Source organism: Phytobacter cepae, assembly GCF_054165735.1.
This window is the reverse complement of the sequence record NZ_CM135107.1, coordinates 4,696,782-4,754,452: the sequence shown is the minus strand read 5'-3', so window position 1 is coordinate 4,754,452 and position 57,671 is coordinate 4,696,782. Positions and strand designations below refer to the sequence as shown.

The 57,671-nt window shown below is 54.0% G+C and carries 49 protein-coding genes and 1 tRNA gene (2 of these 50 cut by a window edge); 17 read left to right on the top strand and 33 right to left on the bottom strand.

The features are described 5' to 3' along the window. Positions 1-650, top strand: the final stretch of a protein-coding gene (locus ACUY4Q_RS22270; protein WP_458044823.1) for a Na+/H+ antiporter. 997 nt of this gene lie to the left of the window's left edge; the window shows 650 of its 1,647 coding nt (coding positions 998-1,647); its start codon lies off the left edge, out of view; its stop codon occupies positions 648-650. Positions 651-654: 4 nt separating this feature from the next. Here the strand turns inward: ACUY4Q_RS22270 and ACUY4Q_RS22265 are convergent, their stop codons facing one another. The 5 genes from ACUY4Q_RS22265 to acs all read right to left on the bottom strand — a co-directional run bounded on the left by ACUY4Q_RS22265 (position 655) and on the right by acs (position 7,161). Beyond that, positions 655-1,575, bottom strand: a complete 921-nt coding sequence (locus ACUY4Q_RS22265) for a LysR family transcriptional regulator (protein ID WP_458044822.1) — start codon at positions 1,573-1,575, stop codon at positions 655-657. Between the two features lie 133 nt (positions 1,576-1,708). Then, positions 1,709-3,001 carry a Gfo/Idh/MocA family protein gene (locus ACUY4Q_RS22260; protein WP_458044821.1) on the bottom strand — a complete coding sequence of 431 codons (1,293 nt, stop codon included), beginning with the start codon at positions 2,999-3,001 and terminating at the stop codon, positions 1,709-1,711. Positions 3,002-3,149: 148 nt separating this feature from the next. Beyond that, positions 3,150-4,808: a cation/acetate symporter ActP gene (actP, locus tag ACUY4Q_RS22255; protein ID WP_458044820.1), complete on the bottom strand. Its 1,659-nt coding sequence runs from the start codon at positions 4,806-4,808 to the stop codon at positions 3,150-3,152. Then, on the bottom strand, positions 4,805-5,119 hold the full coding sequence (locus tag ACUY4Q_RS22250) for a DUF485 domain-containing protein (protein ID WP_458044819.1): 315 nt from the start codon (positions 5,117-5,119) through the stop codon (positions 4,805-4,807). Before ACUY4Q_RS22250 ends, actP begins: the two co-directional genes overlap by 4 nt. A gap of 83 nt (positions 5,120-5,202) precedes the next feature. Then, the gene (acs, locus tag ACUY4Q_RS22245) at positions 5,203-7,161 is read right to left on the bottom strand and encodes an acetate--CoA ligase (RefSeq protein ID WP_458044818.1); all 1,959 of its coding nucleotides are present in this window, start codon (positions 7,159-7,161) and stop codon (positions 5,203-5,205) included. 413 nt (positions 7,162-7,574) lie between these two features. Between acs and gltP the strand changes: the two genes are divergently transcribed. Further along, a complete protein-coding gene (gene gltP, locus ACUY4Q_RS22240; RefSeq protein WP_458044817.1) occupies positions 7,575-8,888 on the top strand; it encodes a glutamate/aspartate:proton symporter GltP in 1,314 nt (437 codons plus the stop codon). A 99-nt stretch (positions 8,889-8,987) separates the two neighbouring features. Here gltP and ACUY4Q_RS22235 read toward each other — a convergent pair whose 3' ends face one another. Both ACUY4Q_RS22235 and fdhF read right to left on the bottom strand, forming a co-directional pair. Further along, entirely contained in the window at positions 8,988-9,140 is a 153-nt protein-coding gene (locus ACUY4Q_RS22235) for a Hok/Gef family protein (RefSeq protein WP_458044816.1), read from the bottom strand. Positions 9,141-9,609: 469 nt separating this feature from the next. Further along, complete coding sequence (gene fdhF / locus ACUY4Q_RS22230) at positions 9,610-11,757, bottom strand: formate dehydrogenase subunit alpha (protein WP_458044815.1); 2,148 nt, start codon at positions 11,755-11,757, stop codon at positions 9,610-9,612. A gap of 270 nt (positions 11,758-12,027) precedes the next feature. On the opposite strand from fdhF, the gene ACUY4Q_RS22225 reads away from it, so the two are divergent. Continuing rightward, positions 12,028-12,759 (top strand): response regulator, encoded by a 732-nt coding sequence (locus tag ACUY4Q_RS22225; RefSeq protein WP_458044814.1) that lies wholly within the window; start codon positions 12,028-12,030, stop codon positions 12,757-12,759. 4 nt (positions 12,760-12,763) lie between these two features. Here ACUY4Q_RS22225 and ACUY4Q_RS22220 read toward each other — a convergent pair whose 3' ends face one another. From ACUY4Q_RS22220 to ACUY4Q_RS22195, 6 genes are all read right to left on the bottom strand, one after another. Next, entirely contained in the window at positions 12,764-13,771 is a 1,008-nt protein-coding gene (locus ACUY4Q_RS22220) for a carbohydrate kinase family protein (RefSeq protein WP_458047419.1), read from the bottom strand. Continuing rightward, entirely contained in the window at positions 13,768-14,628 is an 861-nt protein-coding gene (locus tag ACUY4Q_RS22215; protein WP_458044813.1) for a ketose 1,6-bisphosphate aldolase, read from the bottom strand. The genes ACUY4Q_RS22220 and ACUY4Q_RS22215 overlap by 4 nt, the downstream gene beginning before the upstream one ends. 11 nt (positions 14,629-14,639) lie before the next feature. Further along, positions 14,640-15,326 carry a D-lyxose/D-mannose isomerase gene (locus ACUY4Q_RS22210; RefSeq protein WP_458044812.1) on the bottom strand — a complete coding sequence of 229 codons (687 nt, stop codon included), beginning with the start codon at positions 15,324-15,326 and terminating at the stop codon, positions 14,640-14,642. A 122-nt stretch (positions 15,327-15,448) separates the two neighbouring features. Beyond that, positions 15,449-16,390 (bottom strand): ABC transporter substrate-binding protein, encoded by a 942-nt coding sequence (locus ACUY4Q_RS22205; RefSeq protein WP_458044811.1) that lies wholly within the window; start codon positions 16,388-16,390, stop codon positions 15,449-15,451. A 112-nt stretch (positions 16,391-16,502) separates the two neighbouring features. Further along, positions 16,503-17,513, bottom strand: coding sequence for an ABC transporter permease subunit (locus tag ACUY4Q_RS22200; RefSeq protein WP_458044810.1), 1,011 nt, complete (start codon positions 17,511-17,513; stop codon positions 16,503-16,505). After that, positions 17,506-19,029 carry a sugar ABC transporter ATP-binding protein gene (locus ACUY4Q_RS22195; RefSeq protein ID WP_458044809.1) on the bottom strand — a complete coding sequence of 508 codons (1,524 nt, stop codon included), beginning with the start codon at positions 19,027-19,029 and terminating at the stop codon, positions 17,506-17,508. Before ACUY4Q_RS22195 ends, ACUY4Q_RS22200 begins: the two co-directional genes overlap by 8 nt. Before the next feature lie 362 nt (positions 19,030-19,391). Between ACUY4Q_RS22195 and ACUY4Q_RS22190 the strand changes: the two genes are divergently transcribed. Further along, on the top strand, positions 19,392-21,956 hold the full coding sequence (locus ACUY4Q_RS22190; protein WP_458044808.1) for an ATP-binding protein: 2,565 nt from the start codon (positions 19,392-19,394) through the stop codon (positions 21,954-21,956). Here the strand turns inward: ACUY4Q_RS22190 and alsK are convergent. The 6 genes from alsK to ACUY4Q_RS22160 form a co-directional block, all read right to left on the bottom strand. Further along, positions 21,910-22,854 carry an allose kinase gene (gene alsK, locus ACUY4Q_RS22185; RefSeq protein ID WP_458044807.1) on the bottom strand — a complete coding sequence of 315 codons (945 nt, stop codon included), beginning with the start codon at positions 22,852-22,854 and terminating at the stop codon, positions 21,910-21,912. The two genes, ACUY4Q_RS22190 and alsK, sit on opposite strands and share 47 nt — an antisense overlap. Continuing rightward, a complete protein-coding gene (alsE, locus tag ACUY4Q_RS22180) occupies positions 22,838-23,533 on the bottom strand; it encodes a D-allulose 6-phosphate 3-epimerase (protein WP_458044806.1) in 696 nt (231 codons plus the stop codon). The genes alsK and alsE overlap by 17 nt, the downstream gene beginning before the upstream one ends. 111 nt (positions 23,534-23,644) lie before the next feature. Further along, the gene (gene alsC / locus ACUY4Q_RS22175; RefSeq protein WP_458044805.1) at positions 23,645-24,625 is read right to left on the bottom strand and encodes a D-allose ABC transporter permease; all 981 of its coding nucleotides are present in this window, start codon (positions 24,623-24,625) and stop codon (positions 23,645-23,647) included. Then, entirely contained in the window at positions 24,604-26,136 is a 1,533-nt protein-coding gene (gene alsA, locus ACUY4Q_RS22170) for a D-allose ABC transporter ATP-binding protein AlsA (RefSeq protein ID WP_458044804.1), read from the bottom strand. Before alsA ends, alsC begins: the two co-directional genes overlap by 22 nt. Positions 26,137-26,221: 85 nt before the next feature. Then, entirely contained in the window at positions 26,222-27,157 is a 936-nt protein-coding gene (alsB, locus tag ACUY4Q_RS22165) for a D-allose transporter substrate-binding protein (protein WP_458044803.1), read from the bottom strand. 97 nt (positions 27,158-27,254) lie between these two features. Further along, on the bottom strand, positions 27,255-28,145 hold the full coding sequence (locus ACUY4Q_RS22160) for a MurR/RpiR family transcriptional regulator (protein ID WP_458044802.1): 891 nt from the start codon (positions 28,143-28,145) through the stop codon (positions 27,255-27,257). 363 nt (positions 28,146-28,508) lie between these two features. Here ACUY4Q_RS22160 and rpiB point away from each other — a divergent pair, with 363 nt between their 5' ends. Both rpiB and yjdP read left to right on the top strand, forming a co-directional pair. Next, positions 28,509-28,964, top strand: a complete 456-nt coding sequence (rpiB, locus tag ACUY4Q_RS22155) for a bifunctional allose-6-phosphate isomerase/ribose-5-phosphate isomerase RpiB (protein ID WP_458044801.1) — start codon at positions 28,509-28,511, stop codon at positions 28,962-28,964. An 85-nt stretch (positions 28,965-29,049) separates the two neighbouring features. Beyond that, a complete protein-coding gene (gene yjdP, locus ACUY4Q_RS22150; RefSeq protein ID WP_458044800.1) occupies positions 29,050-29,376 on the top strand; it encodes a DDRRRQL repeat protein YjdP in 327 nt (108 codons plus the stop codon). 14 nt (positions 29,377-29,390) lie between these two features. Here yjdP and ACUY4Q_RS22145 read toward each other — a convergent pair whose 3' ends face one another. Continuing rightward, entirely contained in the window at positions 29,391-29,726 is a 336-nt protein-coding gene (locus ACUY4Q_RS22145; RefSeq protein ID WP_458044799.1) for a zinc ribbon domain-containing protein YjdM, read from the bottom strand. Positions 29,727-30,336: 610 nt separating this feature from the next. Between ACUY4Q_RS22145 and crfC the strand changes: the two genes are divergently transcribed. Continuing rightward, complete coding sequence (crfC, locus tag ACUY4Q_RS22140; protein ID WP_458044798.1) at positions 30,337-32,691, top strand: clamp-binding protein CrfC; 2,355 nt, start codon at positions 30,337-30,339, stop codon at positions 32,689-32,691. After that, a complete protein-coding gene (locus ACUY4Q_RS22135) occupies positions 32,688-33,566 on the top strand; it encodes a diguanylate cyclase regulator RdcB family protein (protein ID WP_458044797.1) in 879 nt (292 codons plus the stop codon). Before crfC ends, ACUY4Q_RS22135 begins: the two co-directional genes overlap by 4 nt. Positions 33,567-33,755: 189 nt before the next feature. Here ACUY4Q_RS22135 and kdgT read toward each other — a convergent pair whose 3' ends face one another. Then, a complete protein-coding gene (gene kdgT, locus ACUY4Q_RS22130; RefSeq protein ID WP_458044796.1) occupies positions 33,756-34,754 on the bottom strand; it encodes a 2-keto-3-deoxygluconate transporter in 999 nt (332 codons plus the stop codon). A 705-nt stretch (positions 34,755-35,459) separates the two neighbouring features. On the opposite strand from kdgT, the gene proP reads away from it, so the two are divergent. Further along, the gene (proP, locus tag ACUY4Q_RS22125; RefSeq protein WP_458044795.1) at positions 35,460-36,962 is read left to right on the top strand and encodes a glycine betaine/L-proline transporter ProP; all 1,503 of its coding nucleotides are present in this window, start codon (positions 35,460-35,462) and stop codon (positions 36,960-36,962) included. 40 nt (positions 36,963-37,002) lie between these two features. Here the strand turns inward: proP and ACUY4Q_RS22120 are convergent, their stop codons facing one another. Further along, positions 37,003-37,965: a nickel/cobalt transporter gene (locus ACUY4Q_RS22120; protein WP_458044794.1), complete on the bottom strand. Its 963-nt coding sequence runs from the start codon at positions 37,963-37,965 to the stop codon at positions 37,003-37,005. Between the two features lie 130 nt (positions 37,966-38,095). Beyond that, positions 38,096-40,978 carry an autotransporter family protein gene (locus tag ACUY4Q_RS22115; RefSeq protein WP_458044793.1) on the bottom strand — a complete coding sequence of 961 codons (2,883 nt, stop codon included), beginning with the start codon at positions 40,976-40,978 and terminating at the stop codon, positions 38,096-38,098. Between the two features lie 199 nt (positions 40,979-41,177). Here ACUY4Q_RS22115 and ACUY4Q_RS22110 point away from each other — a divergent pair, with 199 nt between their 5' ends. After that, the gene (locus ACUY4Q_RS22110) at positions 41,178-42,017 is read left to right on the top strand and encodes an alpha/beta hydrolase (RefSeq protein WP_458044792.1); all 840 of its coding nucleotides are present in this window, start codon (positions 41,178-41,180) and stop codon (positions 42,015-42,017) included. Here the strand turns inward: ACUY4Q_RS22110 and ACUY4Q_RS22105 are convergent, their stop codons facing one another. Continuing rightward, positions 42,018-42,383, bottom strand: coding sequence for a 5-carboxymethyl-2-hydroxymuconate Delta-isomerase (locus ACUY4Q_RS22105; RefSeq protein ID WP_458044791.1), 366 nt, complete (start codon positions 42,381-42,383; stop codon positions 42,018-42,020). Between the two features lie 674 nt (positions 42,384-43,057). Beyond that, positions 43,058-43,133: transfer RNA gene (locus tag ACUY4Q_RS22100), tRNA-Phe, on the bottom strand. 182 nt (positions 43,134-43,315) lie between these two features. Between ACUY4Q_RS22100 and ACUY4Q_RS22095 the strand changes: the two genes are divergently transcribed. Together ACUY4Q_RS22095 and ACUY4Q_RS22090 are read left to right on the top strand one after the other, a co-directional pair. Further along, the gene (locus ACUY4Q_RS22095) at positions 43,316-44,161 is read left to right on the top strand and encodes an AraC family ligand binding domain-containing protein (RefSeq protein WP_458044790.1); all 846 of its coding nucleotides are present in this window, start codon (positions 43,316-43,318) and stop codon (positions 44,159-44,161) included. A gap of 68 nt (positions 44,162-44,229) precedes the next feature. After that, on the top strand, positions 44,230-44,802 hold the full coding sequence (locus ACUY4Q_RS22090) for a LysE family translocator (protein WP_458047418.1): 573 nt from the start codon (positions 44,230-44,232) through the stop codon (positions 44,800-44,802). Here ACUY4Q_RS22090 and ACUY4Q_RS22085 read toward each other — a convergent pair whose 3' ends face one another. The 5 genes from ACUY4Q_RS22085 to aspA form a co-directional block, all read right to left on the bottom strand. Then, positions 44,803-45,378 (bottom strand): transcriptional regulator, encoded by a 576-nt coding sequence (locus tag ACUY4Q_RS22085; RefSeq protein WP_458044789.1) that lies wholly within the window; start codon positions 45,376-45,378, stop codon positions 44,803-44,805. 47 nt (positions 45,379-45,425) lie between these two features. Then, positions 45,426-47,195 carry a protein-disulfide reductase DsbD gene (locus ACUY4Q_RS22080; protein ID WP_458044788.1) on the bottom strand — a complete coding sequence of 590 codons (1,770 nt, stop codon included), beginning with the start codon at positions 47,193-47,195 and terminating at the stop codon, positions 45,426-45,428. Further along, entirely contained in the window at positions 47,171-47,494 is a 324-nt protein-coding gene (gene cutA, locus ACUY4Q_RS22075) for a divalent cation tolerance protein CutA (protein ID WP_458044787.1), read from the bottom strand. Before cutA ends, ACUY4Q_RS22080 begins: the two co-directional genes overlap by 25 nt. An 81-nt stretch (positions 47,495-47,575) precedes the next feature. Further along, entirely contained in the window at positions 47,576-48,877 is a 1,302-nt protein-coding gene (locus tag ACUY4Q_RS22070; protein WP_458044786.1) for an anaerobic C4-dicarboxylate transporter, read from the bottom strand. A gap of 99 nt (positions 48,878-48,976) precedes the next feature. Then, positions 48,977-50,413, bottom strand: a complete 1,437-nt coding sequence (aspA, locus tag ACUY4Q_RS22065) for an aspartate ammonia-lyase (protein WP_458044785.1) — start codon at positions 50,411-50,413, stop codon at positions 48,977-48,979. A gap of 337 nt (positions 50,414-50,750) precedes the next feature. Here aspA and ACUY4Q_RS22060 point away from each other — a divergent pair, with 337 nt between their 5' ends. Then, the gene (locus ACUY4Q_RS22060; RefSeq protein ID WP_458044784.1) at positions 50,751-51,221 is read left to right on the top strand and encodes an FxsA family protein; all 471 of its coding nucleotides are present in this window, start codon (positions 50,751-50,753) and stop codon (positions 51,219-51,221) included. A 40-nt stretch (positions 51,222-51,261) separates the two neighbouring features. On the opposite strand, the gene yjeH is transcribed toward ACUY4Q_RS22060, so the two are convergent. Next, positions 51,262-52,503 carry an L-methionine/branched-chain amino acid transporter gene (gene yjeH / locus ACUY4Q_RS22055; RefSeq protein WP_458044783.1) on the bottom strand — a complete coding sequence of 414 codons (1,242 nt, stop codon included), beginning with the start codon at positions 52,501-52,503 and terminating at the stop codon, positions 51,262-51,264. A gap of 266 nt (positions 52,504-52,769) precedes the next feature. Here yjeH and ACUY4Q_RS22050 point away from each other — a divergent pair, with 266 nt between their 5' ends. The 3 genes from ACUY4Q_RS22050 to ACUY4Q_RS22040 all read left to right on the top strand — a co-directional run bounded on the left by ACUY4Q_RS22050 (position 52,770) and on the right by ACUY4Q_RS22040 (position 55,360). Beyond that, positions 52,770-53,063: a co-chaperone GroES gene (locus ACUY4Q_RS22050; RefSeq protein WP_013367964.1), complete on the top strand. Its 294-nt coding sequence runs from the start codon at positions 52,770-52,772 to the stop codon at positions 53,061-53,063. 43 nt (positions 53,064-53,106) lie between these two features. Further along, the gene (groL, locus tag ACUY4Q_RS22045) at positions 53,107-54,753 is read left to right on the top strand and encodes a chaperonin GroEL (RefSeq protein WP_458044782.1); all 1,647 of its coding nucleotides are present in this window, start codon (positions 53,107-53,109) and stop codon (positions 54,751-54,753) included. A 253-nt stretch (positions 54,754-55,006) separates the two neighbouring features. Further along, positions 55,007-55,360, top strand: a complete 354-nt coding sequence (locus ACUY4Q_RS22040) for a DUF4156 domain-containing protein (RefSeq protein ID WP_458044781.1) — start codon at positions 55,007-55,009, stop codon at positions 55,358-55,360. Between the two features lie 50 nt (positions 55,361-55,410). Here the strand turns inward: ACUY4Q_RS22040 and yjeJ are convergent, their stop codons facing one another. Next, on the bottom strand, positions 55,411-56,274 hold the full coding sequence (gene yjeJ / locus ACUY4Q_RS22035) for a YjeJ family protein (protein WP_458044780.1): 864 nt from the start codon (positions 56,272-56,274) through the stop codon (positions 55,411-55,413). Between the two features lie 128 nt (positions 56,275-56,402). After that, positions 56,403-57,431: an EF-P beta-lysylation protein EpmB gene (gene epmB, locus ACUY4Q_RS22030; protein WP_458044779.1), complete on the bottom strand. Its 1,029-nt coding sequence runs from the start codon at positions 57,429-57,431 to the stop codon at positions 56,403-56,405. A gap of 41 nt (positions 57,432-57,472) precedes the next feature. On the opposite strand from epmB, the gene efp reads away from it, so the two are divergent. Further along, positions 57,473-57,671: the 5' end (the start) of an elongation factor P gene (gene efp, locus ACUY4Q_RS22025; RefSeq protein WP_458044778.1), read on the top strand. Its footprint extends 368 nt past the window's final position; only the first 199 of its 567 coding nucleotides appear in the window; its start codon is at positions 57,473-57,475; its stop codon lies off the right edge, out of view.

The following is a 57,671-nucleotide window of genomic DNA, read 5'->3' as shown; positions in this document are numbered from 1 at the left end:
GCTGGCTGTGGACCATGAAAAACTTCAGTAAACGTTTTTTGCACAAAAAGCCGATGGAGTTTGGTTCCTGGAGTACACGCGAGCTGCTAATTGCTACCTTTGCGGGTGTACGTGGGGCCATCACCCTGGCGGGCGTACTCTCTATTCCTCTGTTCCTGCCAAGTGGTATGGACTTCCCGGCGCGTTATGAGCTGGTGTTCCTCGCCGCTGGCGTGATTCTTTTCTCGCTGTTCGTGGGCGTGATTGCTCTGCCACAGTTGCTTCAACGTATTGAAGTTCGTGACCATTCTCAGCAGTTTAAAGAGGAGAGAATGGCCCGCGCAGCCACGGCGGAAGTAGCGATTGTCGCTATCCAGAAAATGGAAGAGCGCATGGCGGCAGATGCTGAAGAGAATATTGATAACCAACTGCTGACCGAGGTCAGTTCGCGGGTCATCGGTAACCTTCGACGTCGTGCCGATGGGCGCAATAACGTTGAAAGTTCACTACAGGAAGAAAACCTCGAACGCCGGTTCCGCCTGGCGGCGCTGCGCTCAGAGCGTGCTGAGCTTTATCACCTGCGCGCCACGCGGCAGATCAGTAACGAAACGCTGCAGAAAATGTTGCACGATCTGGATTTACTGGAATCGCTGTTAATCGAGCATAAGTAACGTTCTACAGGCCCGGTGGCGCTTCGTTTACCGGGCCTGGGCTCTGTTCAGACCAAAACCCTTCACAACATTTCAGCCAGGCCTGGGCGCTGTGGGAGAGATAAACGCCTTCGCGCCAAATCATTCCTAACAGCCAACGTAAATCGCTCTCCAGCGGGATCCAGTTGAGGGTCTGCTTATCCAGCCGCTGGCAAATGGGCTCGGGTAAAATCGCGATGCCCACCCCGGCCTGCACCATGGCGGCAAGAAAATCCCACTGTCCGCTGCGTACGGCAATGCGTGGCTTCACGCCATGCTGACTGAAAAGCAGATTAAGCTGACGACTCAACGCGAAGTCTTCGTTGTAAATCAAGAGGGGATGAGCGGCAAGCTGCGACGGGGTGATGGAGGTCATGTTATGCCACTCCCCTGAACGCGGGACCAGCACGCACAACGAATGGCTGAATAAGGGGAGGGTCGCGAGGCCGCTACCGGGCTCGACGGGCAGGGCGGTCATCGCCAGATCCAGCTCGCCGTTGGTCACGGCTTGCTGCACCGTTAGCCCGCCAAACTCAGCAATCTTCAGCTCCACACCCGGGTAGCGTTGCCTAAATAAACTGATAGGTCCCGCCATCAACATGCCCACCATCGGCGGGATCCCCAGGCGTAGTATTCCTTTGTTGAGGTGATGGATATCGCCCAGTTCAGCTTCAAGCTGGCGAAATTCCGCCAGAATCGCCAGACCGCGTTCAAACACTACGCGCCCGGTATCGGTAAGCAGTAATTTACGGCCATCACGAATCAGCAGCGTGCAATTAAGCTCATCCTCAAGATTTTTAAGCATCTTGCTGATGGTCGGCTGGGTGACAAATAAGCGTTCCGCTGCGCGCGTGAAACTTTGCTGTCGCACCACTTCCACAAAATAACGCAGCGTTCTGATGTCCATTATTATTCCTTTAACCAGGTATAGGATGAGTTTAATAGATTTCTGAACGTAGCGGTGGCTCAACACTCCATTCAGCAGAAAGGGAAGATGTGGCAATTAGCCGCACCGCTGGAGGCGCGGCTACTGTTTTAATTTATTTTTTTAATCGCTTAACCAATTCAAACTCATGAAAATTTACCGGTCGCTGCTGCTGCATTGAAATATTGCCCGCAATCCCGGTCAGGATCGACATTGCCCCCGCGCGGTGGTCGGCGGCACGCTTGAGCGGATCGTTGCCCGGTGTGCCAAACAGGTCGGCGAGCATGGCGTTATCACCACCGCCGTGCCCGCCTTCGCCGAGGGTGAAATCTGCCTGCCACGGCTCAGCAAACATCGGGAATACGGTGATGTTGCAGGACGTCAGGCTGCCTTCGTCCTCGCGCTCACCTCCGGCATTAACGTAAGATTTCTCAATGATTTTCATCTCCAGCCGCCCTTCACTGCCGTTAAAGACGACGTTCAGACCTTCCCAGGGCAGATAGGTGTTCAGCGAGTAGCTGAGCTGGCACTGATTCTGATATTTCACCAGCACCGAAAGGGTATCTTCGATGGTGATCCCATCGCTAAACACGCTCTGGTCGCGCCAGTAATTATCCTCATGTTCTGCATCAAGATAGAGTGCTTTCAACTGCGGGTTTTCTGCCATATGCAGCGCGAAAGGGTCATTTTGCGCTGCTGCATAGCCGTGAGTGCGCGGGTAGAACTGGCTGACGCCCCGCTTTTCGGCATTCTCTTTACCATAAAAACGCAGCGCGCCTTCGGCATAAACCCGCTCCGGGTAGCTGTCCAGCCAGAAATTCATCAGGTCGAAATGGTGGGTGGATTTGTGCACCAGCAGGCCGCCGCTGTTGCGTTTTTCCCGGTGCCAGCGACGAAAATAATCCGCACCATGCTCCGTGTTGAGCAACCATTCAAAATGGACCGAATAGACCTCGCCAATGGTACCGCTCATCAGTAATTCGCGCACTTTACTGTGGTGAGGCGCGTAGCGGTAATTAAACGCCACGCGCACGGTGTGACCGGTCTCTTCGATGGCATCGAGGATCCGCAGTGCGCGTTGCTCATCAATCGTCATCGGTTTTTCGGTAATGACATCGCACCCGGCTTCCAGCGCCCGCACAATATAGTCATCGTGGGTACGGTCCATGGTGGTGACGATAATAATGTCCGGCCGCGTCTCATGAATCATGGTTTCGAATTGCGCGGCAGGCCATGTCGACGCTGGCGGTGCACCTTCATTTTGTAATAAGGTGTTGGCGTAATGCATACGCGTCTGGTTGGTATCGCAAAAGGCAACCAGCTGCGCGTTGTCTTTCCACTGACCGCCAATAGCGGAAATATACAGCCCGGCACGACCACCTGTTCCCACAAGGGCATACTTTTTCATGGCATCCTCTTTGACATAAATGAATAAGCGTAATGAAGTAATAAAACAATGTTTCAGTTTGCTTATTTACTGTAACGCGACGGTCGAGGATGGGTACTGCGAGGGAAGAAAAATGTGATCCCCGGCCAGAATAGCCGGGGATAATCTATTAATGTGCGCGACCTTGATCGATACCGATACCCGTCTGTGAACGGATAAACTGGGCACGGAACTGCTCACGTTCCAGAACACCCTGAGCTGAATTATCGGTGGCAGAGAAAATCCAAATCCCAATAAAGGCCACGGCGATGGAGAACAATGCCGGGTATTCATACGGGAATACCGGTGCCGCATGACCCAGGATTTGCACCCAAATGGTCGGGCCGAGCACCATCAGAATCACCGCCGTCAGCAGGCCGAGCCAGCCGCCAATCATTGCGCCACGGGTGGTCAGTTTGGACCAGTACATGGAGAGCAGAATGATCGGGAAGTTACAGCTGGCAGCAATGGAGAACGCCAGGCCCACCATGAAGGCAATATTCTGATTTTCAAACAGAATCCCCAGCAGAATGGCGACGACACCCAGCACCAGCACGGTAATTTTCGAGACTCTCAGTTCATCTCGCTCGGTGGCCCCTTTACGGAATACGTTGGCGTACAGGTCATGAGAAACCGCCGATGCACCCGCCAGCGTTAACCCGGCGACCACTGCCAGAATGGTGGCGAAGGCGACAGCGGAGATAAAGCCGAGGAACAGGTTACCGCCCACAGCATTCGCCAGATGGACTGCGGCCATGTTGTTGCCGCCAATCAGTGCGCCTGCCGCGTCTTTAAAGGCCGGATTTGCCCCCACCAGCATGATCGCACCGAAGCCGATAATGAAGGTCAGGATGTAGAAGTAGCCCATAAAACCGGTGGCATAGAAGACGCTTTTACGTGCTTCCCGCGCATCGCTTACCGTGAAGAAGCGCATCAGAATGTGCGGCAGGCCCGCAGTACCAAACATCAGGCCAAGGCCCAGCGAGAGCGCCGATATCGGATCTTTCACCAATCCGCCTGGTCGCATAATAGCTTCGCCTTTCGGATGGACCGCCATGGCTTCGGTAAACAGATTATTGAAACTGAAACCGACGTGCTTCATCACCATAAACGCCATAAAGCTGGCACCGAAGAGCAGCAGCACGGCTTTGATGATCTGTACCCATGTGGTGGCGAGCATACCGCCAAAGAGAACGTACATCACCATCAGCACGCCCACCAGCACCACCGCGATGTGGTAGTTCAGACCAAACAGCAACTGGATGAGTTTACCGGCACCGACCATCTGGGCAATGAGGTAGAGCGCCACCACCACCAACGAACCGCAGGCAGAGAGGGTGCGGATTGGCCCCTGTTTCAAACGATAAGAGGCCACATCCGCGAAGGTGTAGCGACCCAGGTTACGCAGGCGTTCGGCAATCAGGAACAGAATGATCGGCCAGCCGACGAGGAAGCCCAGGGAGTAAATCAGGCCGTCGTAGCCGGAGGTAAACACCAGTGCGGAGATGCCGAGGAACGAGGCCGCCGACATATAATCCCCGGCAATCGCCAGGCCGTTCTGGAAGCCGGTGATATTGCCGCCCGCCGTGTAGTAATCGCTACGGGTGCGGGTACGCTTAGAGGCCCAGTAGGTGATAACGAGCGTTAAGGCGACGAAAATCACAAACATAATAATCGCCTGCCAGTTGGTTGGCTGGCGCTGGACGGCACCGGTCAACGCATCTGCGGCGTGCGAGGCGAAGGAGGTGGCGAGCAGAGGGGCGGCGAGCGCCATCAGAAGACGTTTCATGGTGCTTTTACCTCTTGCAGAACGGCCCTGTTCAGACGGTCAAATTCGCCGTTGGCGCGCCAGACGTAAACCCCGGTGAGGATAAACGAAATGACAATCACGCCGACACCAATCGGAATACCGCGCGTAATGCTACTGCCTGCGGCAATCGGGGTGCCAAGCCAGCCAGGCGCGAAGGCGATGAGCAGAATAAAGCTGACGTAAATCACCAGCACGACCAGCGACAATATCGTGGCAAACCGTTGCCTCTTTTCGACTAACTCCCTGAAATGCGCGTTGTTCTCTATCCGTTGATAAATGGTGTCATTCATCACAGAGTCTCCACAGAAGTAAGGTAGGGTTTTTTTATATTATTCCCTCTCCCGGATGGGAGAGGGGTAGGGTGAGAATAACGTTACGATGGCATGGTGATGGCCTGCTTCTCTTCGAGCAGTTTGTCCACCACGCCAGGATCGGCGAGAGTTGAGGTATCGCCAAGATTACTGGTATCGCCGGCGGCGATTTTGCGCAAAATACGGCGCATGATCTTGCCTGAGCGCGTTTTGGGTAACGAGTCGGTCCAGTGCAGCACGTCCGGCGTGGCCAGCGGGCCAATCTCTTTGCGTACCCAGTTGCGCACTTCGGTGTAGAGCGCAGGGGTCGGCTCTTCCCCGTGGTTCAGCGTGACGTAGGCATAAATCGCCTGGCCTTTAATGTTGTGCGGAATCCCCACCACCGCCGCTTCGGCGATTTTCGGATGGGACACCAGCGCGGATTCAATTTCGGCGGTTCCCAGGCGGTGGCCGGACACGTTCAGCACATCATCCACGCGGCCGGTTATCCAGTAATAGCCATCTTCGTCACGACGTGCGCCGTCGCCACTGAAGTACATGTTTTTGAAGGTGGAGAAGTAGGTTTGCTCGAAGCGGTCATGATCGCCAAACAGCGTGCGGGCTTGTCCTGGCCAGGAGTCGACGATGACCAGGTTACCTTCGGTTGCCCCTTCCTGCGGATTGCCTTCGTTATCCACCAGCGCAGGCTGGACCCCGAAGAACGGACGCGTCGCGGAACCGGCTTTCAGCTGCGTGGCGCCGGGCAGCGGGGTGATCATGAAACCACCGGTTTCGGTCTGCCACCAGGTGTCGATGACCGGGCATTTCTCATTGCCGATCTTCTTCCAGTACCACTCCCACGCTTCCGGGTTGATAGGCTCGCCCACGGAACCGAGAATGCGCAGCGATGAGCGATCGGTGCCTTGAACCGCTTTGTCACCTTCGGCCATTAGCGCGCGAATGGCGGTCGGCGCGGTGTAAAGAATGTTCACGTTGTGCTTGTCGACCACCTGACTCATACGCGCCGGGGTCGGCCAGTTTGGCACGCCTTCGAACATCAGGGTGGTGGCGCCGCAGGCCAGTGGCCCGTACAGCAGATAGCTGTGTCCGGTTACCCAGCCGACGTCGGCGGTGCACCAGTAAACATCGCCATCGTGGTAGTCAAAGACATATTTAAAGGTGGTGGCCGCATACACCAGATAACCCCCGGTGGTGTGCAGCACGCCTTTCGGCTTGCCGGTTGAACCAGAGGTATAAAGGATGAACAGCGGATCTTCCGCGTTGACCTCAACAGGCTGATGTTCATCGCTGGCATTGGCGGTGAGGGCGTCCCACCACAGGTCGCGGCCTTCGTGCCACTCAATCTTGCCACCGGTACGTTTGAGCACCACCACGTGTTCGACGGTTTTCACATTAGGGTTGTTCAGCGCGTCATCGACGTTCTTTTTCAAGGGGATACTGCGCCCGGCACGTACCCCTTCGTCGGCGGTGATCACCAGCCGGGAACTGGAATCCACGATGCGCCCGGCGACGGCTTCCGGCGAGAAACCGCCAAAGATAACCGAATGAACCGCACCAATGCGCGCACAGGCCAGCATGGCGACGGCGGCTTCCGGCACCATCGGCATATAAATCGCAACCACATCGCCTTTTTTAATCCCGAGATCGACCAGTACGTTGGCAAAGCGGCAGACGTCGCGATGCAGCTCGCGGTAGGTGATGTTTTTGCTCTGGCTGGCGTCGTCACCCTCCCAGATAATCGCCGTTCGATCGCCTTGAGTTGCAAGATGGCGATCGAGACAGTTTGCCGCCAGATTCAGCGTGCCGTCTTCATACCATTTAATGGAAATATTACCTGGCGCGAAGGAGGTATTTTTTACCTTCTGATAAGGCTGCATCCAATCGAGAATTTTGCCCTGTTCGCCCCAGAATGCATCCGGGTCAGTGACCGATTGCTGATATTTCGTTTCGTACTGCTCCGGATTGATCAGGCAACGCTCCGCAATATTTGCGGGAATATCGTGTTTATGGATTTGGCTCATGGCTTTTGCTCTCCTTGTAGGATGTTAATGATATGTCACATAAACGTTAATTGTAGGGGCTTTGCCTGGTTTGTTTATTATTTGCGCGACAGATCACGCATTGATGAACAGGTTGAAAAATGGGCAAATGACACTTTGCGGGAAAATAATTACGGGGATGTATTATCGAAAATGGGCTGAAAAAAAGCGTTTTCATAACATATAGTTATGCACGATAAATAACATAAAAAAGCGTTTTTATGTAAAAAATCAGTCAAACCCACTTCTGTTAAAGGGTTGCACGTTACACCTTGCAAATGGTACTGATAATGCGCGTTAAAAAACCCCGCAAGAGCGTGTGACGCTAACCATACCCTTTCCGTATGAGTCGTTCCCCAATCGGGAAGGTCGCTTCATTGAGGATCTCTGTAGATATGAAAACATTTAAAGTCAGCCTGGCCTGGCAGATTCTGCTGGCCCTCGTGCTGGGTATTCTTCTGGGCAGTTACTTGCACTACCAGAGTGACAGCCGCGAATGGCTTATCGCCAATCTTCTGTCTCCGGCAGGGGATATCTTTATCCACTTAATCAAAATGATTGTGGTGCCCATTGTTATTTCCACGCTGGTTGTCGGTATTGCCGGTGTCGGTGATGCGAAACAACTGGGGCGAATTGGCCTGAAAACCATTCTCTATTTCGAAGTGATCACCACGGTTGCTATCGTACTGGGTATTACGCTGGCGAACGTCTTCCAGCCGGGTACCGGTATCGATATGACGCAGCTTGCGTCGGTGGATATTTCGAAATATCAGAGCACGACGGCAGAAGTGCAAAGCCATGCTCATGGTCTGATGGGGACGATTCTGTCGCTGGTGCCGACCAATATCGTCGCGTCGATGGCAAAAGGTGAAATGCTGCCGATCATTTTCTTCTCGGTGCTGTTTGGTCTGGGGCTCTCCTCCCTGCCAGCCACCCACCGCGAGCCGCTGGTCACCGTGTTCCGCTCCATTTCTGAAACCATGTTTAAAGTCACCCATATGGTGATGCGTTATGCGCCAGTGGGCGTGTTTGCGCTGATCTCCGTGACGGTCGCCAACTTTGGTTTTGCTTCTTTGTGGCCGCTGGCGAAGCTGGTTATCCTGGTGTATTTCGCGATTCTGTTCTTCGCACTGGTGGTGCTGGGGATCGTGGCGCGTATCTGCAAGCTCAGCATCTGGACGCTTATCCGCATCCTGAAAGAAGAGCTGATTCTGGCCTACTCCACCGCAAGCTCTGAGAGCGTGCTGCCGCGTATCATTGAGAAGATGGAAGCCTACGGCGCCCCGGCATCGATCACCAGCTTCGTGGTGCCAACCGGTTACTCTTTCAATCTGGACGGTTCTACGCTGTACCAGAGTATTGCCGCTATCTTTATTGCCCAGCTGTATGGCATTGAGCTGTCGCTGAGCCAGGAGATAATCCTGGTGCTGACGCTGATGGTCACCTCAAAAGGTATCGCAGGCGTGCCGGGTGTCTCCTTTGTGGTGCTGCTGGCCACCCTGGGCAGCGTCGGTATCCCGCTGGAAGGTCTGGCGTTTATTGCTGGCGTTGACCGTATCCTTGATATGGCGCGTACCGCCCTGAACGTTGTCGGCAATGCGCTGGCCGTGCTGGTTATCGCGAAGTGGGAACACCGCTTCGACAGCAAAAAAGCACAGGCTTATGAGCGAGACGTGCTCGGTAAGTTTGATAAGACGGCCGATCTGTAATTTTTGCTCCGCCCTCGCCAGATGATGAGGGCGGAGAAAAATTGGGTGCATTAAGAACCACACTTCCAAAAAGCCGGGCGAGTTTCCCCGCCCGGAGAGTTAGCCTAACGAACAAGCTAATTTCGGCACCACCTCCTGATTTTCTCCACGAATATTTAATTCGCAAAGTTTTCCACGATGAATAAATGAAAACATCAGGATCGTCAGACACACGATAATAAGAATGCCTAACGTATATTTTAATGGCGTCATGCCTAATACTCCTTGCAAAAAAAAGGGTACGAGGCTACTCTCAACTTGGTTGGAGTTGAGGTAGAGTAGCCTCGGGTTATTGGAAAATAGCCCGGGGCTTTTCAACTCTCTGACCTTCAACAATCATGCTCAAGACCAGAAAGCCTTAAGCACCCGCCCTGTATATTATTCAAATCTCATTAAAACGAAAGAAAAAACAGAATGTAATTTCGTTGCACTTATTACAGGTTCATGGAATAACGTTCGCAAAAATAGTTTATACCCGTCATACTTCAAGTTGCCTGGGCGTTGGCTCTCCTCGCTCACCCCAGTCACTTACCAGAGTAAGCTCCTGGGGATTTGCTGCGTTGCCGCCTTCATGCAACTCGAATTATTTAGGGTATATATTTATTTAATGAATTAATTGTTGCTGTAAATAAAAAGGCGTAGGGAATAAATTCTCTGCGCCTTTATTTATTGCCGCGCTCTATTATCCCAGTGCACTTTCGCGCAAACGAGACTTCAGCTTGTTGTATTCATCAATCACATACTGTTCTGCGGCGTGCTGATCGGCAATAGGTTCAATATTGACGGCACAGTACTTATATTCCGGCGTTTTGGTTATCGGACTCAGGTTCTCCGTCACCAGTTCATTGCAGGCGCCAATCCACCACTGGTAGGTCATATAGACCGCCCCTCTATTGGGGCGCTCGCTGACCTGAGCCCGGGTAATAATCCGACCCTTGCGTGAGTTCACCCAGACCAGTGCTTCATCCTCAATACCGAGGCGTTCGGCATCGGCGGTGTTGATTTGCGCATAGCCGGGTTCATCCGCCAGGGCAGAGAGTGCAGCACAGTTACCGGTCATCGAGCGGCAGGAGTAGTGGCCGACTTCACGCACGGTAGAGAGCACCATCGGGAACGCGTCAGTGAGTTTATCGATTGGCGCGACCCAGTCGCAGGTGAAGAACTTCGCCAGGCCTGTATCGGTGTCGAACTTCTCTTTAAAGAGATACGAGGTTCCCTGGTCGGCGTCCGATGTGTCGCGACATGGCCACTGGATATAGCCCAGTTCACCCATTTTCTCATAGGTCGCCCCATAGAAGTCCGGGCAGAGATGCCGCAACTCGTCCCAGATTTCCTGGGTGTTGTTGTAATGCATCGGATAACCCATGCGGGTGGCGATCTCACTGATAATCTGCCAGTCCGTTTTCAGGTCCCACTTCGGCTCGACCGCTTTAAAGAAGCGCTGGAAGCCGCGATCTGCCGCCGTGTAAACACCTTCGTGCTCACCCCACGAGGTGGAGGGCAAGATGACATCCGCCGCTGACGCGGTTTTGGTCATGAAGATATCCTGCACAATGACCAGTTCCAGATCCTCAAACCCTTTACGCACGGCAGAGAGTTCAGCGTCCGTCTGCAACGGATCTTCCCCCATGATGTAAGCGGCACGCACTTCACCATGCGCCGCACGGTGCGGCAGTTCGCTGATGCGGTAGCCGGTATGAGCGGGCAGGCTGTCAACGCCCCAGGCTTTGGCGAATTTATCGCGGTTGGCCTGCTCTTTAACGAACTGGTAGCCTGGGAAGGTGTCCGGCAATGCACCCATATCGCAGGCACCCTGGACGTTGTTCTGCCCACGCACCGGGTTCACGCCAACGTGCGGTTTACCGAGATTCCCGGTCATCATGGCGAGGCTGGTTAGCGAACGCACGGTTTCCACACCCTGATAGAACTGAGTGACGCCCATGCCCCACAGGATGGTGGCGTTTTTTGCGCCGGCATACATCCGCGCCGCTTTGCGAATATCCGCCGCACTCACGCCGGTAATCGCTTCCACTGACTCCGGCGTATAGCCTTCGACGATTTTTTTGTACTCGTCAAAGCCCTGCGTCCGCGCGGCCACAAACGCATGGTCATACAGATTTTCTTCAATGATCACATGGCCGAGTGCGTTCAAAAGCGCAATGTTCGAGCCGTTTTTCAGCGCAACATGCAAATCCGCAATGCGTGCGGTTTCAATTTTACGCGGATCGCAGACGATGATTTTCGCCCCGTTCTGTTTCGCCCGAATCACATGATTAGCGACGATAGGGTGCGAATCTGCCGGGTTATAACCAAAGATAAACACCAAATCGGTGTTATCAATTTCATTTATCGCGTTACTCATCGCGCCATTTCCGACCGATTGGTGCAGACCTGCAACCGAAGGGCCGTGTCAGACACGTGCGCAGCAGTCGACGTTATTGGTCCCAATAACGGCGCGCGCGAATTTTTGCATAATGTAGTTGGTTTCGTTACCCGTTCCCCGTGAAGAGCCGGTGGTCTGAATCGCGTCCGGGCCATACTTCGCCTTAATGGCGCTAAGACGGGTTGCCACGTAGTCCAGGGCCTCTTCCCAGGAGACGGATTCCAGTTTGCCGCCACGCTGGCGACGGATCATAGGGGTTTTCAGACGAGGGGTGAGAATTTGGGTATCGTGAATAAAATCCCAGCCATAGTAGCCTTTCAGACACAGCGTACCCTGGTTGGTCTTTCCCTGCGCAGCCTCCGCCCGAACGATTTTGCCGTTATCCACCACCAGGTTTATTTTGCAACCCGAGGCGCAATAGGGGCAAACCGTGACGACTTTTTTCATCGCTATCGCTCCAGTTAATAAAGAGTGCGCTTGCGCGCCTTCGCACCCATTATGCATCTTTTATGCCATGCTTCTGTTGTGGGTATTCCCTGATATTAAGGCCGATCTTTGTTCAAAATACTGACGAAGGGCAGGCTGTCGTCAGATTTGACGTGACGAAGGTAAGGGGGATGTGACCGTGGTTATAAAAACGGCATTAATTCACCGCCTTTATGCATCGGACAAATAAAATAAAGCAGAATGCGAAAACTTTCCTGACGGATGTGGACGATGAAACCTGCAATTCTGATAGTGGATGATGACCTGGCGGTCTGTGAGTTGCTTAGCGACGTGCTCAGCGAGCATGTTTTTACTGTTCACGTTTGCCACAACGGGCTGGATGCCATCGCGGCAGGGGCGCGTCACCCGGAAATTGCGCTGGTGCTACTGGATATGGTGTTACCGGATATCAACGGCTTAATGGTGTTGCAGCAGCTGCAAAAACAGCGCCCGGAATTGCCGGTTATTATGCTCACGGGCCTTGGCAGTGAGTCCGATGTGGTGGTCGGTCTGGAAATGGGGGCCGATGACTATATCGGTAAGCCGTTTAATGCGCGCGTGCTGGTGGCGCGGGTCAAAGCGGTCATGCGGCGAACCGGCGCACTGGCGGCAGAAACGCAGGCCATAAAAATGCCCGGCTTCAGCTTTAATGGCTGGCATCTCGACCCGGCACGCTGCGCGCTGATGAATCCCCAACAGCAGACGGTCGCGCTGACGCAGGGGGAATACAGCCTGCTGTTGGCGCTGGTACAGAATGCGCGACGGGTATTAAACCGAGAGCAACTGCTGGAGCTGACCCACAGCGAAAGCGTCGAGGTATTCGATCGCACCATTGATGTGTTGATCATGCGCCTGCGGCGCAAGATCGAAATTAATCCGCATCAGCCAATGCTTATCAAAACGCTTCGCGGCCTCGGCTATGTGTTTGCCGCCGACGTGGCTCACAGTGAGAAAGCGGCGTAATTATTTACGCCGCATCCGGCAGCTCTGTTTTCAGCTCATCCAGCGACTTCGCCCCGTCGATTGCGTTGGCGCACAACAGGCTGGCGCGGGCGCAGGCGTGTGCCAGCTGAATGCTGCGTGATAACGACCAGCGTTCATGGCAGCCATACAACAGGCCTGCACAGAAGGCATCGCCAGCACCGACGCTGCCCACAATCTCTTCCTGTTTCAGCATCCGTGACGCGACCCACTGCCCCTCGCTGCCGGCCTGCAATCCCCACGCGCCTTCCGGGCAATGAATCACCACGCGCTGTTTCACGCCAGCCTGCAACAGTTGTGCGGCAGCGGTGGCGATATTGTCGATATGGGGGGAATCCTCGATTGTGCGCATGTCCAGCCCGCTAAACTCCCCGGCTTCCAGCTCGTTAATCACCAGATAATCCAGATGTGGCAGACAGGGAATGACCAGCGGCTGATAGCGAGGGTCGCCTTTGCGGGAGACCAGATCGAGCGAGGTCTCATACCCCTGCTCACGCATCCCGGCCAACAGGCGAGCGCTGCGGGTGCCATACTCCTCATCCGGCATGTCCAGGCTATCAAGCAGCAACAGATAGCCGAGATGGAAAATTTTCATCGACGTATCCAGCTGATCAAACGCGGGCAGATCCAACAGCCGGTTGGCACCGGGAGAGTGGAAGAAGGTGCGCTGCCCGGTAGGGTCGGTCATTACCTGCGACATGGAGGTCGGAGCCGCGTGGGTGCGCTGCACATGCTGGCGATTGACGTGATATTGCTCCAGCATCGCCATAATATAGTCGCCGTCGCTGTCTTCACCCACCAGACCCACCGCCTGCAGCGGCATACCGGTGCGCATTTTTGCCAGCGTCAGCAGCACGTTAAGCGGCGCACCGCCGGTGGAGCGCTCGCTCTGGGTGATCTCTGCCAGCCAGCCGCGCTCAGGCCACTGCACAATCTGATGAACATGATCCACCAGCATATTCCCGGCGGCGATAATCCCCTGGCGCGCCATCAGATTTGCCCCGCACTGCCAAAGATCCGCATTTGCCCGGCAACGGTATCGGTAATGGCCTCTTCAATGCTCAACAATAACTGGGCGAACTCGTCATACACCGGCTGGCGATCGGCCATCCGTGCTTCGATGGTATCGAGTGCTGCCTGAGACATGCCGGTGTAGAAGTTGATCTTATGAATGCCGAGCGAAATGGCACGGCGGAAATCATCATCGCTAATCCCGGAGCCGCCGTGCAGCACCAGCGGCAGGCCGGTTTGCTGGCGAATAGCCTCCAGCCGCGCAAAGTCGAGCTTCGGTTCCCCTTTGTATTTTCCGTGTGAATTACCGATGGCCACCGCCAGGGTGTCAATGCCGGTACGATCGACAAAGTCACGGGCGAGGGCAGGGTCGGTAAAGAAGGCTTCGTCAGCGTGGCCATACAGTGCGCCACCCTCATCACCACCGACCGCCCCCAGTTCGGCTTCAACCGACACGCCCACCGCGTGACACATCTTCACCACTTCCCGCGTCTGGCGAATGTTCTCTTCATACTCCAGTGTTGAGCCGTCGAACATCACCGAGCTAAAACCAAGCCGAAGCGCGCGCACCACCGATTCAAAATGCAGGCCGTGGTCAAGGTTGAGCACCACCGGGATGTCGCTGCGCATGGCCTCAAACTTTACCGCTTCAACCAGTGAATCAAGGGAGACATACTTAAAATGGACTTCGGCAATATTGATAATAAACGGCGAGCGTTCCTGTTTTGCCGCGGCAAACAGGGCGCGTAAGAAATGGGAGTCGAGCACGTTAAAAGCGCCCAGCGCATAGCGGTGCTCACGGGCATGGGTTAAACCTTCAGCAAGCGAAATCAACGGCATGGGAATCTCCTTTAATCCAGAAACAGACGGTATTCATTACACAGCACCAACTGTGCGGTTTCGTCTTCCAGAATGTCGTTATAACGATCCACGGGGGTCAGAAAGTGGTTATCGTGATCGTCGTCGTTGACCGACGAGACCTCACCGACCAGCACATCACCAAAGCCCGTTTCGCCCCAGAAGCTGTGGTACAAGCCCGGTGTCAGACAGATGCTTTCCCCCGGTGAAAGGCGCAACTGGCTGCCTGCCGCATGCGTTTGAATGCAGCCATCAATCACGACCGTCACGTCGCTGCTGACGGTCTCTTCTCTGGCCCCGGCATTCCATAACTCGATGATTAAATTGCCGCCGCCGCGATTGATAATGTCTTCACGCTTGCGCCAGTGAAAATGCATCGGCGTCACCTGCCCGTCGCGCACGTGCATGATTTTCTCGGCATAACATTTGGCATAAGGCGTGCCGTTTGGGGAGCCGTTGCGCAGAGTGAAAAGGGTCAGCCCCTGGGCATAAAAATCGCTGCTGCCAAAGGCGGTGACATCCCAGCCAAGCTTGAGGTCGAAGACTTCGCGCCAGGCTTCTTTGTCGAGCTGTCGCCATTGGGTAGGGGGAAAACTGGCAAACGGCGGTAAGTGCACGTCATGCATGGAAAAGAACTGACGGGTATGGCCAAGAATTTCATTGATATCGGAGCGTTTCATGGCATCTCCTTAAGTTTGCAGAAGACCCCTCACCCCGACCCTCTCCCTCAAGGGAGAGGGAGAAAACAGTTCCCTCTCCCGGTGGGAGAGGGGTAAGGTGAGGGCGTCAGGCCGCACAAATCTTACTTAACCGTCCAGCCCTTATAGGTGCCGACGTTTTGCTTGTCGATCATGGTCACCGGGATCAGCACCGGCTCTTTTGGCGCGGCTTTGCCTTGCAGAATGTCGTAACCGATCTCCACCGCTTTCGCCGCCATCACCTGCGGATCCTGCGCCGGGGTGGCGACGAACAGCGAGTTTTCACGCTTCAGCGCTTCTTCGCCGTCCGGCGAACCATCGACGCCAACGATAAAGAACTCGTTACGTTGTGCCTGTTTCGCCGCCAGATCCGCGCCGATCGCCGTCGGATCGTTAATCGCGAACACGCCGTCAATTTTCGGATTGGCGGCCAGCAACGAGGTCATGATTTCCAGGCCGCCTTCACGACTGCCTTTGGCGTTCTGGTTATGTGAAAGCACTTTGATATCCGGGTGGCGCTTGAATTCGGTCTGGCAGCCTTCTACACGGTTCTGCACCGCAGATACCGGCGGTCCGTTGATGATGACCACATTGCCTTTGCCTTTCAGGCGATCGGTAATGTACTTACAGGCCATTTCTCCGGCCTGGGTGTTATCGGAGGTGATGGTGGCATCCGCCCCTTCTGCCGCGACGTCAACCGCCACTACCACGATGCCCGCATCTTTCGCGCGTTTGACCGCCGGGCCAATACCTTTGGAATCGGCGGCATTCAGGATAATCATGTCCACTTTGGCGGCGATGAAGTTATCGATTTGCGCCACCTGCTGGCCAAGGTCGTAGCCGCTGGAGACCAGCGTCACTTTGACGTTATCGCCCGCCAGCTTGCGTGCCTCAAGCTCCGCCCCTTTGGTGATTTGCACAAAGAACGGGTTGGCAAGGTCGCCTACCGTTACCCCGATAGATTTCAGATCTTTTGCCTGCGCAAACGGCGTTGCGGCAAGCAGTGCGCCAGCACAGAGCGCGGTGACTAACGGCTTCAATCTCATGCTTAAATCCTCTGTAGGGTCTTTTTTTATTAACGCCTGATGGCGCTGCGCTTATCAGGCCTACCCGTTCGTAGGCTGGATAAGGCGCGTGCGCCGCCATCCGGCAGGTTTGTTATGCACTTTGATGATGTCGGGTACGGTATTTGTCTATCAGCACTGCAATGATGATCACCGCCCCTTTGATCACCAGTTGCCAGAAGTAGGACACGCCCATCAGCGTCATGCCGTTGTTCAGCGTGGCGATAATTAATGCGCCGACCAGGGTACCGGTGATGGTGCCGATACCACCGACAAAGCTGGTGCCGCCGAGGATGACCGCTGCGATGGCATCCAGCTCATACCCCATGCCCAGGTTACCGTTGGCACTGTAAAGACGGGAGGCGCTCATCACGCCGCCCAGGCCGGAAAGCAGGCCGCTCATGCCATACACAAACAGCAGCACCAGCCACACTTTGATCCCGGTGAGGCGGGCCGCCTGCATGTTGCCGCCCACCGCGTAGATATGAACGCCGAGCGTGGTGCGACGCAGAATGAACCAACAGATGGCAATGACCGCCAGCGCAATCACCACCAGCCACGGCACCGGCCCGAGGTAGTTATTGCCTATCCACTCAAACCCGATACTGGAGTTAATCACCGTGGTGCCATCCGCCAGCAGATAGGCAGCCCCGCGCAGGGCGGTGTAAGTGCCAAGGGTGACAATAAAGGGCGGTAACCCGGCAAAGGCCACCAACGCACCGTTAAACAGACCCAGCGCCATACCCAGCATCAGCGCGGCGGGCACGGAGAGCATCGACAGTTCGGGCATCAGAGAGACCACCATCGCCGCCACCGCCGTGGTGCCAAGAATGGACCCCACTGACAGGTCGATACCCCCGGTCAGAATGATGAAGGTCATCCCCGCCGCCAGAACGATGTTGATCGACGCCTGACGGGTAATGTTGAGCAGGTTGCTTTCGGTAAAGAAGTTCGGTGCGATAAAACCAAACACCGCCACAATCAGGATCAGGATCGGCAAAATACCGACCGTTTGCATCAGATCGCCCATCAGCATTTTTTTCGCCGAGGCCGATTTCGCCACCTGCTGTGGCGTGGTGGCAGAAGTCTCTTTGGGTTCAGTCATGGTGCACCGCCTGGTGATGGGATTCGTTCACGCCGGTCGCCAGCGTCATAATGTTTTCCTGGGTGATTCGAGGGCCCTCCAGCTCGCCGGCAATGCTGCCTTCGTGCATGACATACACGCGGTCGCTCATGCCAACCACTTCCGGTAATTCGCTGGAGATCATCAGGATGGCAACGCCCTGGCGCGCCATCTGACTCATGATGCGGTAAATCTCACTCTTGGCCCCGACGTCCACGCCGCGCGTCGGTTCATCGAGAATCAAAATACGTGGGCCGATAGCCACCCAACGGGAGATCAGTAGCTTTTGCTGGTTGCCGCCCGACAGTCCGCCCGCCCGCACCTGAGAGTGGGGGACGCGAATATTGAGCAACTTGATCGCCTCGTCAGAAATAGTCTGTGCTTTTTTGCGGTCGAGCATGCCGTAGTTCGCATCACGCTCGATGGTCGCCATGGTGATGTTTTCCTGCGCCGCCAGTTCCAGAAACAGCCCTTGTTCCTTGCGGTTCTCGGTGAGAAACCCGATGCCCAAATCAATGGCGGCACGCGGTGAATGAATCACTACCGGCTCGCCATCAATTTCGATCACTCCGCCGGTGGCTTTACGCACGCCAAAAATGAGCTGCGCCAGTTCGGAGCGGCCCGCGCCCACCAGTCCGGCTAGACCGACGATTTCACCTGAGCGCACCTGCAAACTGACCGGCTGGATTTTATTGCCGTCGGTAAGGTGATGGATGTTAAGCCGCAGGTCGCCTTTGGGGATATCCCGCTCTTTATTGAAGAGATCGCTTAGCGGACGGCCCACCATCATGCGCACCAGCTCCGAGGCGTTGAGTTTGTCGCGGGTCAGGCTGCCGACGTACTGCCCGTCGCGCAGCACGCTCACCCGGTCAGAGAGTTCATAGACTTCCGCCATGCGGTGGCTGATGTAGATGATTGCCATCCCTTCGTCACGCAGGCGCATAATCAGTTCAAACAGGCGGTGGGTTTCGCGGGAGGAGAGGGCGGCCGTGGGCTCATCCATCACCAGAATACGGCTGTTGCGATGCAGTGCACGGGCAATCTCGACCTGCTGTTGCTCCGCAATGGTCAGTTTCATGACCAAATCGCTGGCTTTAAACTGCGCCCCAAGCCGATCGATGACGCTTTGCGCCTGAGTGAGCATTTCCCGGCGCTGTACCAGACCGCCGCGGGCGATCTCGCTGCCCAGAAAGATGTTTTCCGCCACGGTCAGGTTGGGGGCCAGTTGCATCTCCTGGTAGATAAGCGTAATGCCTGCCGCCAGCGCGTCTTTGGGCCCTTTAATGTGAAAGGGCTGCCCGTCAATCAGGATCTCACCGCTGGTGGCGGTATAGGCCCCGGCGAGAATTTTCATGAGCGTGCTTTTACCCGCGCCGTTTTCACCCATTAACGCGTGGATTTCACCCGCGTAGACCGTCAGATCCACCCCTTTTAGCGCGTAAAACTTGCCAAACACTTTGGCAATATTGCGCATCTCCAGAACCGGCGTTTCGCTCATCGCTTGCTCCTGCAAGGGTTATCAATACATGCAGTCCACCACGATGAAATAAATGCAGAATGTCAGGAGCCGTTCATATTTGTCATATACCCTTCATACTTCACGCCGCATGTGCGTTGGCTTCGCTCGTTCACCCCAGTCACTTACTACAGTAAGCTCCTGGGGACTCTCTCCCTTGCCGCCTTCCTGCAACGCGAATTATTTTGGGTATAGTGTGGAATGGTTAACGAAGATCACAATTTATTAACGTTACCAATGGCACGCTTTGCCCTCACCCTGGCCCTCTCCCACCGGGGGATGTTTTCTCCCTCTCCTTTGGGAGAGGGTCGGGGTGAGGGGAGAAACTGACACCGGAGCCCGCTATGCCCTATCGGCACAACTCGTTCTTTGCCAGCGCCCGCGGGCGATTGCTGTTCTTCAACCTGCTGGTGATGGCGGTGACCCTGATGGTCTGTGGCGTAGCGGTACTCGGCTTTCGCCACGCCAGCCAGATTCAGGAACAGGTACAGCAACAAACCCTTGATGATATGACCGGCAGCATGAACCTGGCGCGGGATACGGCAAACGTCGCCACGGCGGCGGTACGCTTGTCACAAGTTGTCGGGGCGCTGGAGTACAAAGGGGAAGCGGAACGTCTGAAAGCCACACAGACCGCGCTGCAGCGCTCGCTGGCGCAGCTGGCTCAGGCGCCGCTGGCACGGCTTGAACCTCAGCTTGTCGAGCGAATTACGCTGCGCAGCAACGAGCTGGAACAGAGCGTAACGCAGATGCTGGAGCGTGGTCAGCGCCGGCACCTGGAGCGCAATACCTTGCTCAGTTCGCTCTATCAAAACCAAAGCTATCTGCGCCACGTGCAGATCATCAACCAGCGGGATGGCGGCACCTTACCTGACCCCCGATTGCTCAGTGAGATGGACAGACTGCTGGATGCCGCTATTCGTACGCCTTCTCCAACGGCCACGGTGCAGCAACTGACGGCGGTGATGACGCAACTGCCGCAGCAGACGCCCAATCCGCTGGTCAGCAGCATTGTACAGGCGTTTAAAACCGAGCTCGGGCAACTCGGCCCGCTCTCCGGGCAACTGGAAGAGAGTGATATGGCCATCAACTGGTCGATGTTTCATATCAAAGCGCTGGTGGCTATCCTGAATACCGATATCAATCATTACGTTGAACAGGTGGCGCGGGCTTCAGAGCAACGTACCGCGCAAAGCCACCGCGAAATGCGATCCATCATCATTTTTATCAGTGCCTTTGCCCTGCTGGCGCTGATCATCACCGGCTGCGCGGGTTGGTATATTTATCGCAATCTGGGCTCCAACCTGACGGCTATCTCCCGGGCGATGACGCAGCTGGCGCGGGGGGAAGCCGATGTTTCGGTCCCGGCGCTGCAACGGCGCGATGAGCTGGGCGAACTGGCGCGAGCGTTTAACGTTTTTGCCCGCAATACCGCCTCGCTGGAACACACCTCCCGACTGCTGAAAGAGAAAAGCACCCAACTGGAGACCACCTTTCACGCCATGCGCGACGGTTTTGCCCTGTTCGATAACCTCGGCTGCCTGGTGGTGTGGAACCCGCAATACCCGCTGCTGCTGGGGTTAGCCGCCGATGCGCTACAGCGAGGGCTGCATTACCAGAGTCTGCTTCGTCAGGTGGGCGATCTGCCCGGCCATGTGCAGGACAATTTGTCGCGCCTGATGCCCAAAGCCCAGGAGTTAAGGCTTGCTGACAGCCGTACCATTGAGCTGCGTTTCAGCCCGGTCCCGGGGCGCGGCATGGTCAACGTGGTGCTGGACAGAACCGAACGCAAAGGGCTGGAGGAAGCGCTATTGCATAGCCAGAAGATGAAAGCCGTGGGGCAGCTTACCGGCGGTCTGGCCCATGATTTCAACAACCTGCTGGCGGTGATCATCGGCAGCCTTGAACTGGTGAGTCCTCAGTCGCCGGATGCGCCGCGTATCTCCCGCGCACGCAAAGCGGCCGAGCGCGGGGCCTTGTTGACCCAGCGTCTGCTGGCTTTTTCGCGCAAGCAGTCGCTGCATCCACACCCTGTCGAGATGCAGCCGTTGCTGGAGAATCTGAGCGAGCTGATGCACCACTCGCTCCCGTCGTCGCTGACGCTGGAGATTGAGGCCCAGCAGCCCGCCTGGCCGGCATGGATTGATATCGGGCAGCTGGAAAATGCCATAATCAACCTGGTGATGAACGCGCGGGACGCGATGGACGGTCAGAGTGGGGTGATTAAGATCCGTACCTGGAATCAGCGCGTCACCCGTACCGATGGGCGTAAGCAGGACATGGTGGCGCTGGAGGTCATTGACCGTGGCTGCGGCATGTCGCAGGAGGTGAAAGCCAGAGTCTTTGAGCCGTTTTTCACCACCAAGCAGACGGGCAGCGGCAGTGGCCTGGGGTTGTCGATGGTTTACGGATTTGTGCGCCAGTCCGGGGGGCGGGTGGAGATCGAGAGCGCGCCAGGGCAGGGGACGACGGTGCGCTTGCAACTCCCTCGCGCGTCAGTGCAGGTCGCTGCGCCTGTTGAACAAGAGACCGCCCAGGAACAGGATCGCGCGGAGAAACTGGTTCTGGTGCTGGAAGATGAAGCCGATGTGCGCCAGACCCTGTGCGAACAACTGCATGAGCTGGGGTACTTGACCCTGGAAGCAGAGTGCGGGGAACAGGCGTTGCAACTGCTGGCGGCGTCGCAGGAGATTGGCATGGTGGTAAGCGACTTGATGCTGCCGGGGCGGCTCAGCGGCGCGGAAGTGATTAACTTTGCCCGCCTGCACTACCCGCATCTGCCGCTGTTACTCATCAGCGGCCAGGATTTACGTCCGGCGCACAACCCTGCGCTGCCGGACGTGGAGCTACTGCGTAAGCCGTTTACCCGTGTACAACTGGCCCAGGCACTGCGACGGATTGCGGCGTAAAACGGCTGCGGGCAAGGGCGGCCGCACCCTGCGCACCGTTGAACGCCGAGGAGGAGGCGGCAAGGAAACGCACCGCTTCCCAGGGCAATGGACGGCGAACGTGCGTGCGTGTTGCGGCAATGAGCGTATCGCGTGGGAAGGAGGGCATGTCCATCACGCCACCGCCGAGGATCACCGCATCCGGGTCAAACAGGTTGATGCTGGTGGCAATCGCCCGTGCGGCATGGTCTAACAGCGCCTGCACAAAAGGCTCTTCCTGCGCGTGGACAAACAGGTCACCGAGTTCATAGTCACGCGGCTGTTGTTCGTACCAGCGGCGCAGCGCCAGCCCGGAACAGACGGTCTCCAGGCAGCCCGGATTACCGCAGCCGCACTGTTGCTGCATATCGCCCTGCGGAATATGGCCCAGCTCGCCCGCCACCCCATGTGCACCGGTCCAGGGGGCTCCGTTCAGCCAGATGGCGAAGCCCATGCCGGTACCGAGATAGGCCCCCAGCACTTCCTTGTCCGTTAGATCGTTTTCCTGCACATCAAACGAGAGTTGCAGGTTTACGTCGCGGGAAAATTCCACCGGACAGCCGAGCGCGCTTTCCAGTTGTTCCGCCAGTCCCACCAGGGATTCGGGCGTCAGTGGCAGGTTCGGCGTGGAGATGATGGTGCGCTTGTCTTTACCGACCAGCGCCGGGAACCCCATCACCAGACCGTAGCAGCGGGCGTTATGTTGCTCGAAAAGCTGCTGCAACAGACCGGTAATGCCCGCTACGACGCCGTGTTCGATGGTTTCTGCTGTGCGACGTTTCTCGCAGTGCAGAATGTCGCCCGCTGCGGTTTGCAGGCAAAGACGGATATGGGTTGCCCCCATGTCCACACCTGCCACCACATTATGCTGTTGGTGCATGAGGATGTACCTCGTTCTTCGCGGCCAGAACTTGCTCTTCCAGAACGGCCCACGCGTCGCCAATATGCTCTGCCTGGTTAAACAAACCGGAGGTGCCGACGATAAACACATCGGCTCCGGCTTCCATCAGGCGCTGGTAGGTCGCTTTGTTACAGGAACCATCAATTTCTATTTCAAAGCTTAGCCCTTCGCGCTCACGCCAGGCTTTCAGCTCGGCAATTTTATCCAACATTTCAGGAATAAACGGCTGGCCGGCAAAGCCAGGATCGACGGTCATTACCGTCACTTTGTCCGCTTTGTGGATGTAATACTTCATGGCATCGACGGTGGTTTCCGGGTTCAGGATCAGGCCCACTTTCATGCCGAGGCGGCGAATTTCGTCGATCAGGCGGAAAGCCTGGCCGTTAATGGTTTCCGGGTGCAGGGTGATGATGTCGGCCCCGGCGCTTGCCAGTTGGCTGATGTAATCCTGCGGGCGCGTCACCATCAGGTGACAGTCCAGCGGTTTGCTCGCCAGCTTTTTGACCTGGCTGACAAAGAACGGGGAGAGCGTCAGGTTCGGCACAAAATGGCCGTCCATGATGTCGATGTGAAAATAGTCTGCGTGGGTGTCGATAAATTCGATCTGTTCTTTAAATTTCAGCAGATCCATACACATCAATGACGGGGAAATTTTCATGCTAGCTCCTGAATCTTTAGTGTTTTTAGGCAGCAGGCACCCCGTCAGTTCGCGTTTTCCCTGGTGAGGCGCGAACCGACACGGCAGAACCCTGCGGCTTTTACGAAAAGGTTATTTACTGATCAATCTGTCCAGGGCAACAGCGGCAATAATCAACCCGCCCATCACCACTAACTGGTAATACGTTTGAACCTGCAAAATGTTCAGACCGTTGTTGATGGTGCCGATAATCAGGCCGCCAATCACCACCGAGAAGATACGCCCCTTGCCGCCAAAGAAGCTGGTGCCGCCGATAATGGCGCTGGCGATGGCGTAGGTTTCAAAGCCCATACCCGCCAGCGGCTCTGCGGCACCTAAGCGGGCGGTGGAGACCACGCCGGCCAGGCCTGCGCAGATGCCGGAGATGATGAATACCACCAGCACGTGGAATTTCACGTCGATGCCGGAGTAGAACGCCGAGTTCTTGTTGCCACCCAGGGCGAAGATGTTGCGGCCAAGGCGCATGCGGGTGGTCAGGAACCAGAGCACGATGGCGATGGCCAGCGAGAAGAGCACCGGTACCGGAATGCCCACCACGCTTGCGGCAAAGAAGTTGACGAAATCAAAGGAGAAGCCGTAGACCGAGTTCGCATCGGAAATGACCAGCGTGATGCCACGAAAAATGGCGTTGGTGCCCAGCGTGATAATGAACGGGTGCAGACCGGTCCAGTTCACCAGACAGCCGTTAATGGCCCCGAGCAGCCCGCCGACCACAACGCCACCAATGACGGCAGCGAAGAAGGGATCAACGCCCGCCAGCATCAGTTTAGCGGTCACCATCCCGGAGAGTGCCAGAATGGCGCCGACGGAGAGGTCGATACCGGCAATCAGGATGGCAAAGAATTCGCCCATACCAATTAGTACCGTCACCGAACTTTGGACAAAGATCTGGGTGATGTTATTGGTCGTCAGGAAATACTGTGGCGACAGAGAGCCGAAGATGGCGACGATAATCGCCAGGATAAAGAACGTGCCGTACCTGTCCCAGAACAGCGCGAAGTTGAATGACTTTTTCTCGCTCATTTCACTTTTTACTCGTGTGGAAGTGCCCATGCCATAATCTCCTCTTCGCTCATATCGTCGCGATTGGTCAGGATTTGCGTCAGTCGTCCTTCGCAGAACACGGCGATGCGGTCGCAGACGGCGATAATTTCAGGAAGTTCAGATGACACCATCAGGATGACTTTTCCCTCATCCGCCAGCTGGCGCATCACTTTGTAGATTTCGGCTTTTGCGCCAACGTCGATACCGCGTGTCGGCTCATCAAAAATGACCACGTCCGGTTCACAACATAACCACTTGGAAATCAGGACCTTTTGCTGATTGCCGCCGGAAAGTTCGGTGATGTTTTGATCCACGGAGTGGCACTTCAGTCCCAGTAGCTCACGCTGCGTCTGGGCAACCTTGTGTTCTTCCGTTTCGTTAAACAGCCCCATCGCGCCCTTGTAGCCGCCTTTCTTCAGGCTCTGGCTGATAGCCATGTTCTGGGCGATAGAGAAGTTGCCGAAGAAGCCGTTCTCCCGGCGGCTTTCGGTGATGTAAGCCATCCCTTTCTTCAACGCATCCAACGGTGAGCGGGGCGAAATCACCTTACCGTTAAGCCGAATTTCACCGCTGGCGCGTTTGTCGACGCCAAACAGGCAGTTCATCAGCTCAGTGCGCCCGGAGCCGACCAGACCGGCGAAACCGAGAATTTCGCCACGGTTTACGCTAAAGGAGATGTCGCGGACTTTCTTCTTGTCACGGCTGGTGACGTTTTTCACTTCAAAGACCGTGTCACGCTCGACGTTACCGGTGCTCTCTTTCATGGCGTTAAAGCGGTTTTGCAGCTCTCGGCCAACCATCAGCCTGACAATGTCATCGTTGGAGACATCGCTGACCATGCCGCTGCACACGCTGCTGCCGTCTTTCAGGACGGTGTAGCGGTCACAAATGCGGCGTATTTCAGCCAGTTTATGTGAAATATAAACAATGGCGGTTCCCTCTTTTCGCAGTTGGTTCATTATCAGAAAAAGATAATCAACCTCTTTATTCGTCAGCGAAGAAGTGGGCTCGTCCATAATAATTACCCTGGCGTCGAGCATTAATGTTTTAGCAATTTCGAGCATCTGTTTGTGGCTGATAGATAAGTTTGCCACTTTTTCATCAAGGTCTACTTTTAGGCCAACACGCAATAACATCATTGCCGCGCGGACGCGCATTTCTCGCCAGTCAATAATATTGACGCCGCAAACTTTTTTAGTGAGATGACGACCAATATATAAATTTTCCAGCACGGTTAATTCATCAATGACGCTGAGTTCCTGATAAATAATGCCGATGCCAAGCTGTGCTGCCAGTTTATGGTCGAGTTTGTCGTAGTTAACATCATTGATGGTGATGGTGCCTTTGGTCGGGTCATGAATACCCGATAATACTTTCATCAACGTTGATTTACCGGCACCATTCTCCCCCAGTAACGCATGTATTTCATGGGTATAAACAGTTAAATCAACGGATTTTAATGCGTGAACCGGACCAAAGGATTTGCCGATACCCGCCATCGAAATATATGGCGTGACCATAGTAGATTACCTTTTGTTTTCACCCTCTCCTGGTGGGAGAGGGCCGGGGTGAGGGCATCAGGCCGCACTCACCTGCATAATGTCGTTACTTCGTGACCAGAATGGAATCAACCAGTTTGAATTCCGGGGTTTTATCCAGCGGGATGACCTTACCGGTTTTCGCGGCATCCACCATCATTTTCAGACCTGTTGCACCGATGTTCGCCGGGTTCTGCGCCACTGTCGCCGTCATCTGACCGGCATCCACCATTTTACGTGCTTCAGGGATCCCGTCGGTACCGACAACCAGCACTTTACCGGTTTTACCTGCGTTGGCGACGGCCTGAGCAACGCCCATTGCCATGGTGTCGTTGGCGCAATAGAAGGCTTTCAGGTCCGGGTTACGCTGCAGCACGTTGGTGGCCACGTCCAGCGCTTTGATACGATCCCAATCCGCAGGCTGGCTGGCAACCAGTTTGATTTGGCTGGCTTTTTTGAAGGCTTCGGTGGCACCGTTACGCCGTGCTTCACCGGAGGCGTTACCCGCTTTACCTTCAATGATGGCGACTTCGCCACCCTGAGCCCCCAGTTTCTCAACGATAAAGTCCGCACCTTTTGCGCCCACGGCCACGTTATCGGTGGTGATAAAGGCCTCGACGTTACCGCCTGCTTTTTTCAGGTTATCCATATCGATTTTTTCATCGAGGTTAACCAGATAAATGCCTTTTTTCCAGGCGCGGGCAACCGGCATTACCAGGTTAACGGATGACAACGGCGCAAAGGCAATACCCTTATAATTCTTATTGCTTAAATCTTCGAATAATTGCAACTGAGACTGGAAGTCACCTTCAGAAGGAGACGCGAAAATATCCACACTGACACCCAGTGTTTTTGCTTCGTCTTCGATGCCTTTTTTCATATCCACCCAGAAAGGGTTAGATAGCGTTTTTAAAACGACGGCATAGTCGGCGGCGGCAAATGCGCTGGTGGACAACATTAAACCCATAGCAGCGCCGCTGAATATTTTCAGGTATTTATTCATAGCAGTATTCTCATTGTAGGGAACTGTTGTGGTTAATCCCACATTCGGAATGGGATTAACCTTTGTGTTTACTTCACGTCTGGTGTTGAGCGTTATTCTATTTCAATGCACCCGGTGAAAAGAAATCAACGATTGCACCGGTTTTTTCCATATTTTTGGTTGCCTGTTCAATATTTTGTTGGGCAACCGATACAAAGAATGCGTCCAGTAAGGTTAATTGTAATATCCGCGCGGATGCGTTTCTCCCTAATAAAGGGGTCTCTGGTGCTGGCGAGCAAATAATAAAGTCGGCCATTTTGGCAATTGGCGAATGGTAGCTATGTGTGATGCAAATTATTTTGGCCCCATTTCTTTTCGCCAGTTCTACTGCTGCTTTTACATCGTTTGTCCGGCCCGAGTGGGAGACCACCAGGACCACGTCGCCTTCCTGTAACAACGCGGCGGACATCATCATAATGTGTGCGTCCTGATGAGCCTGGCAGCGCACGCCAATACGTAAAAACTTGTGCTGTACATCGGCGCAGATGGCGTTCGACCCGCCTGCTCCGTATAAATCACGCTGCTTCGCCTGGTAGAAAAAGCGCGCCGCGCGATGAATCTCTTCCACATTTACGATCGACTGGCCTTCCATGATCGTACGCAGTGTGATGTTGAAAACTTTATTCACCACATCCAGCGGCGCTTCATCGAAAGCAAGTTCTGCCGGGAGAACCTGCTCGGACTGAGAGAAGTAGTCGACCAGGGCGCTACGCAGATTACGAAAACCGCTGAACCCCAGCAATTTCGATACCTTTACGATCATCGCTTCTGATACGGCCAACGCTTCCGCGACATCTTTTATGGCGGGAGCGTCGCTGAGATGACCCGGCGTGAGTAACCAATCCACAATGCGGCTCTCGTTGTCGGTCATCCCTTCCTGCTTCATGCGTAGCCAGGGGGCGAGGCCGATGCCATTGGGGAGTCCTTGATCAAACTCTGACTGACTCATTGCTATCTCTTGTCCTTGTAGTGAAGACGGTACTATATCACCACAAGACGCATCATAAATATGTCGATAACTTCACACAATAGTAAAATTCATAAAGTTTTATGTTTTGTGAAGTTTAACGATGACTGGTGAAACGTGACTTCATTTTATTTCATTTTAAAACAGTTAGTTATATTATTTTCTACCAGGTATGATGCATTGATTACATCACAATCCACACGAAATTGGGTTGATTTGTAAACTAAGCCTGTGTAGAAAGAGCGCTGTACCCGGAGATTTTGCGGTTTCATTGTGCTTCACACCGGTCCGAAATCACAAAGTCTACCGGGTCCGTAAAGTTTGCTTACCCACAAGGCGGAAGAGATGAAGAAGATTGCATTCGGCTGTGACCACGTTGGTTTTATCCTCAAAGAAGAGATTCTGGCGCATCTGGCGGCGAAAGGTATTGAAGTCATCGATAAGGGAACGTGGTCCGGCGAGCGCACTGATTATCCGCATTATGCCAGCGCCGTTGCTGAAGCGGTGGTAGCCGGGGACGCTGAGGGGGGGATCCTGATTTGTGGCACGGGGGTCGGGATCGCCATTACGGCTAATAAATTCCCAGGCATCCGCGCCGTGGTCTGTAGCGAACCTTACTCTGCGCAATTGTCTCGTCAGCATAATAATACGAATGTGCTGGCGTTTGGTTCGCGGGTAGTGGGACTGGAGCTGGCTAAAATGATTGTGGACTGCTGGCTGGCGGCAGAATTTGAGGGCGGGCGACACCAGACGCGCGTAGCGGCTATCGCTAAAATCGAAGCAGAGCAGCAGAAGCCGTAATCGGCGGCTGGGTTTGGGATTCCTCCGCTACTCGCCACCTTCTCCCTTTATTAAGGTAAAGCCAGTCCATTTCTGAGGCTGGCTTATGAAACATTTCTCAACCCTGCTGTTCACCGCTGTGCTCACACTCTCCAGCCCGTTCGCACAGGCAGACGTTATTGATGATGCGATTGGTAATATTCAGCACGCCATTAATGATGCCTATAACCAGAACGGTAAAAACAGCAGTGATGATGACGACAGGCGTTATGAAGAGGATCGTCGTCGAAGCGACGACCAGAGCAGGCGATATGAAGAGCGGCGCAGACAGCTTGAAGACCGACGCGCCCAGCTTGACGACAGGCAGCGTCAGCTTGATCGGGAGCGTCGTCAGTTAGATGACGAAGAGCGTCGCCTGGAAGAGCAGTTCTGACGCTGTAACGCGGATCAGTTCTTTTTAACGAATTCTGACTTCAGCTTCATCGGGCCAAAGCCATCAATTTTACAGTCAATGTTATGATCGCCTTCAACCAGACGGATGTTTTTCACTTTCGTCCCGATTTTTAACATTGACGAACTGCCTTTCACTTTCAAATCTTTAATCACGGTCACGCTGTCGCCATCGACCAGCAGGTTACCGTTGGCGTCTTTGACGATGAGCGCGTCGCTGTCCAGTGACGCTTCGTTATCATTCCACTCGTGGGCGCACTCCGGGCAGATGAACATGCCATTATCTTCATAAACGTATTCGGAATTGCATTTCGGGCAGTTAGGGAGTTGCATGCGGATATCCTCAGAAAGTCGATACAGCGCTGGAAACGGGCCAGCCAAAAAGGCGGTGTTACGCCTGAAAAGGCCGCGATTATACAACAAGTCCGCACATTTGCTGTTGCTATTCTTTTTTTTCAGAAAAAGATAAAAAAGTGATGGCAGTGACAATACCTGTCACTGGGGTGAGGGATGCTAGGGCCATCTGATCTGGTGGAATCGCATCGTTAATGATATTTAGAATATTTTCGCCTTGAAATTGCCACCCATTGTCAATTCAGATAAGGTGGGATGACGCATTCAGTGTTAATAACTTACATGCAGTCATCCTTGCAAAGCCTTCAATCGAAGGCAGTTAATTACCTCGCAAATTGGGGGGGTAAATAAATGACGATATATTATGGCAGCCCCTAAAATTGAGCTACGCTCAGTATCGCCCCAGCTCTTATTGGCCCCGGGGGCGTACGCTGTCAGTTTCTCAAGAGACATATAATTTCCTGATAATCATCAGGCGCTTATCTTTTACAAGATATTTTCCACACGTAATTATAAAAGCCGAAACTTCACAAATAAAACATTGCGGCTTAATAAAAGTAAGAAATTTGCGTTAAGGAAAGACTTTTATATGCACACACAAACGATTTTCGAATTAAGCCAGGAAGCAGAGAGGCTGTTGCAGCTCTCATTGCATAACCTGCAAGCGCTTAAAACCCTGCCCTTAGCAACGCTTGATGAAGTGGCTCCCGGCAAGAAAGCAGAAAACGCAAATGTTCTGCCCTTACATTTTAGTGCGCGTGGTATCGAGACACAGCAAGCCACCCTGCATAATGAGCTGCGTAAAATTACCCGGCTGGAAATGGTGTTAGCGATTGTCGGCACCATGAAAGCAGGAAAATCGACCACCATTAATGCCATTGTTGGAACAGAAGTTCTGCCAAATCGTAACCGGCCAATGACAGCCTTACCGACATTGATTCGCCATACGCCAGGCCAGAAAGAACCGGTTTTGCATTTTGCCCATGTCGGCCCTATTGATGCGTTAACCCAACAATTGCAAACGCGTCTGTTTAATTTCGATCGGGAAAAATTAGCGCAAAGGCTGGAAGTGGACAAAGACATGAGTGCGCTGCTCGATCGTATTACCCAGGGCGACGCTTTTGATAAACATTACTTGGGTGCCCAACCCATTTTCCATTGTTTAAAAAGTCTCAATGATTTAGTGCGCTTATCAAAAGCGCTGGATGTCGATTTTCCTTTTTCAGCTTATGCCGCAGTAGAAAATATCCCCGTTATCGAAGTGGAGTTTGTTCACCTCGCGGGGCTGGAAAACGATGTCGGCCAGTTGACCCTGTTGGATACGCCAGGGCCAAACGAAGCGGGGCAACCGCACCTGCAAAAAATGCTCAACGAGCAGTTGGCGCGCGCCTCTGCCGTGCTGGCGGTGATGGACTACACCCAACTGAAGTCGATTTCTGACGAGGAAGTCCGCCGGGCGGTTTCTGCCGTCGGGCGTTCAGTGCCGCTGTATGCGCTGGTCAATAAGTTCGATCAGAAGGATCGAAATAGCGATGATGAAGATCAGGTGCGGGCGCTGATTTCCGGCACGCTGATGAAAGGGTTTATCAACCCGACGCAAATCTTTCCGGTCTCATCTATGTGGGGTTATCTGGCGAACCGTGCCCGGCATGAAATCAAACATGCGGGAAAATTGCCGGATCCCGAAGAGCAGCGCTGGGTGCAGGACTTTGCCGAAGCGGCATTAGGTCGACGCTGGCGTACTGCCGATCTTGATGATGTTGACCACATTCATCACGCCGCCGAGCTGCTATGGGAAGATTCGCTTTTTGAGCAGCCGATCCGCAAGTTGCTTCATGCCGCGCATGCTAACGCCTCACTCTATGCGTTGCGTTCCGCCTCGCATAAATTACTCAATTACGCGCAGAGCGCCCGCGAGTATCTTGATTTCCGCTATCAGGGGCTGACCGTGGCGTTTGAGAACCTGGAGCACAACATTGCTCGCCTCGAAGAGGATATGGCGCTCCTGCAAACCTGTCAGGTCAGCGTTAGTGATGAAATCGATCATGAAGTTGACGAAGCGCTGACTGCCGCGAATCTGTTTATTCACAATCAGGAAACGGACATTATTGCCGCTATTGATGCCTGGTTCCGTGATGGCAACCTGATGAATATGGTTAATGACAGTCAGGTGAATGTACGTCTTGATGCTGAATTCTCATCGGGTCAACTGGTGCTGGAGGATGAGGGGCAGGCGCAAAATGTGCTGAGCAAAATGCGATCCTCCTGCGAATCTATTCTGCTGGCGGCACAGGAAAAAATCAGTCGTGAGCTGGCGCTGCGTTTTGACCAACTGGAAAATACCCTCACGCGTTCCCTTAACGATGCCATGCGGCCGATTGAGATGCGCATCAAAGAGGAGTTAAGCCACGCGGGATTCCGTGCGCGCATTAGTTTTCCGGCCTTTCAGTCCAGCACGTTAAACTTTAATACCCGCCAGCTTTTCAGCAATGCTATCGCGTCAGAAGAGACCCCGGCTGGCCAGATGCCCCGCGCCGCGAGCGTGCGTGAGACGGTGTCGCGCTGGCTCAACAATCCGAGCTGGGGATGGGATGACTATGTCGTCACGCGTACCCGCTATGTTATCGATGTGGCCTCTTTGCAGCAGAAGCTCACACAGCATGTTACTCATTTTTGTGAACAAATTCGTAAAGCTTTAGCGGCTCAGGTCGATGTTTCTGTTACAGCAGGAATGGCTACTTTCTTTGCCGAGTTCTCGTTAAGTCTGGCGGGGCTACAAGAAAGTTTGCGTGACAGTCTGGCGATACGGCAACAAAACGAATCTTCCGTGCAGGCGTTGCGACAGCAACTGCGTCAATGCATCAAGACGGCCCACTGGATTCAGGAGGATGCACGCCTGTTACGCGATGATATTCAAACCCTATTCGCGGCAGAACAACCATGAAAAATCGCATACTGGAAGGGCCAGGAAGGACGCTGGAATGTATCCATCCCAAATTTATCGTGGATCTGGTGCAGGGCGTTGATGCACCTCGCCAGAGCCAGGTCGTGCCCCAACAGCAGCTGTTTCGTGAGCGTTTAACCCAGGAAGTGATGGCCCAAACCCAGCTGCGTCCGTGGGCCATGTCGGGGGTGCTGAATGAGAACGATACGTTGCGCCTGGGGCTGGCGGAAAAGTTGGCCAGTATGCTCGATCCCGGACATCTGGCGCTGACGCGCATCACGCAACGTCTGGCGGCGTTGCAATCGTCGGAGCGCCGCCCGATGAATGGCGCAGTCAGCAACCAGCAGCAGTACGATGAAATGATTGAGCATTTCAGCCAGCGTGCGGGCTGGAAGGAAAAAGCCCTTACCCAGCGTGGCCTGACGGTCCAGGCGGGGCACCATAGTGAGCAAATTTTTACCCGCTGGCGTGCCGGCAATTATGGCGGCTGGTCGCTGGCGGGACGCTGTTATGTGGCGCTGGAAGAGTTGCGCTGGGGCGCGTTTGGCGATGCCTGCCGTCTGGCCAGCCGCGAAGTGGCCTCCATGCTGAAAGATAATCTGCGGTCCATTGCGGCGGAGTTTCTGGCGCAGGGGATCAGTGCCTCTCCCTCTACTCGTTATTTTTACCATCAATGGTTGACCACACCGGCAACACCCGGGCTAATGGATTACAAGGACCTGCTGGGGTGGTTAGGCGACTGGTGCGACGCTGAACGTCATCCGATCTGCTGGTCGGTGACCCAGAGCTGGCAAACGGTAGCCTTGGGTATGCCGAGACTTTGTTCGGCTACGCGCCTGGCGAATGCGATGGTAGACGAAATATTTGGTGAGTAAAAAGATGTGCCCTGCAATTATCCACCGCTGTTGGCTAATTGCAGGATGCAGCTGCGTTTGAATCCCCACCCTCCGCCAAAAAGCCACTGACCCCTGTGAGAAGTAACCCCCTCAATAGCAAAAAAGAACCTTTCCACAAGGTGAAAAGGTTCTTCGTATCAGCTTCGCCGTTCAGAGGTAAAACCGATTTTAGTGGCCAACGGACTCGACCGGTTTCTCTTCAACTTTTTGCGCTACCGGAATATTGCCGAACCGCTTCGCATAGAGCGCGGTAATAATCGGCACCAGAATCGCAGTCACAATCACACTCGCTGCCACCAATGCTGTTGCAGAAGCCGCTACCGGTTCAAACGCCGGGTTAATCTGGGCGATGATGACCGGGTTGGCCACCGCTGCACCCGCCGCAGAAGATGCAGCCACACCTGCTGTACCATTACCGCCGCCGATAACTTTATCGGCAATGATCAACGGAATGCCCGTGATGATGATGACCGCAACGCCGAGGAAGATACCCAGTAAACCGGTATCGAGGATCACGCCGAGGTTAATGGTGTTACCCAACGCGAAACCGAAGAAAGGGATCAAAACAGGGGTTGCTTTACTGAAGAACGCGCGCAGATCGTGGTCAAGGTTACCCAGTGCGAAGCCAATCAGGAACGGCAGTACGGCGCCCACAAAGTGATGCGGTTCGAATGAGGCGAGGCCTGCAGAACCCAGAATCACCATGGTCATCAACGGACCTGACTCCAGTGACATCAGCACGAATGCACCCGATTCTTCTTTGGATCCATACTGGTTCATCAGGCTGGCGTAAAGGCCGCCGTTGGTCATGTCCATTGCAGAGACGATAGCCAGTACGGAGATCCCTGCAAAGAAGCCCGTTTGAATGCCGCCTTCAGGAATAAACGAGGCGGCAATCATCGCCACCAGCCAGGCGACGGCGATTTTAGTTACCACCAACGTACCGGACTTACGCAATACCGTGCCCGTCGCACGCAGATCAATGGACGCACCAATACAGAAGAACCATACAGCCAGAATGGGAACCGTACCGCCAATCATTCCTTTGGTGAAGGAGCCAAAATAAGCCCCGGTATTCGGTGCCAGGGTATTTAAGATTGCCCCAAGGAGCAGGGGTATCAACATCATCCCGCCAGGGATTCGTTCAATGGTGGCTTTGATCTTCATAATAAATCCTCACTTCTCATCATACGGAATGACCGAGAAAAACCAGAAAGTAACTGTTAGATATTCAAAGGGTTAAACCACTAAGGTCTTTTTACCATTCACGTTTTCCTCTCTGTCAGGCACCGGGAAAACGTCGGGCTATGAATCTCATAATCCTTAGTGGCGTTATGTCTGGGGGTATGATGCGATCTTTGGAATATCGATTCAATGAAAATAAAACAGTGTTTTAGTTATCTTCATCACATATTCCGTGTAAAGATTTCTAAAGACTCCAATAATTAAAATTACTGTAAATGGCTTGTGAAGAATTATGTAATGAGCATGGCTAGCAAAGTAATAATAACGCGCGTTATTGGCTGATAGTTCTCAGGAGGGTGCAGGGAAAAGGTTATATTTTTTGAACGGAATTTCCCGTTAAGTAAAACGAGGTTTTGAGAAAAAAATGTTTACGTTATGGAAAGTGTGTTGAGAGTCACATGGACTATTTATGTGAAGTTGATCACCTTTTTAAACCCTGTTAGGGTAAAAAGGAGTCGTTTAATGCCCGCGCAGGCGTCAACAGGTTCGGTTGTACAGGCTGTAACCAGTCCGTGTAAGTAAACCTGCTACGCTTGAATAAGGACGCTGCAAGATGCGGCGGAATACGCCTGGCGTTACTGTGGAATAAAGCTGGGCGGTAATGGGCGAAAGTCAAAAGAGGAAACTATGTTAAAAAGGAAAAAGGTTAAACCCATCACCTTGCGCGATGTGACCATTATAGATGATGGGAAATTGCGTAAGGCTATTACCGCTGCATCGCTGGGTAATGCGATGGAGTGGTTTGACTTCGGGGTATATGGTTTTGTGGCTTACGCCCTCGGCAAGGTGTTTTTCCCTGATGCCGATCCCAGCGTACAGATGATAGCAGCGTTAGGTACCTTCTCTGTACCTTTCCTTATTCGTCCGCTCGGCGGGTTATTCTTCGGGATGCTCGGTGACAAATACGGGCGTCAGAAAATTCTCGCGATCACTATTGTTATTATGTCAGTCAGTACCTTCTGTATTGGTCTGATTCCCTCGTACGAATCCATCGGCATATGGGCACCCATCCTGCTGCTGCTTTGTAAGATGGCGCAGGGCTTCTCGGTGGGCGGAGAATATACCGGTGCGTCTATCTTTGTTGCGGAGTACTCCCCGGACAGACGACGCGGCTTTTTAGGTAGCTGGCTGGACTTCGGCTCTATTGCGGGCTTTGTGTTGGGGGCAGGTGTTGTTGTACTGCTGTCCACCATTGTCGGTGAAGCGAATTTCCTTGACTGGGGCTGGCGTATTCCGTTCTTCCTGGCGCTGCCGCTTGGACTGATTGGCCTCTACCTGCGCCATGCGCTGGAAGAGACACCCGCGTTCCAGCAGCATGTCGATAAACTTGAGCAGGGCGATCGTCAGGGATTGCAGGAAGGCCCGAAAGTGTCCTTCAAAGAGATTGCGACCAAGCACTGGCGTAGCCTGTTGACCTGTATCGGTCTGGTGATTGCAACTAACGTCACCTATTACATGCTCCTGACCTACATGCCAAGCTACCTGTCTCACAACCTGCATTACTCTGAAGACCATGGTGTGCTGATCATCATCGCTATTATGATTGGTATGCTGTTTGTTCAGCCGATCATGGGTCTGTTGAGTGACCGCTTTGGTCGCCGTCCGTTCGTACTGTTAGGCAGCGTAGCGCTCTTTGTGCTTGCGATTCCGGCGTTCCTGCTGATTAACAGTAACGTTATCGGCCTGATTTTTGCGGGCCTGCTGATGCTGGCGGTGGTGCTCAACTGCTTCACCGGTGTGATGGCGTCTACGCTGCCGGCGATGTTCCCGACGCACCTGCGTTACAGTGCGCTGGCCAGTGCCTTTAACATCTCCATACTGATCGCCGGCCTGACGCCTACGCTCACCGCCTGGATGGTAGAATCGACCTCTGACCTGATGATGCCAGCTTATTATCTGATGGTGGTCGCAGTTATTGGTCTGATTACCGGTATCACGATGAAAGAGACGGCCAATAAACCGTTGAAAGGGGCAACGCCTGCGGCATCGGATATTCATGAAGCCAGAGAGATCCTGCAAGAGCATCACGACAATATCGAACAGAAAATCGAGGATATTGATCAAGAGATCGCAGAACTTCAGGAGAAGCGTACGCGACTTGTTCAGCAGCATCCGAAGATTGACGAGTAAGTGAATAAAGCCCGGTGAGAACCGGGCTTTTGTTTATCTGTCAGCACCCCGCAGCAATATAGTCGCCGTTGGCACTGACCGGAATCACGGTTAAGAACAGCACGACCGCAAAAAGCAGTAAGACCACTCCACCGGCAATACGCACTGCCGGAAGCAGCCAGGGGAATTGTCCGGACTCCCGGCTGAAGAAAGTCGCGGTGCTATTACGGGCATAACGGACGGCCAGCGACAGGCCCATAATAGACAGCGCCGTGCCAAACGACATCGTCATCACCGCCGCCATGCCCCAGCTCACGATCCCCAGCGCATTAGAAAACAGCAAGATCATGATGGCACCACTGCATGGACGGGCACCGATGGCCATAATCACACCGAGACGCGTTTTCCAGTCGCCCTGCGCACTAATGCCGACACCGTGTTGCCCACAGCCGCAGTCCATATCATGGGCAAGCTCCGCGGCAAGCGGCCGTAACCCGGTGATTTGTGGTTTTTTCGGTCTTAAACTTTTCGCCGCCTGCCAGATAAGCCAGCAGCCAAACCCGCCAATCATCACGGCACTGATTTTCTCCACATACCAGCGGCTTTGACTGAGATCGCCTGAGGCAAGGTTGAACCCTACCGCCAGAATGAAGACAAACAGGATCGCGCTGACGCCCTGCATCAGGCTGCCCAGAAAGGGAATCACGCGTGCGGCGGTCTGACTCTCTTTATTGGTGGTCAGGTAGGTCGCCACAATGAATTTGCCATGCCCCGGCCCAATGGCATGGAGTACGCCATAAAAGAAGGCACCTGACATGAGCCAGAGTCCACCGATGTACTGATGATTATTAAGCTGGAGCAGATACATCACCAGGTAACGATGCAGCGTGATTTGCGCGTTCAGACACCACTGCAAAAAATCGGCCCAATGGGTATGTAAGGCCACGGCGGCGAAGATAACAAGCAGTACCAGCGCGATGGCGCCCGGTACGCGCCAGGGGCGGGTCAGGGTTTGCGTCGTCATAGTGTCAGGCGGGATGGGGAGACCATAAGGGCAGTATAGGTGCTGCTCTGGGTTCGCTCCAGAGAACCGGCGGTGGCGAACAAGTGTGAGGAAGAAAAACGGGAGCCAAATGGCTCCCGTCTGAGGAGGATCAGAAGGTTTTGCGCAGACGTAAACTGAAGGTATGCGCCTGGTAACGCTCGCCTGCCTGCAGATCGTAACGCGCATCAAGGGTCAGATCCTTCGCGTTATACAATGTGCTGCCGATAGCAATCCCGGCCATGTCTTTCACCGGCGCGGCACCTTTAGTCGTAAACTGCGTTTCACCAAGAGTATCGGCACCAAAGGTCGCCGTGCTGCTCATCTGGCGATCGTCGTACTGATGAATCCAGGACGCTTGCACGAACGGGGTCAGTTTGCCAAGACGCGTATCAAAGGTCTTTTCTACGCGGGCACCGATATCGCTGGTTACCGACTGATTGTGGCTGCTGCCGACATTCAGTGCCATACCATTACCGCCGCTCTCTTTGTAGCCATCAATATGCTGATAACCGTAAGTGAGCGTCGCCATCGGCGTTAGTGCGACGTCGGCAGGCAGCTGTAGTGGATAGCCCAGCTCAGTTTGCAACGTCACGGACTGACCATTGAACTTGCCATTTGTACGACCAGAGAAGCCGGTAAAGTCAGCATGACGCGTCGACGCGTAGTTTTGACGGTTCACCCCGGCAGAGAGGTTCAGGTACCACGGGTTGCCCGTGTAGCCAGCGTAACCAATCACACCGTAGTTATCGGCAGTCGAGCGATCGTTATTCAGGTTGCCGGTACCATGAACGGAGGTGTTGCTGTAGTTCACCGCCGCACCGGCACGCCAGTTGTCACCCAGGGCACGATCGGCGCCCAGCAGCAGACCGCCGAATTTCGCTTTATAACCGCTGACTTCACGAGAGCTGTCCTGACGGGCAAAGCCACCAAACGGTTGACCCCAGAAGGCCCACTCATCATAAGCATCACCGGTAGAAACGCCGCTCATGCCCGCGGTTTGCGGATTCCGCGCCGTATTCATGTGGTTACCGACAACACTCATCGCTTTGGTGACTGCGGTGCCGGTGGCAGTACTGGCATTGATGTTCTGGCTGGAGGAGAGTTGCTCGCCAACACGGTTTGCTTCAGAGATACCGTTAATGGCCAGTGAGGCGTTATACAACTCCAACAGTTGCGGAGAAATACCGGAATACTGCGTCAGGCCGGTCAGTGTTGACGTTGCGCCCTCCGTGGTTGCCCGGTTTTTCAGGACTGGTTTTACCGGCTCAGCTTGCGGCTGCGCTGGCGTCACGGCAATCGGTGTCACAACAATCGGTGCCACAGCAACAGGGGTCGCCACCACCGGCGTCGCCTCAACGGGCGTGACAACAACCGGCGTTTCGACGGCAGGCGTTGCCGGTGCCGTTGTGGTCGGTTCCGTCGTTACCGGGGTGGTAACCACCGGTGTTGCCGGGGTGGTGGTAACAGGAGTCGTAACAGGCTCTGGGGTCACCGGCGTCGGTTTGGATGTCTGCGGCGGGGTAACGATAACCGGCGCCTCTTCCAGACTCAGCACTAACGCGCTGCGCGTGCCGTCGTTAACTTCCGTTCCCTTCACGGCACCGTTATAGCCCTCGGCTTTATAACTCAGGCTGCTGGCGTTGTACTGAGTATCGGCACTGTTTGCGCTGATCACCACATAGCGCTGACCGGTGGCAAACGAGTAAGTGTTGCCTGTACGGGCCAGCGAGATGTGGGAACCCTGGTCGATCGTTGCGGCACCGTTCACCGTAAGACGACCGTAGCCAGAGGCCGTCGTCGTGTCTTCAGAGGCATTAGCACCATCGCTGACGCCCAGAATCAGGGAGCCGGTGGCATTCTGGTGATAATTGCCATAAATGATAAGCGGCGCGTTCACCTGAAGACGTGCAGCGTCGTTAAGGACCGTCCCCCCCGAGGCATAAACATGGTTGTTCAACAGTAATGAACCGGAACTGAAGGTCACGTTTCCGCCGTTGGTGAAGATATACCCGGTTGCGCCTGGATTATAACCTGTCAGTACGCCTTGCCCGTTCTTGCCGCCGGAGATAACGATCGGCGTTGCGCCATAATTATAAATATTACCGGCGATAGTTCCGCTGTTGGTAATCTTTATAGCGTCGCTAAAGCTATTGTTATTATAGGTATAAATGGCCTGCGGTGCTTTAATTAGCCCGCTATTAATGATCTGGCCAATGGCATTATATTGTGTGCTGTCGCTTAAAATGCCGAAATAATTGCTGCTGATGGTTCCGCTGTTGTTCAGTGTACCAATGTTGCCATAATTTCGAATGGCAACGCTGCCGCCGACCAGACCATTGCTGTAATTGGAAGAGATCGTTCCGGTGTTAACAATGGTATCAATGCTGCCTTCGTTAAAAATAGCACTGTCACCTGAGTGACCATTATTATTATTGGAAATGATACCGGCGTTTTCGACCTGGTAGATATATCCGTTGTTATACAGACCCATAGCGCCAATAATGGTGCCATCGGCTTTGTTATTCAGCGTGTTGATATAGCCATAGTTATGAATGGCGTATCCATAGTTGCTGCTGCTGGTGTCGCCAATCAGCCCGCTGTTGCTGATAAGGTCAGTCTGGCTACCGTTTTCAAGGTAGATCGCCCCATAGGTGCTGGCGTTCGCAATCGTGCCGCTGTTCGCAATCGTACCGATAGTGCCAGCGTTATAGACCGAATATCCGCTGGTGCCGGAAATCGTGCCCGCATTATTTAAATAATTGAGGTTTCCATCGTAAGTCACCTGGATTGCAGAAAATCCAGAAGCAATCAATGAACCCTGGTTGGTAATATCTAAATTATCGAAAGTAAATGAAATTTCACGACTTGTACTAACAGCTGTGCTAATAGTTTCATTCGTTGTAATGGCGTGAGCATAAGTCGCCAGCAATCCTTGCGCAGAGGTGAGTGCCACCAGCAATGAACCATGCTGGCCGAGTCGTAATTTCTTCATGATGTACCGTTGCGTTATATTTTTAAAAGATTCCTGGTGTTGGTGAAATTGGATCTCAGATTCGTCTGATATTTATCCAGATGCAGAATATACATTTGGTTGCAAAAAACACAATCCGTGCTAAATGATGTTTAAGCTTCACTACAAGCTATAACAATGCCATTTTATGCATGATAAAACCCTGCAAAGAGAAGGCTTAATGCGTAATAAATCAGGAAAGAAAGTAAGTCTTTTGTTGATTGCTATGGTTTTTTTATTAAGCGGATGTGGTACTACCAATCGTCAGGCAAATGTTGATGCGCTCACAAAAATAACTGGTCTTACCAGTGAAAATTTACAAACTAAGACATTTGTGCTACGCGCCTTAAGTAAAACTTCAGCGCCTGTTAACATTTTGCGGGTTTATATCGAAGGCGATGGTTTCGCCTGGGTTAATCGCTCAACCCCTTCAGATGACCCGACACCGCGTAACCCGGTAGGATTAAAACTCGCGGCTGCGGATCCGTCGCCCAACATCCTTTATCTGGCCCGCCCCTGCCAGTTCACTGATCTTCCGCTGCCCGCCGTTTGTACAACAGCCTGGTGGACGGACAAACGCTTTGCGCCGGAGGTGGTCAGCGCGATGGATGAAGCGCTCACAACGTTTGCTAATCGGTATCCGGGCGTGCAATTAGAGCTGGTGGGATATTCAGGCGGGGCAACCCTCGCTGCGTTGCTTGCAGCACGTCGTCATGATGTCCGTTCGTTGCGCACGGTCGCCGGGAATCTGGATGTTGCGTACGTTAATGCGTTGCATCACGTCACGCCAATGCCTGAGTCACTCAGCGCAATAGATGTAGCTTCAGATCTATCTGCGTTACCGCAGATGCATTTTAGCGGCACTGAAGACACCACGGTTCCAACGTTAGTACCAAGACGATTCCAGCAGGTGGCCGGTAAACGATGTGTACAGGTCGTGGAGGTTACGGGCATGGAGCATGGTTCAGACTGGGCAGCGCGCTGGCCGGTATTGCTGACGACGCTGCCGAAGTGTCAGTGATTACGGGTTAATGATTACTTTGTGGTAGTTCTCTTTATCGATATCGCCAATCTCAACGGTGATGTTGGTTTCTACGCCGTTCTCAACGGAGAAGTGTTCAGCCGCCTGCGCCAGCACGATATCGGCAGCGGCTTTTTTCACTTCCGGGCTGCGCCCCGGTAGCATGCGAAAGTCGATTTGCAGGAAGGCTTTGTGTGCAATGCCTTCACCTGAGACGTAGCGGGATACGGGAATAAAGAAGGTTTTGAAATTGCCGACGTCGGTGACCAAAACGGGTGCGAGCAGAGTGTGTATCTTTTGGGCAAAAGCTTCGAGCTTATCCTGTGCGGGCAGGTTGGCGGTGTAGTGCATGAGAATATTAGGCATGGGATTTCCCTGTAAGAAACAGGCTTTTATGTATACGTCAGGTGGTGGCGTGAAAGCAAGCGAGGGTAAGGGAGCAGGGAAGGGTAACCAGGTTTCAGGGATAAGATTTAGGCAAATGCCGGGGCCGCATGCGGGAAAGATGATGTGCATTTTCCCCCTCACCCCGACCCTCTCCCTCAGGGCTGAGAGATCCCCACAAAATAATACGAGCACGGACAGTCCCCTCTCCTCTTTGGGGAGAGGGCAAGGGTGAGGGGAAACATGCGGCTCTGGTGGTCATTCCGTTCACCTTATGTTCCTTGCTTTTCTATAACGCCAGAACCTGTGAACGTGCCAGGGTGGTTCACCGCCACCACCCTGGCGACCCGGGCTCCCGGCCAGGAAAATCGCCGCTGGCGCGGTCCACTACGCATATTCCTTCAGGCTTATCGGGGACGGGCGCAGGTAACGTCCCTGTAAAGTCGCCCTCGCCGCGCATCCCTGCGCGGCGCCCCGGCCTTACGGATACGCTTCGTCGATTTTCAGCCGGACCCAGTCATCGCGGTGACTGTTTTATTCTCATGGCGCGGTGTTATCGCTGTAAAACGTAATATTACTGGGGATTCCTCAGTCCTCAGGGAGAGTCTGGAAAACCAAAAGCAAAAAACCCGCCATAGGCGGGTTCTTCTAAATAGTGGTGCCCGGACTCGGAATCGAACCAAGGACACGGGGATTTTCAATCCCCTGCTCTACCGACTGAGCTATCCGGGCAACGGGGCGCATTAAACCTTAATCGCTGTAAGGCGTCAACTCTATTTCAAAAAATGCTGTTCAGTTGCTCAACTTTGCGGCAGTCTGAGCGATTCTGCGCCAAATAGCGGCGTGTTGCACAAATCTTCCAGATTTTTTCAGCGTGGGCAGGTCATGCTGTTCACGAGGATAGCGGAGGCAATATGGCAAATGACTGGCTGGAGTTACGGCAACATGCTGATACCGGTATTGAAACCATTCGTGCCCACTTTGAGGGGCACGCATACGATCCGCACTGGCATGACAGCTATCTGGTCGGTATTACCCTGAGCGGCACTCAGGAGTTCCATTGCCGCCGTGAACGCCATCGCAGCGTGCCGGGTGACGCATTCTTGCTGGAACCCGGTGAGATTCATGATGGCGACGCGCCGGTGGAAGGGGGCTTTACCTACTTGACGTTCTACCTTGATGAAGGGTGGCTGAACTCAACATTGCGTGGATTATACGACTCGGTGCCCTCCAGCTATTCGCTCCATTTTTCTCGCACGATGGCGCGCGAGCCGCTGCTCGCCGGCGCTATTTCGCAAACCTTTCATTCTCTGCATAGCGAAGAGATGCGGATTGTTCAGCAAAGTGCGATGGACAATCTGCTTGGTCAGCTTACCCGGCATACCCAATGGCGAAAGCGCCTGCCGTCGCAGTTGCAAAGCGCCGCAGTGGCGCATCGCGCACGTGATTATTTGCACGCGCACATGGGGGACAATATCGGCCTGTCGGATCTGGCGCGTGAAACCGGTACCGATCGCTTCACCCTGACGCGCTGCTTTAAACGTGAGTTCCACCTTTCGCCCCACGCCTGGCTTATTCAACTGCGGCTGGCCAATGCCCGCAGCAGGCTGGCACGGGGAGAGCAGCCCGCGAGCGTGGCGGCCGCGCTGGGGTTTGCCGATCAAAGCCACCTCGGGCGCTGGTTCCAGCGCGCTTATCGCCTCTCTCCCGCCCATTACCGAAAACTCTGCACAAATCTTCCAGACGGTGTTAGTAAATAGCGCGACAGTCACAGCACGGAGAATAAGGAGTCCCGACTGTGCATACCTTCTACACTTACCTGCCGTTTATGCTTTTTGCCTTCGTGGCGTCGATAACCCCCGGCCCAACTAACATTTTGATTCTCACCAGCAGCCAGCGCTATGGCGTTAAGGCGACCCTGCCTGCGGTGATGGGGGCCTGCGTGGCGGCGAGCCTGATTGTTTTTATTTCCGGTGTGGGGGCAGGGGAAATACTGCGTGACCACCCGCTGATACGTGAGGCTATGAGCTGGGCGGGCGCCCTCTGGCTAAGCTGGATGAGCTGGCAGCTGTTCACCGCCCCGGCGGCCAATTTGCACGGCAGTGCCGGGGCGCCGTTTAGCGGACGATCTGCGGCCATGTTGCAGCTCATTAATCCGAAAACCTGGATGATGGCGCTGGCGATCGTGAGCTTGTTCGCGCCAGCAGGCGCACATCCACTGCGCGATGTTTCGCTGCTGTCGCTGAGCTTTCTGGTTATTTCCCTGCTTTGCCTGTGCGCCTGGACGCTGCTTGGCAAAGCGGTTAACCGACTGTTTCGTACGGCGACATCACTGATTATCTTTCAGCGGGTGATGGCACTGTGTCTGCTACTGTCAGCCTGGATGGGGTTTATCGGCTGATCAGGTCAAGGCACCGCCAGCACGGCAGCAGGCAAAGCGCAGAATATCTTCCGCCAGCCGATGAGCAGTATCCACGTCGGTCTGGCTGCGATTAACCAGCATCCGGCTCAGGCAGCCCTCCAGCACCAGCTCCATCTGTTTAGCCACCATGGTGGGATCATCCACTTCCAGTTGGGTCAACAACTCGTGGGTGAAAGCAAAGGCAGCTTGCTTTTGCTGTTCAGCCAGCTGATGTATCGGGTGATCGGGGTCCGGGTAAAAGGTACAGGCAGCAATAAACAAGCAGCCAGGATAGCGGTTGTTGCTCACGCAATCCGTCAATGCGCCATAGCGGGCGAGAAGCTTTTGCTCTTTGCTCAACGATTCGTTGAGTAACAACTGCCTGCGCCAAATCTCGACCTGTTGACTGAGATGGCGAAGAGCGTCATAAAACAGCGCCTCTTTATCCGGCCAGAAGCGCTGAAACTCATCCAGCGGATAGTCGATACGCTCAGCGACCATTTCCGGTGTTGTATCAGCAATGCCTTTTAATTCAAATAATTGAAGCGTCTGATTTAAAACATCTTCACGTTGCACGATGAACTCCTTCGTCTTCAGAAACCGGCTTCCCCACCAAGTGTTGTTTACGGGGCCAGATTGCGCAAATGCGCGGCGAATGCGGGGGCATCCATAAATCCGGTGACACGCTGTGCCGGATGCTCCTGACCCTGCGCGTCAAAAAACACAATGGTGGGTAAACCCAGTACCTGTAAATGTTGCAGCAGGGCTTTATCCTGCGCGTTATTGCGTGTCACATCGGCTTGCAGGAGCAGCGTGTTCTGCAAGGCTGTTTGTACCTGTTTATCGCTAAAGGTGTACTTCTCGAACTCTTTACAGGCCACGCACCAGTCGGCATAGAGATCCAGCATGACCGGGCGGCCATTCGCCTGCGACAGCGCCCGATCAAGGTCGTCGACGGTTTTGATCGTGGTAAACGGCAGATGCGCCTGACTTCCAGTAACGGGTTGCCCGAATGCCCAGTCCTGTAACGGACGCGCACTGACCAGGGCGGCGCCGAGCAGAAGGATCTGGAGGATGCGCATTAACGGGCGGGTTGCCCCAAGGCTTGAAATAAACGCCCAGGCGAAGAAGGCGACGCCGAGCAGCGACCAGAGACGCAGCCCCCAGTCGTCACCCAGCACACGCTCCAGCAGGAACACCGGCAGGGCGAGGATCACAAAGCCAAAGGCGATTTTGACCTGCGCCATCCACGGCCCGCTTTTGGGCAGCAGTCGGTTGCCAAACACCGTCACCAGAATCAGTGGCAATCCCATGCCGAGGGCATAGAGATACAACGTACCGCCACCGAGCCACAGATTACCGCTCTGGGCAATATAGAGCAGGATGGCACTCAGCGGCGCGGTGGTGCAGGGGGAACAGATAAGCCCGGCGATGGCACCCATAGCAAAAACGCCGCCCGGCGAGCCCCCCTGCTGGCGATTGCTCATCAGCGTCAGGCGGGTTTGCAGGGCAGAGGGCAACTGGAGAGAGAACAGGCCAAACATCGACAGCGCCAGCAGAATAAAGACCACGGACAGGCCAATCAGCACGTAAGGATGTTGAAGTGCAGCCTGGAACTGTAGCCCGGCGGCGGCAACCACCAGGCCGAGTGCGGTATAGGTGAGCGCCATGCCCTGAACGTAGATAAACGCCAGCATGAGGGCCCGCGCCGTCGAGAGCCGCTGTTTACCGCCAAGGACGATGCCGGAGATGAGCGGGTACATGGGTAAGACGCAGGGGGTGAAGGCGACGCCGATGCCGATAAGCAAAGCCCAAAGGGCAGAGAAGGGCAGCGTGGCTGGAGCCGTGTCGTCATTGCCCCTCACCCCGGCCCTCTCCCCGGAGGGGCGAGGGGGGACAGGCTGGGCACTGTTTTCTGACGCTGCAACAGTTTGTCCCCTCTCCTGGGGGAGAGGGGTAGGGTGAGGGCGAACCTCACTCAACGGAATCACTTTGGTTTCCGGCGGGTAGCAGAACCCGGCATCGGCACAGCCCTGGTAAGTGACCGTCAGCGTCGCGCCTTTTGCCGCCTGGTTAATCGTGACCGGCAGGTTTAACCGCTGGCGGTAAATCTCACTCTTACCGAAAAACTCATCCTCATGGGACTCACCCGTGGGCAGCGGTAGTGGGCCAACCTCGGCCTGCGCGGGGGTAACGTTAATTTGTTGACGATAGAGGTAGTAGCCCTCTTTTATCTGCCAGTTCAGGTTGAGGTCGCTTGCCTGCTGCTGAAAATCGAACATAAATGCCCGATCCGCAGGCACAAAATCCGAGCGTCCGGGGACGTCAAACAGCCCGGCAAGAGCAGGTGTACTGCATAACAGCAGAATCAGCGTAAAGATGCGTTGAGCCATGAGAGGTAGTCAAAGTCTCCGTGAGTGACCGGTAAAGCGAGCAGTTCTGGGGTCTGGTAAGGATGATGTGATTTGATGCAGGCGAAGAGGTCTTCCAGATGGGCGACGTCAGTTTTGAGCAACAGCTGTACCTCGTACTCCTGCTCCAGTTTGCCCTCCCAGTAATACATGGAGGTCGCGCCAGGAAGAAGGGTTACGCAGGCGGCGTGCTTATCGGCGAGTACTTTTGCCGCCAGCTCCTGGGCGGTGGCTTCATCCGGGGCGGTGCAGAGTACAACAACAGCATCAGGCGTGTTCATCGTTAACCTCTTCTCAGCGAAAAGGGGACTATACCACGCGCAGAAAAACCGGGTCGCAGTGCGGCCCGGTTTTAACAACTTTTACAACAGAATACCGCCAATCACGAAGCCGAGCAGCACGCAGAGCGAAATGGCAATCACACCCGGGACTAAAAATGCATGGTTGAACACATATTTACCAATGCGCGTTGAACCGGTGTCATCCATCTCCACCGCCGCCAGCAGTGTAGGATAGGTCGGCAGCACAAACAGCGCCGATACCGCAGCAAAAGAGGCAACGGCAGTGAGAGGACTCACGCCCAGCAGTAGAGCCGCTGGCATCAGCGCCTTGGTGGTCGCTGCCTGGGAGTAGAGCAGCGTCGAGGCAAAGAACAATACCACCGCCAGCAGCCACGGGTAGTTGTGCAGCAGGTCACCCGCCACCGTCTGGATGTCGGTAATATGGGCTTTAACGAAGGTATCGCCCAGCCAGGCCACACCCAGTACGCAGACGCAGGCACTCATACCGGATTTAAAGGTGCTGGCGTTCAGTACTTCGCTGGTGTCGATTTTGCAGGTGATGCTGATCAAAGTGGCGATAGTCAGCATAAAGACCACGATCGCTTCGTTACGTGGCAGAACCGGATTTTTGATCAGGCCAACGGTGTCGCTGATGGCGGTGGCATAGAACATCACCGCCACGATACCGATTAAAAACAGCAGTACGGAGCGCTTCGCGTGTGGTTTCAGTTCAAACACCTGGCTGCCGCGCAGTTTTACCTCTCCTTTCGCCAGGCGTTCCTGATAAACCGGATCGTCTTTCAGTTCAGCGCCGAGGAAGTTACAGACCACCGCCGTCAGCATTACGGCAATTAGCGTCACCGGAATACAGATGGCCAGCAGCGTCAAATAGCTCACGCCCAGCGGCTCAAGAATCCCGGCAAAGAAGACCACGGCGGCGGAGATGGGTGAGGCGGTGATGGCAATTTGCGAGGCCACCACGGCAATAGAGAGCGGGCGTGACGGGCGGATACCCTGCTCTTTTGCCACTTCCGTAATCACCGGCAGCGTGGAAAATGCCGTATGCCCGGTACCCGCCAGAATGGTCATAAACCAGGTGACCAGGGGGGCGAGAAAGGTGATGTATTTGGGATGGCGGCGCAGCATACGCTCCGCCAGGCTTACCAGGTAATCCATTCCCCCTGCCACCTGCATCGCGGCAATAGAGGCGATAACGGCCATGATGATTTCAATGACATCGAAGGGGATTGCGCCAGGTTTGACTTGAAAAAAGAGGGTGAGTACAAGCACGCCGAAGCCACCGGCAAAACCAATGCCGATGCCACCGAGTCTGGCCCCCAGGTAAATAGCCAGCAGCACGAGGACGAGTTCTGCAGCAAACATAATTGCCTTCCTTGTTGATGAAGTGAGATTGAATTTTTTTACTGAAGGCCAAAAAAAAGGCACGTCTGCTGACGCGCCTTTTTCCACTAGCCGCCAGTATTACTGTTCGCTTTCATCGGTATAACGCTTGGCCTTGTACGCTGGGTGCATCAGGTTCTGTGCGGAGAAAATATCATCCAGCTCTGCTTCGGTGAGCAGGCCACGTTCCAGTACCACTTCACGCACGCTTTTGCCCGTTTCGGCGCAGATTTTGCCGACGATGTCGCCATTGTGGTGACCAATAAACGGGTTGAGGTAGGTGACAATGCCGATAGAGTTATAAACATAGCCCTCACAAACGGACTTGTTGGCGGTAATGCCGTTCACGCATTTTTCCAGCAGGTTGTAGCAGGCGTTGGTCAGAATATGGATGGACTCAAACATCGCCTGGCCAATTACCGGCTCCATCACGTTCAGCTGCAACTGACCTGCTTCGGAGGCCATGGTGACGGTGGTGTCGTTACCAATCACTTTAAAGCAGACCTGGTTCACCACTTCTGGCACCACCGGGTTCACTTTGGCCGGCATGATAGACGAGCCCGCTTGCAGTTCAGGCAGGTTGATCTCGTTCAGGCCGGCACGAGGACCGGAGGAGAGCAGGCGCAGGTCGTTACAGATTTTGGACATCTTCACGGCGAGGCGTTTCAGGGCGCTGTGCACCATCACGTAAGCCCCACAGTCGGAGGTCGCTTCAATCAGATCTTCTGCGGGCACCACCGGCAGGTTGCTGACTTCCGCCAGCTTCTGTACCGCCAGCTGTTGGTAACCGTCCGGGGTATTCAGACGTGTACCAATCGCCGTTGCGCCGAGGTTCACTTCCAGCAGCAGTTCGGAAGTGCGCAGCAGGTTTCGGGTCTCTTCTTTAAGCAGCACATTGAAGGCGTGGAATTCCTGACCGAGGGTCATTGGCACTGCGTCCTGCAACTGGGTACGGCCCATTTTCAGCACGTCGCGGAACTCAGCGGCTTTATGCTCGAAGCCATCACCCAACTGATTTATCGCATCAATCAGTTTCAGAACCGAGGTGTAGACCGCGATACGGAATCCGGTGGGGTAGGCGTCGTTGGTGGACTGGCATTTATTCACGTGGTCATTGGGGTTGAGGTACTGGTACTCACCCTTCTGGTGGCCCATCAGCTCGAGGCCAATGTTTGCAAGGACTTCGTTGGTGTTCATATTCACCGAGGTTCCGGCGCCGCCCTGATAGACGTCAACCGGGAATTGGTCCATACATTTGCCGTTGTTAAGGACTTCATCACATGCTGCCACGATGGTATTCGCAATGCTCTTCGGGATGGTTTGCAGCTCTTTGTTTGCCAGAGCAGCCGCTTTTTTTACCATTACCATGCCACGGACAAATTCCGGGATGTCGCTGATTTTGCTATTACTAATGTAGAAGTTTTCAATCGCTCTAAGAGTATGCACGCCATAATAGGCGTCCGCTGGTACTTCCCTTGTGCCCAACAAATCTTCTTCGATACGAATGTTGTTTAACATGTGAACCTTCTTTTTCAAGCTACGAATGAATGCACCAAACACACAGTAGATATGTGGTTATGTGTGATTACTGACCGACGATTATCTCCTTTATCGGCCAGATACTCGCGATCATATTCTGATTATGACGAAATGCCGTAATCTGGATCACTTATTATCTTAGCTGTTCCAGCAGAATCATTAATCTGTGAAATGAGTCACCGCTTGCGAACTCGCAAAAAAATAGTTGAGTCTAAAAATTGAATTTTGTCTTAACCATCACCATCTCATCAGGATGCGAATCGCAAACCATACTCGACGGGTGCCAGAGGCGTTCGTCCCCTAACAGGAGATGCCAGTGCGCTGGATACCGCTATTAGCTGTTTTTTTGTATGTGTACATTGAGATTTCTATTTTCATTCAGGTCGCGCATGTGTTTGGTGTCCTGATGACGCTGCTGCTGGTAATTTTCACTTCGGTCATTGGGATGTCGCTGGTGCGCAATCAGGGCTTCAAAAACTTCCTGCTGATGCAGCAAAAGATGGCGGCAGGCGAAAGCCCTGCGGCGGAGATGATCAAAAGCGTCTCGCTGATTATCGCCGGTCTGCTGTTACTGCTGCCGGGATTCTTTACCGATCTGCTGGGGCTGTTGCTGCTGTTGCCACCTTTGCAGAAGCTGCTGACGCTTAAACTGATGCCGCACTTGCGTTTTGCCCGTATGCCGGGCGGTGGTTTCAGCGCGGGGCCCGGTGCGGGCAATACCTTTGAAGGTGAATACCAGCGTAAAGACGAACAACACGACCGTCTGGATCACAAAGACGATCGTTAACCGTTACGTTGAGAGAGAAGCCCGGTTAACCGGGCTTTTTTTATTGTGTCACCAGCGTGCGTTTCGGTAACAGCAACCACAGCCCTGCCAGCATCATAATCGCGTACAGGCTCTTCCAGCCGGGAATGGCTAGTAACAGCAGGCACAAAATGCTGCCCACCCAGGCCAGCGCCTTGTAACGGCCGGTCAGCAGGCGACATCCCGCCATCATGCAAAGCAGATAGATAAGAATAAAGATGCCATTGGCGTAGATGATCAGCGTGTCGAGATTGATGGAGAAGGCATAGATGCCAAGCGTACAGATGACGCAGCAGATCAGTACCGCATTGAGCGCATTAAGCGGGATCTGCCGGGGGGTGAGGCGGGCCAGCGGGCTCTGCGGCTTATACTGGGCCTGCGACCAGACGAGGCGTGCAAAACTCTGGATATAAATGTTAAGACTGGCGAAGCAGGCGAGGTAGCCAATAATACAGGCCATCCACAGCGTCTCTTTGCCGAAGAGGTTTACCACGATAATGGGCAGTGACGCGGCGGCACCCTGGGCGCGCCAGAGATCGAAATGCAGTACCACCACGGTACAAGCCCAGTAAACGGAACCGGCCAGCATCAGGCCAATCATTAATGCGCGAGGGAAATCCCGCTCCGGGTGTTTAAATTCAGATGCCAGATGGGCGAAGGCTTCAAGCCCGACGAAACACCAGAACATCACCGCCAGCGCGCCCGTCATACCAGAAAGCGAGACATCCGCAGGTGCAGGGAAGGGGATGGTCGACAGGGACAAGTCGCCTTTCCACCAGATAACTGCAATCAAGGCGACGATAAGCCCGGCAATGATCATCTGTAAGTTGGCGCTGGAGCCCGCTCCGCGCGTGCCGACCAGCCAGATAAGCCCCAGCGTTACCAGTTCAGCCATTAATAGCTGCCAGCCCTGCCAGCCAAACATCCCTTGTCCGAAGCCAGCCGCAATATGTAAAGCAGCCGGAAGGCCGACCGGGATCACCGATAAAAACAGCCAGCCGGTCACCCGCTCAAGCCGGGGGCCAAATGCCATACCAACAAAATGCGCGACGCCGCCTGCGCTGGGAAAGCGCCGCCCCAGCACGGCAAAGACGATGGCGACAGGGAAAACGAGGGCGATTAAGACCGGCCAGGCCCACAGGCTGTCATCACCTGCCGCCAGCGCCGCCAGTGCGGGCACGGCGAACACGCCTGTCCCCAGCAATGAGGTGGATAGCAGCCCAATACCTTGCGCCAGCCCCAGCTCTTGTTTTAATCCTGCCATGCTTCTTTTCCCTGTCTTTGTCATCACGTTGTCGTTAGGGCCATGCTATCACAATAGATTTTACTTATGGCTGCGGGCCAGCCTGCCTGATACTGCGGCTTGCCTTCTGCTTTTCTTGCCCCAGAGCGCATTTATACGAATTTTTTTTAGGATCCCCCTTGAAGGGGGAAAAACCGATCCCCATCTCTCAGGTCACCAGCCGGAGAAGCCAGTGCGGACCGGCGCCATCCATAACTGATAATGACTTTCTCAAAGGAGAGCTATCAATGAGTATTCGTCCGTTACATGATCGTGTGATCGTCAAACGTAAAGAAGTTGAATCCAAATCCGCTGGCGGCATCGTTCTGACCGGTTCAGCAGCAGGCAAATCAACGCGTGGCGAAATCATCGCTGTCGGTAAGGGCCGCATTCTGGAAAACGGTACTGTGCAGCCGCTGGACGTAAAAGTGGGCGACATCGTGATTTTCAACGACGGCTACGGCGTGAAATCTGAGAAGATCGACAATGAAGAAGTGTTGATCATGTCCGAAAGCGACATCCTGGCAATTGTTGAAGCGTAATCCGCGACCGACACTGAACATACGAATTTAAGGGAAAGAAAAAATGGCAGCTAAAGACGTAAAATTCGGTAACGACGCTCGTGTGAAAATGCTGCGCGGCGTAAACGTACTGGCAGATGCAGTGAAAGTGACCCTGGGCCCGAAAGGCCGTAACGTGGTTCTGGATAAATCTTTCGGTGCACCGACCATCACTAAAGATGGCGTTTCTGTGGCACGTGAAATCGAACTGGAAGACAAGTTCGAAAACATGGGCGCGCAGATGGTGAAAGAAGTGGCCTCTAAAGCGAACGACGCTGCAGGCGACGGCACCACCACCGCGACCGTACTGGCACAGTCCATCATCACCGAAGGCCTGAAAGCCGTTGCTGCTGGCATGAACCCGATGGACCTGAAACGTGGTATCGACAAAGCTGTCACTGCTGCGGTTGAAGAGCTGAAAGCCCTTTCCGTTCCATGCTCTGACTCTAAAGCGATTGCTCAGGTTGGTACCATCTCCGCTAACTCCGACGAAACCGTAGGTAAACTGATCGCTGAAGCGATGGATAAAGTCGGTAAAGAAGGCGTGATCACCGTTGAAGACGGTACCGGTCTGCAGGACGAACTGGACGTGGTTGAAGGTATGCAGTTCGACCGTGGCTACCTGTCCCCGTACTTCATCAACAAACCGGAAACCGGTGCTGTTGAGCTGGAAAGCCCGTTCATTCTGCTGGCTGACAAAAAAATCTCCAACATCCGCGAAATGCTGCCAGTGCTGGAAGCCGTTGCGAAAGCTGGCAAACCGCTGCTGATCATCGCTGAAGATGTTGAAGGCGAAGCGCTGGCGACCCTGGTGGTTAACACCATGCGCGGCATCGTGAAAGTGGCTGCGGTTAAAGCACCAGGCTTCGGCGACCGTCGTAAAGCTATGCTGCAGGACATCGCTACCCTGACCGGCGGTACCGTTATCTCTGAAGAGATCGGTATGGAGCTGGAAAAAGCAACCCTGGAAGACCTGGGTCAGGCTAAACGTGTTGTGATCAACAAAGACACCACCACCATCATCGATGGCGTGGGTGACGAAACGGCAATTCAGGGTCGTGTGACGCAGATTCGTCAGCAGATCGAAGAAGCGACCTCTGATTACGACCGTGAAAAACTGCAAGAGCGCGTAGCGAAACTGGCTGGCGGCGTTGCGGTAATCAAAGTCGGTGCTGCGACCGAAGTTGAAATGAAAGAGAAAAAAGCACGCGTTGAAGATGCTCTGCACGCGACCCGTGCTGCGGTTGAAGAAGGCGTGGTTGCAGGCGGCGGTGTTGCACTGATTCGCGTTGCAAGCAAACTGGGCGAACTGCGTGGTCAGAACGAAGACCAGAACGTGGGTATCAAAGTTGCGCTGCGCGCGATGGAATCTCCGCTGCGTCAGATCGTGCTGAACTGCGGCGAAGAGCCGTCTGTTGTGGCTAACACCGTGAAAGCGGGTGACGGCAACTACGGTTACAACGCTGCGACCGAAGAATACGGCAACATGATCGAGATGGGCATCCTGGATCCAACCAAAGTGACCCGTTCTGCTCTGCAGTACGCGGCATCTGTGGCTGGCCTGATGATCACCACCGAGTGCATGGTAACCGACCTGCCGAAAGGCGACGGCCCTGACTTAGGTGCTGCTGGTGGTATGGGCGGCATGGGTGGAATGGGCGGCATGATGTAATTTAATCTCCATACTTCAGGCCGCAGGTGCGTTGACTGCGTTCATTCACCCCAGTCACTTACTCATGTAAGCTCCTGGGATTCATGAACTTGTCGCCTTCCTGCAACCTGAATTATTCGATTAAATAAACATCTCGCTAAAAATGAGAAACCCCCGGGCAGAAATGGCCGGGGGTTTTTCTTTTGGTCATCTTTTTAGTATAAGATTCATACACGGACGTAAGACGTCCAGCTCATTGATTATGGGGAATAACATGCAGGTAAAATATTTAGCAGGGATCGTGGGTGCAGCCTTATTGCTGGCAGGTTGCAGTTCCGGCAATGAGCTCTCTTCAGGCGGGCAGAATGTACGCTTTGTTGAAGATAAGCCGGCCGCAGAATGCCAGTATCTGGGTACCGCTACCGGCAAGCAAAACAACTGGCTGTCCGGGCAGCATGGGGAAGAGGGCGGCTCAATGCGTGGCGCAGCGAACGATCTGCGTAATCAGGCAGCCCAGATGGGCGGTAACGTGATTTTTAGCGTAACCAGTCCGACGCAGGGCTTCCTGTCCAGCTTCGTGCCGACCGCCAGCGAAATGAACGGTCAGGTCTATAAATGCCCGAACTGATGTCATGAGAATGCACGGTGCCCCTGAATTGTCTCAGGGGCATGTTGAAATTACTTTTCTGCGGATTTTTGTTTAACCTGCTGCTGCAACAGTTGCAGGCTGCGCATACATTGTTCAAGCGTCAGACGGTGCCGTTTATCGGAACTCAGCGTTTTAACACTCACCTGGCACGGCTTCCCTTTTAGCTTGTTCAAACGGTGGCTGTAATCCAGCACCCGGCGGGTAATGGCTGCCATGTCGTCGCTGTTCGATACACTGCGGGTTTTGATCACCGTTCCGCCATACTGCACCTCGCCATTTTCATCGGTGTAGTGATACACCAGGGCGTGGTGATGAATAAATAACGCCTGTTTCCATTCATCCTGAAAATAAGTGTCATAGGCAATATTGCCATCAGATAAAAACTCGGCATCGTATAAGGGAAGAAAATCCAGAATAGACGAGAGGCTGAGGGCCACATCACGCATGCCCGCATTATTTATTGCATGAATAATTGCCGTGACCAGTAATTCAATCTGCTGGGCATTAATGCCTAATTTAAATGTTTCGCCACACTGCAAAGAAAAAACAAAAACGAGCTCGTTTTCACTGTTTTCGCGCAATTCTACTTTATTAACGCGCTGACCAATATCGGCGTTTTGTAGCTCGTCCACATCAATAGCTGGAATATGGCTTTGCATCTTTTTAGTTGTAGAATCAATGGATTTACGTTGCTGTTCTTTGGCCTTCCCCGCAGATGCCGCCTGCAGCGTAAGCCGATGTTCGAGGCCGAGCAGAAGATCTTTCAGCGCAACCAGAGGGAAAAAAAGTAAAGACTGCTTACTTTTAGGATGTTTGATTTTTAAGGCTAAAGCCGCGAATTTATCATTTTGAAGAATAACGCCGGTATTGACACTCATAATAGTGAATATCATCTGGTTCTCCTTAACCATTCATATTTTATATTCATGCATAAATGCAGTGTGCCATCATAACAAAAAATAAAGCACATTGATCCCCGGATGAATAATCAATTCATCCGGGGAAATAACAGGAGAGGTTATTACGATTGGCGCAATTGTAAATCCAGCGGCGTCTTACTCGGTTCGCCACCAATTTCACGGGCCAGCTTCGGCACCATATAACCGGACACCAGCGTGAGTAATTCGCGCATAATAGTGCGGGCCTCGTCGTCACTCACCATAAAGTGAGCCGCCCCCTGTACTTTATCCAACACATGCAGGTAGTAGGGCATCACACCCGCATCAAACAAGGCATTGCTGAGGTCGGCCAGCGTCTGCGCATTGTTGTTAACATCACGCAGCAACACGCTTTGATTAAGCAGTCTCACACCCGCCTGACGTAATTTTGCCATTGCCGTGCGGAATTCCTCATCAATCTCTCTGGCATGATTGATATGGTTGACCAGCAGGATTTGCAGCGTAGAACGGGCGAAACGTGCGGTCAGGTTATCAGTGATGCGTGCCGGGATAACAATGGGCAGACGGCTGTGGATGCGCAGACGCTTGATATGTGGAATCGCTTCAAGCTGTTCAAGCAGCCAGTCCAGTTCCTTGTCTTTCGCCATCAAGGGATCGCCGCCGGAGAAAATGATCTCATCCAGCTCCGGATGATCGGCAATATAGTCCAGTGCGACCTGCCAGTTACGTTTATTGCCCTGATTGTCGGCATACGGGAAATGACGCCGGAAGCAGTAACGGCAGTTCACCGCACAGCCGCCTTTTACCAGCAGCAGAGCGCGGTTGCGGTATTTGTGCAACAGACCCGGCACGGCATTATGCTGCTCTTCCAGCGGATCCGTGCTAAAACCTGGGGCAGCGAGAAATTCTTCGCGTGAGGTTAAAACCTGACGTAAAAGCGGATCGTTGGGATCGCCTTTTTGCATGCGCGCAACAAACGCGCGGGGTACGCGCAGCGCAAACAGGCGCTTTGCCTCCCGTCCGGCAAGGAGATTATCGTCAGCGTCTATATTTAAAACGCGCAGTAGTTCATCGGGATCGGTTATTACATCGGCAAGTTGCACTAACCAATCTTCTCTGGATGGGGTATTTAGGGTTACAATATGCGCCATTTTGTGGCTTAGCTACCAGTTAACAATTTTAGAGGGCCTTTATGGCGACTTACTATAGCAACGATTTTCGTGCCGGTCTTAAAATCATGATGGACGGCGAACCGTACGCGGTTGAAGCCAGTGAATTTGTGAAACCGGGTAAAGGTCAGGCATTCGCACGTGTTAAACTGCGCCGCCTGCTGACCGGTACTCGCGTTGAGAAAACCTTCAAATCTACTGACTCCGCTGAAGGTGCTGACG

What these genes read in the sequence shown, in the direction of transcription:
- proP (WP_458044795.1), top strand. Translation starts at nt 35,460, where the DNA reads ATGTTAAAAAGGAAAAAGGTTAAACCCATCACCTTGCGCGATGTGACC.
- ACUY4Q_RS22070 (WP_458044786.1), bottom strand. Translation starts at nt 48,877, where the DNA reads ATGTTTGCTGCAGAACTCGTCCTCGTGCTGCTGGCTATTTACCTGGGG.
- epmB (WP_458044779.1), bottom strand. Translation starts at nt 57,431, where the DNA reads ATGGCGCATATTGTAACCCTAAATACCCCATCCAGAGAAGATTGGTTA.
- ACUY4Q_RS22050 (WP_013367964.1), top strand. Translation starts at nt 52,770, where the DNA reads ATGAGTATTCGTCCGTTACATGATCGTGTGATCGTCAAACGTAAAGAA.
- ACUY4Q_RS22260 (WP_458044821.1), bottom strand. Translation starts at nt 3,001, where the DNA reads ATGAAAAAGTATGCCCTTGTGGGAACAGGTGGTCGTGCCGGGCTGTAT.
- ACUY4Q_RS22040 (WP_458044781.1), top strand. Translation starts at nt 55,007, where the DNA reads ATGCAGGTAAAATATTTAGCAGGGATCGTGGGTGCAGCCTTATTGCTG.
- ACUY4Q_RS22105 (WP_458044791.1), bottom strand. Translation starts at nt 42,383, where the DNA reads ATGCCTAATATTCTCATGCACTACACCGCCAACCTGCCCGCACAGGAT.
- yjdP (WP_458044800.1), top strand. Translation starts at nt 29,050, where the DNA reads ATGAAACATTTCTCAACCCTGCTGTTCACCGCTGTGCTCACACTCTCC.
- crfC (WP_458044798.1), top strand. Translation starts at nt 30,337, where the DNA reads ATGCACACACAAACGATTTTCGAATTAAGCCAGGAAGCAGAGAGGCTG.
- ACUY4Q_RS22210 (WP_458044812.1), bottom strand. Translation starts at nt 15,326, where the DNA reads ATGAAACGCTCCGATATCAATGAAATTCTTGGCCATACCCGTCAGTTC.
- ACUY4Q_RS22190 (WP_458044808.1), top strand. Translation starts at nt 19,392, where the DNA reads ATGCCCTATCGGCACAACTCGTTCTTTGCCAGCGCCCGCGGGCGATTG.
- ACUY4Q_RS22205 (WP_458044811.1), bottom strand. Translation starts at nt 16,390, where the DNA reads ATGAGATTGAAGCCGTTAGTCACCGCGCTCTGTGCTGGCGCACTGCTT.
- yjeJ (WP_458044780.1), bottom strand. Translation starts at nt 56,274, where the DNA reads ATGATATTCACTATTATGAGTGTCAATACCGGCGTTATTCTTCAAAAT.
- alsC (WP_458044805.1), bottom strand. Translation starts at nt 24,625, where the DNA reads ATGGGCACTTCCACACGAGTAAAAAGTGAAATGAGCGAGAAAAAGTCA.
- aspA (WP_458044785.1), bottom strand. Translation starts at nt 50,413, where the DNA reads ATGTTAAACAACATTCGTATCGAAGAAGATTTGTTGGGCACAAGGGAA.
- alsK (WP_458044807.1), bottom strand. Translation starts at nt 22,854, where the DNA reads ATGCACCAACAGCATAATGTGGTGGCAGGTGTGGACATGGGGGCAACC.
- ACUY4Q_RS22090 (WP_458047418.1), top strand. Translation starts at nt 44,230, where the DNA reads ATGCTTTTTGCCTTCGTGGCGTCGATAACCCCCGGCCCAACTAACATT.
- ACUY4Q_RS22195 (WP_458044809.1), bottom strand. Translation starts at nt 19,029, where the DNA reads ATGAGCGAAACGCCGGTTCTGGAGATGCGCAATATTGCCAAAGTGTTT.
- ACUY4Q_RS22115 (WP_458044793.1), bottom strand. Translation starts at nt 40,978, where the DNA reads ATGAAGAAATTACGACTCGGCCAGCATGGTTCATTGCTGGTGGCACTC.
- actP (WP_458044820.1), bottom strand. Translation starts at nt 4,808, where the DNA reads ATGAAACGTCTTCTGATGGCGCTCGCCGCCCCTCTGCTCGCCACCTCC.
- groL (WP_458044782.1), top strand. Translation starts at nt 53,107, where the DNA reads ATGGCAGCTAAAGACGTAAAATTCGGTAACGACGCTCGTGTGAAAATG.
- cutA (WP_458044787.1), bottom strand. Translation starts at nt 47,494, where the DNA reads ATGAACACGCCTGATGCTGTTGTTGTACTCTGCACCGCCCCGGATGAA.
- ACUY4Q_RS22080 (WP_458044788.1), bottom strand. Translation starts at nt 47,195, where the DNA reads ATGGCTCAACGCATCTTTACGCTGATTCTGCTGTTATGCAGTACACCT.
- ACUY4Q_RS22225 (WP_458044814.1), top strand. Translation starts at nt 12,028, where the DNA reads ATGAAACCTGCAATTCTGATAGTGGATGATGACCTGGCGGTCTGTGAG.
- ACUY4Q_RS22160 (WP_458044802.1), bottom strand. Translation starts at nt 28,145, where the DNA reads ATGAGTCAGTCAGAGTTTGATCAAGGACTCCCCAATGGCATCGGCCTC.
- ACUY4Q_RS22135 (WP_458044797.1), top strand. Translation starts at nt 32,688, where the DNA reads ATGAAAAATCGCATACTGGAAGGGCCAGGAAGGACGCTGGAATGTATC.
- ACUY4Q_RS22095 (WP_458044790.1), top strand. Translation starts at nt 43,316, where the DNA reads ATGGCAAATGACTGGCTGGAGTTACGGCAACATGCTGATACCGGTATT.
- acs (WP_458044818.1), bottom strand. Translation starts at nt 7,161, where the DNA reads ATGAGCCAAATCCATAAACACGATATTCCCGCAAATATTGCGGAGCGT.
- ACUY4Q_RS22200 (WP_458044810.1), bottom strand. Translation starts at nt 17,513, where the DNA reads ATGACTGAACCCAAAGAGACTTCTGCCACCACGCCACAGCAGGTGGCG.
- kdgT (WP_458044796.1), bottom strand. Translation starts at nt 34,754, where the DNA reads ATGAAGATCAAAGCCACCATTGAACGAATCCCTGGCGGGATGATGTTG.
- gltP (WP_458044817.1), top strand. Translation starts at nt 7,575, where the DNA reads ATGAAAACATTTAAAGTCAGCCTGGCCTGGCAGATTCTGCTGGCCCTC.
- rpiB (WP_458044801.1), top strand. Translation starts at nt 28,509, where the DNA reads ATGAAGAAGATTGCATTCGGCTGTGACCACGTTGGTTTTATCCTCAAA.
- ACUY4Q_RS22215 (WP_458044813.1), bottom strand. Translation starts at nt 14,628, where the DNA reads ATGCCGTTGATTTCGCTTGCTGAAGGTTTAACCCATGCCCGTGAGCAC.
- alsE (WP_458044806.1), bottom strand. Translation starts at nt 23,533, where the DNA reads ATGAAAATTTCCCCGTCATTGATGTGTATGGATCTGCTGAAATTTAAA.
- alsA (WP_458044804.1), bottom strand. Translation starts at nt 26,136, where the DNA reads ATGGTCACGCCATATATTTCGATGGCGGGTATCGGCAAATCCTTTGGT.
- ACUY4Q_RS22145 (WP_458044799.1), bottom strand. Translation starts at nt 29,726, where the DNA reads ATGCAACTCCCTAACTGCCCGAAATGCAATTCCGAATACGTTTATGAA.
- alsB (WP_458044803.1), bottom strand. Translation starts at nt 27,157, where the DNA reads ATGAATAAATACCTGAAAATATTCAGCGGCGCTGCTATGGGTTTAATG.
- ACUY4Q_RS22120 (WP_458044794.1), bottom strand. Translation starts at nt 37,965, where the DNA reads ATGACGACGCAAACCCTGACCCGCCCCTGGCGCGTACCGGGCGCCATC.
- ACUY4Q_RS22265 (WP_458044822.1), bottom strand. Translation starts at nt 1,575, where the DNA reads ATGGACATCAGAACGCTGCGTTATTTTGTGGAAGTGGTGCGACAGCAA.
- ACUY4Q_RS22235 (WP_458044816.1), bottom strand. Translation starts at nt 9,140, where the DNA reads ATGACGCCATTAAAATATACGTTAGGCATTCTTATTATCGTGTGTCTG.
- ACUY4Q_RS22250 (WP_458044819.1), bottom strand. Translation starts at nt 5,119, where the DNA reads ATGAATGACACCATTTATCAACGGATAGAGAACAACGCGCATTTCAGG.
- yjeH (WP_458044783.1), bottom strand. Translation starts at nt 52,503, where the DNA reads ATGGCAGGATTAAAACAAGAGCTGGGGCTGGCGCAAGGTATTGGGCTG.
- ACUY4Q_RS22110 (WP_458044792.1), top strand. Translation starts at nt 41,178, where the DNA reads ATGCGTAATAAATCAGGAAAGAAAGTAAGTCTTTTGTTGATTGCTATG.